The sequence below is a fragment of the Embleya sp. NPDC050154 genome, assembly GCF_044460165.1.
Classification (GTDB): Bacteria; Actinomycetota; Actinomycetes; order Streptomycetales; family Streptomycetaceae; genus Embleya.
In genome coordinates this window covers 133,515-187,625 of sequence record NZ_JBITJP010000019.1, presented here as the reverse complement: position 1 = coordinate 187,625, position 54,111 = coordinate 133,515, and the positions used below count along the sequence as shown (strand labels likewise).

58 protein-coding genes, 1 tRNA gene, 1 pseudogene and 1 riboswitch (1 of these 61 cut by a window edge) are annotated in these 54,111 nt (G+C 71.0%); of the genes and pseudogenes, 33 read left to right on the top strand and 27 right to left on the bottom strand.

The window, feature by feature from the left end; translation table 11 throughout:
• Both ACIBSV_RS33980 and ACIBSV_RS33975 read left to right on the top strand, forming a co-directional pair.
• On the top strand, positions 1-816 hold the 3' portion of the coding sequence (locus ACIBSV_RS33980; RefSeq protein ID WP_395869944.1) for a bifunctional methylenetetrahydrofolate dehydrogenase/methenyltetrahydrofolate cyclohydrolase. It extends 42 nt beyond the left edge of the window; the window shows 816 of its 858 coding nt (coding positions 43-858); its start codon lies beyond the left edge, outside the window; it ends in the stop codon at positions 814-816.
• 115 nt (positions 817-931) lie between these two features.
• Complete coding sequence (locus tag ACIBSV_RS33975) at positions 932-1,312, top strand: DUF3017 domain-containing protein (protein ID WP_395869943.1); 381 nt, start codon at positions 932-934, stop codon at positions 1,310-1,312.
• 129 nt (positions 1,313-1,441) lie between these two features.
• On the opposite strand, the gene ACIBSV_RS33970 is transcribed toward ACIBSV_RS33975, so the two are convergent.
• Positions 1,442-2,815 (bottom strand): glutamine synthetase, encoded by a 1,374-nt coding sequence (locus tag ACIBSV_RS33970; protein ID WP_395869941.1) that lies wholly within the window; start codon positions 2,813-2,815, stop codon positions 1,442-1,444.
• A 231-nt stretch (positions 2,816-3,046) separates the two neighbouring features.
• Between ACIBSV_RS33970 and ACIBSV_RS33965 the strand changes: the two genes are divergently transcribed.
• Positions 3,047-4,036 carry a malate dehydrogenase gene (locus ACIBSV_RS33965; RefSeq protein WP_395869939.1) on the top strand — a complete coding sequence of 330 codons (990 nt, stop codon included), beginning with the start codon at positions 3,047-3,049 and terminating at the stop codon, positions 4,034-4,036.
• On the opposite strand, the gene ACIBSV_RS33960 is transcribed toward ACIBSV_RS33965, so the two are convergent.
• From ACIBSV_RS33960 to ACIBSV_RS33950, 3 genes are read right to left on the bottom strand one after another with little or no spacing between them, the layout of a single operon-like run.
• A complete protein-coding gene (locus ACIBSV_RS33960) occupies positions 3,948-4,358 on the bottom strand; it encodes an Lrp/AsnC ligand binding domain-containing protein (protein WP_395869938.1) in 411 nt (136 codons plus the stop codon). The genes ACIBSV_RS33965 and ACIBSV_RS33960 overlap by 89 nt on opposite strands.
• Positions 4,286-4,561, bottom strand: a complete 276-nt coding sequence (locus tag ACIBSV_RS33955) for an Lrp/AsnC family transcriptional regulator (RefSeq protein WP_395869936.1) — start codon at positions 4,559-4,561, stop codon at positions 4,286-4,288. The genes ACIBSV_RS33960 and ACIBSV_RS33955 overlap by 73 nt, the downstream gene beginning before the upstream one ends.
• Positions 4,562-4,589: 28 nt before the next feature.
• A complete protein-coding gene (locus ACIBSV_RS33950; protein WP_395869934.1) occupies positions 4,590-5,633 on the bottom strand; it encodes an ADP-ribosylglycohydrolase family protein in 1,044 nt (347 codons plus the stop codon).
• A gap of 149 nt (positions 5,634-5,782) precedes the next feature.
• On the opposite strand from ACIBSV_RS33950, the gene ACIBSV_RS33945 reads away from it, so the two are divergent.
• Positions 5,783-6,277, top strand: a complete 495-nt coding sequence (locus ACIBSV_RS33945) for a MarR family winged helix-turn-helix transcriptional regulator (RefSeq protein ID WP_395869932.1) — start codon at positions 5,783-5,785, stop codon at positions 6,275-6,277.
• 731 nt (positions 6,278-7,008) lie between these two features.
• Here the strand turns inward: ACIBSV_RS33945 and ACIBSV_RS33940 are convergent.
• Both ACIBSV_RS33940 and ACIBSV_RS33935 read right to left on the bottom strand, forming a co-directional pair.
• Positions 7,009-8,268 (bottom strand): cytochrome P450, encoded by a 1,260-nt coding sequence (locus ACIBSV_RS33940; protein ID WP_395869930.1) that lies wholly within the window; start codon positions 8,266-8,268, stop codon positions 7,009-7,011.
• On the bottom strand, positions 8,265-8,498 hold the full coding sequence (locus ACIBSV_RS33935; protein WP_395869928.1) for an SCO4848 family membrane protein: 234 nt from the start codon (positions 8,496-8,498) through the stop codon (positions 8,265-8,267). Before ACIBSV_RS33935 ends, ACIBSV_RS33940 begins: the two co-directional genes overlap by 4 nt.
• A gap of 236 nt (positions 8,499-8,734) precedes the next feature.
• Here ACIBSV_RS33935 and ACIBSV_RS33930 point away from each other — a divergent pair, with 236 nt between their 5' ends.
• Entirely contained in the window at positions 8,735-9,817 is a 1,083-nt protein-coding gene (locus tag ACIBSV_RS33930; RefSeq protein ID WP_395869926.1) for a D-alanyl-D-alanine carboxypeptidase family protein, read from the top strand.
• Positions 9,818-9,915: 98 nt separating this feature from the next.
• Here ACIBSV_RS33930 and ACIBSV_RS33925 read toward each other — a convergent pair whose 3' ends face one another.
• The 3 genes from ACIBSV_RS33925 to trpS form a co-directional block, all read right to left on the bottom strand.
• Positions 9,916-10,923, bottom strand: coding sequence for a YihY/virulence factor BrkB family protein (locus tag ACIBSV_RS33925; RefSeq protein ID WP_395869925.1), 1,008 nt, complete (start codon positions 10,921-10,923; stop codon positions 9,916-9,918).
• Positions 10,924-10,998: 75 nt separating this feature from the next.
• On the bottom strand, positions 10,999-11,541 hold the full coding sequence (locus ACIBSV_RS33920; RefSeq protein ID WP_391585317.1) for a 2'-5' RNA ligase family protein: 543 nt from the start codon (positions 11,539-11,541) through the stop codon (positions 10,999-11,001).
• 10 nt (positions 11,542-11,551) lie between these two features.
• Positions 11,552-12,580 (bottom strand): tryptophan--tRNA ligase, encoded by a 1,029-nt coding sequence (gene trpS, locus ACIBSV_RS33915; protein ID WP_395869923.1) that lies wholly within the window; start codon positions 12,578-12,580, stop codon positions 11,552-11,554.
• 595 nt (positions 12,581-13,175) lie between these two features.
• Here trpS and ACIBSV_RS33910 point away from each other — a divergent pair.
• Both ACIBSV_RS33910 and rocD read left to right on the top strand, forming a co-directional pair.
• On the top strand, positions 13,176-13,421 hold the full coding sequence (locus ACIBSV_RS33910) for a hypothetical protein (RefSeq protein WP_395869921.1): 246 nt from the start codon (positions 13,176-13,178) through the stop codon (positions 13,419-13,421).
• A gap of 158 nt (positions 13,422-13,579) precedes the next feature.
• Complete coding sequence (rocD, locus tag ACIBSV_RS33905) at positions 13,580-14,848, top strand: ornithine--oxo-acid transaminase (protein WP_395869919.1); 1,269 nt, start codon at positions 13,580-13,582, stop codon at positions 14,846-14,848.
• Positions 14,849-14,997: 149 nt separating this feature from the next.
• Here the strand turns inward: rocD and ACIBSV_RS33900 are convergent, their stop codons facing one another.
• From ACIBSV_RS33900 to ACIBSV_RS33890, 3 genes are all read right to left on the bottom strand, one after another.
• Positions 14,998-16,419 (bottom strand): ATP-binding protein, encoded by a 1,422-nt coding sequence (locus ACIBSV_RS33900; RefSeq protein ID WP_395870013.1) that lies wholly within the window; start codon positions 16,417-16,419, stop codon positions 14,998-15,000.
• 252 nt (positions 16,420-16,671) lie between these two features.
• Positions 16,672-17,274, bottom strand: coding sequence for a TetR/AcrR family transcriptional regulator (locus ACIBSV_RS33895; RefSeq protein WP_020554598.1), 603 nt, complete (start codon positions 17,272-17,274; stop codon positions 16,672-16,674).
• A gap of 58 nt (positions 17,275-17,332) precedes the next feature.
• Complete coding sequence (locus tag ACIBSV_RS33890) at positions 17,333-18,301, bottom strand: acyl-CoA desaturase (protein ID WP_395869917.1); 969 nt, start codon at positions 18,299-18,301, stop codon at positions 17,333-17,335.
• Between the two features lie 344 nt (positions 18,302-18,645).
• Between ACIBSV_RS33890 and ACIBSV_RS33885 the strand changes: the two genes are divergently transcribed.
• From ACIBSV_RS33885 to pth, 5 genes are all read left to right on the top strand, one after another.
• Positions 18,646-18,718, top strand: a tRNA-Gln gene (locus ACIBSV_RS33885).
• Between the two features lie 172 nt (positions 18,719-18,890).
• Positions 18,891-20,429 (top strand): bifunctional UDP-N-acetylglucosamine diphosphorylase/glucosamine-1-phosphate N-acetyltransferase GlmU, encoded by a 1,539-nt coding sequence (glmU, locus tag ACIBSV_RS33880; RefSeq protein ID WP_395869915.1) that lies wholly within the window; start codon positions 18,891-18,893, stop codon positions 20,427-20,429.
• Positions 20,426-21,403, top strand: a complete 978-nt coding sequence (locus tag ACIBSV_RS33875) for a ribose-phosphate diphosphokinase (protein ID WP_395869913.1) — start codon at positions 20,426-20,428, stop codon at positions 21,401-21,403. The genes glmU and ACIBSV_RS33875 overlap by 4 nt, the downstream gene beginning before the upstream one ends.
• Before the next feature lie 411 nt (positions 21,404-21,814).
• The gene (locus ACIBSV_RS33870) at positions 21,815-22,396 is read left to right on the top strand and encodes a 50S ribosomal protein L25/general stress protein Ctc (RefSeq protein WP_395869911.1); all 582 of its coding nucleotides are present in this window, start codon (positions 21,815-21,817) and stop codon (positions 22,394-22,396) included.
• A 42-nt stretch (positions 22,397-22,438) separates the two neighbouring features.
• Positions 22,439-23,035, top strand: coding sequence for an aminoacyl-tRNA hydrolase (gene pth / locus ACIBSV_RS33865; protein ID WP_395869909.1), 597 nt, complete (start codon positions 22,439-22,441; stop codon positions 23,033-23,035).
• Positions 23,036-23,103: 68 nt separating this feature from the next.
• Here the strand turns inward: pth and ACIBSV_RS33860 are convergent, their stop codons facing one another.
• Entirely contained in the window at positions 23,104-23,586 is a 483-nt protein-coding gene (locus tag ACIBSV_RS33860; RefSeq protein ID WP_395869907.1) for an SUKH-3 domain-containing protein, read from the bottom strand.
• Position 23,587: 1 nt separating this feature from the next.
• Positions 23,588-24,103: a YwqJ-related putative deaminase gene (locus tag ACIBSV_RS33855; RefSeq protein WP_395869905.1), complete on the bottom strand. Its 516-nt coding sequence runs from the start codon at positions 24,101-24,103 to the stop codon at positions 23,588-23,590.
• A 288-nt stretch (positions 24,104-24,391) separates the two neighbouring features.
• On the opposite strand from ACIBSV_RS33855, the gene ACIBSV_RS33850 reads away from it, so the two are divergent.
• From ACIBSV_RS33850 to ACIBSV_RS33805, 10 genes are all read left to right on the top strand, one after another.
• On the top strand, positions 24,392-25,453 hold the full coding sequence (locus ACIBSV_RS33850) for a Gfo/Idh/MocA family protein (RefSeq protein ID WP_395869903.1): 1,062 nt from the start codon (positions 24,392-24,394) through the stop codon (positions 25,451-25,453).
• On the top strand, positions 25,450-26,415 hold the full coding sequence (locus ACIBSV_RS33845) for an NAD-dependent epimerase/dehydratase family protein (protein WP_395869901.1): 966 nt from the start codon (positions 25,450-25,452) through the stop codon (positions 26,413-26,415). Before ACIBSV_RS33850 ends, ACIBSV_RS33845 begins: the two co-directional genes overlap by 4 nt.
• 100 nt (positions 26,416-26,515) lie before the next feature.
• On the top strand, positions 26,516-27,679 hold the full coding sequence (locus ACIBSV_RS33840) for a DegT/DnrJ/EryC1/StrS family aminotransferase (protein ID WP_395869899.1): 1,164 nt from the start codon (positions 26,516-26,518) through the stop codon (positions 27,677-27,679).
• Positions 27,679-28,389 carry an acetyltransferase gene (locus tag ACIBSV_RS33835; protein ID WP_395869897.1) on the top strand — a complete coding sequence of 237 codons (711 nt, stop codon included), beginning with the start codon at positions 27,679-27,681 and terminating at the stop codon, positions 28,387-28,389. Before ACIBSV_RS33840 ends, ACIBSV_RS33835 begins: the two co-directional genes overlap by 1 nt.
• On the top strand, positions 28,379-29,515 hold the full coding sequence (locus ACIBSV_RS33830) for a DegT/DnrJ/EryC1/StrS family aminotransferase (RefSeq protein WP_395869895.1): 1,137 nt from the start codon (positions 28,379-28,381) through the stop codon (positions 29,513-29,515). Before ACIBSV_RS33835 ends, ACIBSV_RS33830 begins: the two co-directional genes overlap by 11 nt.
• Positions 29,512-31,035 carry a Rieske 2Fe-2S domain-containing protein gene (locus tag ACIBSV_RS33825; protein WP_395869893.1) on the top strand — a complete coding sequence of 508 codons (1,524 nt, stop codon included), beginning with the start codon at positions 29,512-29,514 and terminating at the stop codon, positions 31,033-31,035. The genes ACIBSV_RS33830 and ACIBSV_RS33825 overlap by 4 nt, the downstream gene beginning before the upstream one ends.
• Positions 31,036-31,407: 372 nt before the next feature.
• Positions 31,408-31,563 (top strand): hypothetical protein, encoded by a 156-nt coding sequence (locus ACIBSV_RS33820; protein ID WP_395869891.1) that lies wholly within the window; start codon positions 31,408-31,410, stop codon positions 31,561-31,563.
• A 155-nt stretch (positions 31,564-31,718) separates the two neighbouring features.
• Entirely contained in the window at positions 31,719-32,693 is a 975-nt protein-coding gene (locus ACIBSV_RS33815) for an ABC transporter permease (protein ID WP_395869889.1), read from the top strand.
• Positions 32,693-33,733, top strand: coding sequence for an ABC transporter ATP-binding protein (locus ACIBSV_RS33810; protein WP_395869887.1), 1,041 nt, complete (start codon positions 32,693-32,695; stop codon positions 33,731-33,733). Before ACIBSV_RS33815 ends, ACIBSV_RS33810 begins: the two co-directional genes overlap by 1 nt.
• Entirely contained in the window at positions 33,730-34,863 is a 1,134-nt protein-coding gene (locus ACIBSV_RS33805; RefSeq protein WP_395869885.1) for an ABC transporter ATP-binding protein, read from the top strand. The genes ACIBSV_RS33810 and ACIBSV_RS33805 overlap by 4 nt, the downstream gene beginning before the upstream one ends.
• Positions 34,864-35,000: 137 nt before the next feature.
• Here the strand turns inward: ACIBSV_RS33805 and ACIBSV_RS33800 are convergent, their stop codons facing one another.
• Positions 35,001-35,873: an SDR family NAD(P)-dependent oxidoreductase gene (locus ACIBSV_RS33800; protein ID WP_395869883.1), complete on the bottom strand. Its 873-nt coding sequence runs from the start codon at positions 35,871-35,873 to the stop codon at positions 35,001-35,003.
• Between the two features lie 344 nt (positions 35,874-36,217).
• Between ACIBSV_RS33800 and ACIBSV_RS33795 the strand changes: the two genes are divergently transcribed.
• Genes ACIBSV_RS33795 through ACIBSV_RS33785 form a run of 3 tightly spaced genes read left to right on the top strand, consistent with a single transcriptional unit; the run spans position 36,218 to position 39,274 of the window.
• Positions 36,218-36,586 carry an acyl carrier protein gene (locus tag ACIBSV_RS33795; RefSeq protein WP_395870011.1) on the top strand — a complete coding sequence of 123 codons (369 nt, stop codon included), beginning with the start codon at positions 36,218-36,220 and terminating at the stop codon, positions 36,584-36,586.
• Position 36,587: 1 nt separating this feature from the next.
• Positions 36,588-37,838 (top strand): beta-ketoacyl-[acyl-carrier-protein] synthase family protein, encoded by a 1,251-nt coding sequence (locus ACIBSV_RS33790; protein ID WP_395869880.1) that lies wholly within the window; start codon positions 36,588-36,590, stop codon positions 37,836-37,838.
• A complete protein-coding gene (locus ACIBSV_RS33785; protein WP_395869878.1) occupies positions 37,835-39,274 on the top strand; it encodes a hypothetical protein in 1,440 nt (479 codons plus the stop codon). The genes ACIBSV_RS33790 and ACIBSV_RS33785 overlap by 4 nt, the downstream gene beginning before the upstream one ends.
• Positions 39,275-39,686: 412 nt before the next feature.
• Here the strand turns inward: ACIBSV_RS33785 and ACIBSV_RS33780 are convergent, their stop codons facing one another.
• From ACIBSV_RS33780 to ACIBSV_RS33745, 8 genes are all read right to left on the bottom strand, one after another.
• Positions 39,687-40,307: a hypothetical protein gene (locus ACIBSV_RS33780; RefSeq protein ID WP_395869877.1), complete on the bottom strand. Its 621-nt coding sequence runs from the start codon at positions 40,305-40,307 to the stop codon at positions 39,687-39,689.
• Positions 40,304-40,873: a hypothetical protein gene (locus tag ACIBSV_RS33775; protein ID WP_395869875.1), complete on the bottom strand. Its 570-nt coding sequence runs from the start codon at positions 40,871-40,873 to the stop codon at positions 40,304-40,306. The genes ACIBSV_RS33780 and ACIBSV_RS33775 overlap by 4 nt, the downstream gene beginning before the upstream one ends.
• A gap of 806 nt (positions 40,874-41,679) precedes the next feature.
• Positions 41,680-42,456 carry an enoyl-CoA hydratase gene (locus tag ACIBSV_RS33770; RefSeq protein WP_395869874.1) on the bottom strand — a complete coding sequence of 259 codons (777 nt, stop codon included), beginning with the start codon at positions 42,454-42,456 and terminating at the stop codon, positions 41,680-41,682.
• On the bottom strand, positions 42,453-43,379 hold the full coding sequence (mmsB, locus tag ACIBSV_RS33765; RefSeq protein WP_395869871.1) for a 3-hydroxyisobutyrate dehydrogenase: 927 nt from the start codon (positions 43,377-43,379) through the stop codon (positions 42,453-42,455). Before mmsB ends, ACIBSV_RS33770 begins: the two co-directional genes overlap by 4 nt.
• Positions 43,376-44,455: an enoyl-CoA hydratase/isomerase family protein gene (locus tag ACIBSV_RS33760; RefSeq protein ID WP_395869870.1), complete on the bottom strand. Its 1,080-nt coding sequence runs from the start codon at positions 44,453-44,455 to the stop codon at positions 43,376-43,378. The genes mmsB and ACIBSV_RS33760 overlap by 4 nt, the downstream gene beginning before the upstream one ends.
• A complete protein-coding gene (locus ACIBSV_RS33755; RefSeq protein WP_395869869.1) occupies positions 44,452-45,594 on the bottom strand; it encodes an acyl-CoA dehydrogenase family protein in 1,143 nt (380 codons plus the stop codon). Before ACIBSV_RS33755 ends, ACIBSV_RS33760 begins: the two co-directional genes overlap by 4 nt.
• A 4-nt stretch (positions 45,595-45,598) precedes the next feature.
• Entirely contained in the window at positions 45,599-47,098 is a 1,500-nt protein-coding gene (locus ACIBSV_RS33750) for a CoA-acylating methylmalonate-semialdehyde dehydrogenase (RefSeq protein ID WP_395869867.1), read from the bottom strand.
• Positions 47,099-47,299: 201 nt separating this feature from the next.
• Positions 47,300-47,470, bottom strand: a riboswitch (cobalamin riboswitch).
• A gap of 200 nt (positions 47,471-47,670) precedes the next feature.
• On the bottom strand, positions 47,671-48,525 hold the full coding sequence (locus ACIBSV_RS33745) for a hypothetical protein (RefSeq protein ID WP_395869864.1): 855 nt from the start codon (positions 48,523-48,525) through the stop codon (positions 47,671-47,673).
• Positions 48,526-48,774: 249 nt separating this feature from the next.
• On the opposite strand from ACIBSV_RS33745, the gene ACIBSV_RS33740 reads away from it, so the two are divergent.
• Positions 48,775-49,152, top strand: a complete 378-nt coding sequence (locus tag ACIBSV_RS33740; RefSeq protein ID WP_395869862.1) for a nuclear transport factor 2 family protein — start codon at positions 48,775-48,777, stop codon at positions 49,150-49,152.
• Between the two features lie 193 nt (positions 49,153-49,345).
• Positions 49,346-49,693, top strand: a complete 348-nt coding sequence (locus ACIBSV_RS33735) for a DUF1330 domain-containing protein (RefSeq protein WP_395869860.1) — start codon at positions 49,346-49,348, stop codon at positions 49,691-49,693.
• A 20-nt stretch (positions 49,694-49,713) separates the two neighbouring features.
• On the opposite strand, the gene ACIBSV_RS33730 is transcribed toward ACIBSV_RS33735, so the two are convergent.
• Positions 49,714-50,058, bottom strand: coding sequence for a hypothetical protein (locus tag ACIBSV_RS33730; protein WP_395869858.1), 345 nt, complete (start codon positions 50,056-50,058; stop codon positions 49,714-49,716).
• 94 nt (positions 50,059-50,152) lie between these two features.
• On the opposite strand from ACIBSV_RS33730, the gene ACIBSV_RS33725 reads away from it, so the two are divergent.
• Together ACIBSV_RS33725 and ACIBSV_RS33720 are read left to right on the top strand one after the other, a co-directional pair.
• Positions 50,153-50,446, top strand: a complete 294-nt coding sequence (locus ACIBSV_RS33725) for an ArsR/SmtB family transcription factor (protein WP_395869857.1) — start codon at positions 50,153-50,155, stop codon at positions 50,444-50,446.
• Positions 50,443-50,829 (top strand): VOC family protein, encoded by a 387-nt coding sequence (locus ACIBSV_RS33720; RefSeq protein WP_395869855.1) that lies wholly within the window; start codon positions 50,443-50,445, stop codon positions 50,827-50,829. The genes ACIBSV_RS33725 and ACIBSV_RS33720 overlap by 4 nt, the downstream gene beginning before the upstream one ends.
• A 252-nt stretch (positions 50,830-51,081) precedes the next feature.
• On the opposite strand, the gene ACIBSV_RS33715 is transcribed toward ACIBSV_RS33720, so the two are convergent.
• Positions 51,082-51,300, bottom strand: a complete 219-nt coding sequence (locus ACIBSV_RS33715; RefSeq protein ID WP_395870009.1) for an SIP domain-containing protein — start codon at positions 51,298-51,300, stop codon at positions 51,082-51,084.
• Between the two features lie 31 nt (positions 51,301-51,331).
• Between ACIBSV_RS33715 and ACIBSV_RS33710 the strand changes: the two genes are divergently transcribed.
• The 3 genes and pseudogenes from ACIBSV_RS33710 to ACIBSV_RS33700 all read left to right on the top strand — a co-directional run bounded on the left by ACIBSV_RS33710 (position 51,332) and on the right by ACIBSV_RS33700 (position 52,301).
• The gene (locus ACIBSV_RS33710) at positions 51,332-51,565 is read left to right on the top strand and encodes a hypothetical protein (RefSeq protein ID WP_395869853.1); all 234 of its coding nucleotides are present in this window, start codon (positions 51,332-51,334) and stop codon (positions 51,563-51,565) included.
• Positions 51,566-51,596: 31 nt separating this feature from the next.
• Positions 51,597-51,680: pseudogene (locus ACIBSV_RS33705) on the top strand (DUF899 domain-containing protein); the annotation flags it as partial.
• Between the two features lie 168 nt (positions 51,681-51,848).
• Positions 51,849-52,301 carry an iron chaperone gene (locus ACIBSV_RS33700; RefSeq protein ID WP_395870007.1) on the top strand — a complete coding sequence of 151 codons (453 nt, stop codon included), beginning with the start codon at positions 51,849-51,851 and terminating at the stop codon, positions 52,299-52,301.
• 293 nt (positions 52,302-52,594) lie between these two features.
• On the opposite strand, the gene ACIBSV_RS33695 is transcribed toward ACIBSV_RS33700, so the two are convergent.
• Positions 52,595-52,912, bottom strand: a complete 318-nt coding sequence (locus ACIBSV_RS33695; protein WP_395869852.1) for a hypothetical protein — start codon at positions 52,910-52,912, stop codon at positions 52,595-52,597.
• Between the two features lie 125 nt (positions 52,913-53,037).
• The gene (locus ACIBSV_RS33690) at positions 53,038-53,502 is read right to left on the bottom strand and encodes a GNAT family N-acetyltransferase (RefSeq protein ID WP_395869850.1); all 465 of its coding nucleotides are present in this window, start codon (positions 53,500-53,502) and stop codon (positions 53,038-53,040) included.
• Positions 53,503-53,599: 97 nt separating this feature from the next.
• On the opposite strand from ACIBSV_RS33690, the gene ACIBSV_RS33685 reads away from it, so the two are divergent.
• Positions 53,600-53,827: a hypothetical protein gene (locus ACIBSV_RS33685; protein WP_395869848.1), complete on the top strand. Its 228-nt coding sequence runs from the start codon at positions 53,600-53,602 to the stop codon at positions 53,825-53,827.
• Positions 53,828-54,111 lie beyond the last annotated feature (284 nt).

Sequence of the window (54,111 nt, the reverse complement as noted above, 5' to 3'; positions counted from 1 at the left end):
ATCAAAGCCGAACTGGCCGTACGGGCCGAGGCCCTGAAGGCCCGAGGCATCACGCCGGGTCTGGGCACCGTGCTCGTGGGCGACGACCCCGGCAGCCACTCGTACGTGCGCGGCAAGCACCGCGACTGTGCCCAGGTGGGCATCGCGAGCATCCAGCGCAACCTGCCCGCGGACGCGACGCAGGAACAGGTCGAGGACGTGGTGCGCGAGCTCAACGCGGACCCGGCCTGTACCGGCTACATCGTCCAGCTCCCGCTGCCCAAGCACCTGGACGCCAACCGGGTCCTGGAGCTGATGGACCCGGACAAGGACGCCGACGGCCTGCACCCGATGAACCTGGGCCGGCTGGTGCTGGGTCAGGAGGCGCCGCTGCCGTGCACCCCGCGCGGCATCGTCGAACTGCTCCGCCGGCACGACATCCAGATCAACGGCGCCGAGGTGTGCGTGATCGGCCGAGGCGTCACCGTCGGCCGCCCGATCGGCCTGCTGCTCACCCGCCGCACCGAGAACGCCACGGTGACCCTGTGCCACACGGGCACCAAGGAACTGCCGTTCCACGTGCTCCAGGCGGACATCGTCATCGCCGCGGCCGGGGTGCCCGGACTGATCAGCGGCGACATGGTCAAGCCCGGCGCGGTGCTGCTCGACGTGGGCATCACCCGTACCGAGCAGGGCCTGGTCGGCGACGTGCACCCGGAGGCGTACGAGAAGGCCGCGTGGGTCGCCCCGATGCCCGGCGGGGTGGGTCCGATGACCCGCGCGATGTTGCTCACCAACGTCATCGAGGCCGCCGAGCGGCAGGTCACCAGCCTGTGATCGGACCGTGCCGGACCCGGGGCGGGGGCCGCGCGGGCACGGGCCCGCGGCGCGCGCCCGTCGCACCCGGGTCCGGCGCGGATCCGCTGCCGGCGAGATGAGAGAGGTGGGACCTGTGGCAACCGCTCGGGGGCGACGCAAGGACGGCAGGAGGAAGGAGCCGGGTACCTACCCGCCGGAGGGCGGTGCCTCGCCGGCCGGACCGGGGCCGTTGCGGGAGTGGCCCGCGATGGTGGTCTTCGGCTGCCTGCTCGCCGCGCTGCTGACCGCCGCGCTGAACGGCTTCCGGATCGCCGCGATCCTGATCGCCGGCACCTTCCTGATCGCGGCGATACTGCGGCTGTTCGTCTCCGACGTGGGCGTGCTGGCGGTCCGCAGCCGGTTCACGGACGTGGGCGTGCTGCTGTTCTTCGGCGTCGCGGTGCTGCTGCTCGGGCTGAGCATCCCCGATCCGCTCGTCGACCTGCCGTGGGTGCCCAAGCGCACCGGCTCCTAGGGGTGTCCTCGATGCCCTCGGCGTGCTCGGTCGCCCGACGGGGGATCGGGGACGCTTCCCGGGCACCGTCGGCGTCCGGCGGCGCGTCGAGGGGTCGGCTCCCGGATGTGCCGGTGGGCGGCGGGGCGGTCAGTACAGCAGGCGTGCGTCGGCCGCGATCTCGCTCGGGGTCATCCCGGCCGAGCGGGCGATCTCGGCGCGGCGGATCGCCGTGATCGCGTCGAACAGGGTCTCGCCGAGCGCCTCGCGCAGTACCGCGCTCGCCTCCAGCGCCGCCAGCGCGGCGGCCGGCGACTCCGGCAGACGGGGCACGCCGGCGACGGCCGACGGGTTGCCCGCCACCTCCACCGGCAGCCGCAGCTCGTCCTCGATGCCGGCCAGTCCGGCCGCGATCACCGTACCCACCACCAGGTAGGGATTGGCCGTCGCGTCGAAGCACTTGAGTTCGGCGTTCGCGGCGTGTTGCCGTTCGCCCGCCATCCCGGTGATCAGCCGCAGCGCCGCCTCCCGGTTCTCCAGGCCCCAGCAGCGGTACGCGCCAGCCCAGCGGTCCGGGACCAGACGAAGGTGGCCGGCCGCGCCCGGGGCGCCGATCGCCAGCAGCGCGGGCAACTCGCGCAGCACCCCGGCCAGGAACGCCTCGCCCTCGCGGGTCAGCCCCCGCGGTCCCTCGCCGCCGTGGCACAGGTTCACCCCGTCGCGCCACGGCGAGAAGTGCAGGTGCGCGCCGTTGCCGACCTCGCCGGGCAGCACGCACGGCGCGAAGGAGACCGCGTGTCCGTGCCGGGCGGCGACCGCGCGGATCGTCTCGCGCACCAGCACCGTGGTGTCCGCCGCGCCGACCGGGTCCTCCGGAGCGACGGAGACCTCCAACTGGCCCGCCGCGTACTCCGGATGCACCTGCAACACGCTCACGTCCTGGGCGGCGAGCGCGCGGATCAGCTCGCGCAGTTGATCGGATACCCGAACCATCCGGGTCATCCCGTACGCGGCCTTGTGGAACGCGGGGACGAAGGAGCCGTCCGGGGCCTCGGTGCCGGTGACCCACTCGACCTCGAAGCCCATCCGCAGCGACAACCCGCGCAGCCCGGCACGCGCGGTCATCCGCCGGGCGAAGGCACGTTGGCAGCCCGGGTAGGGCACGCCGTCCTGGGTGTACCGGTCACCCGGCGCCCAGGCCCAGCCCGGCTGCGCGGCCAGCGGGCGCAGCGCCGCCAGGTCGGGGATCAGCCGCAGATCGCCGGCCGGGCCGCCGACCAGCGAGCCGGCGGTGATCGAGTCGTCGGCGAGGAAGACGTCGAACACGGGGGAGAAGCCCACACCGTGCGTGGCGACCGCGTCCAGGCGCGAGTACGGGATCGCCTTGACCCGGGTGATGCCGGCGTTGTCGACCCAGCCGAGCACGACCGCGTCGATCGTCTCGAGCGCGGCCGGCCGCACCGGCGGCTCGAGTCGGCCGGGGGTGGGCACACAGGTCGTCTCGGGGAGGTCCGACAGGTGCATGTGGTCACCCTCCGGGTGTGGGCGGCTGCGTGGAGTCACGAACCTATCCGCCGGCTCCGCGGAAACGAAAACCGGGCGGTGCAATAGGCTTCGGGGCGAACCTCACACCCGGGGTTGGCCGAGCCGCCCCGGGGCGGGAGTAATGTGGCGGCGAAAAGTATCTCGATGCCGAGCTACCGGCGGACTGCCATCGGCGTCGGATCCCGCCGCAGCAGAGGAGACCCGCGCGCAATGTCCCGTACCCCCGTCAACGTCACCGTCACGGGCGCGGCCGGTCAGATCGGCTACGCGTTGCTGTTCCGCATCGCCTCCGGTCACCTGCTCGGTCCCGAAACCCCGGTGCGCCTGCGCCTTCTGGAGATTCCGCAGGCGGTCAAGGCCGCCGAGGGCACCGCGATGGAGCTCGACGACTGTGCGTTCCCGCTGCTTGCCGGGATCGACATCTTCGACAACCCGACCGACGGCTTCGCGGGTGCGAACGTGGCCCTGCTCGTCGGTGCCCGCCCGCGCACCGCGGGCATGGAGCGCGGCGACCTGCTGGCCGCCAACGGCGGCATCTTCAAGCCGCAGGGCGAGGCGATCAACGCCGGTGCCGCGTCCGACATCAAGGTGCTCGTGGTCGGCAACCCGGCCAACACCAACGCGCTGATCGCGCAGCAGCACGCGCCGGACGTACCGGCCGAGCGCTTCACCGCGATGACCCGCCTGGACCACAACCGCGCGCTGACCCAGCTCGCGAAGAAGACCGGCGTCGCGGTCACCGACATCGCGAAGCTGACCATCTGGGGCAACCACTCGGCCACCCAGTACCCGGACGTCTTCCACGCACAGATCGCGGGCAAGAACGCCGCCGAGGTGGTCGACGACCAGACCTGGCTCGCGGACACCTTCATCCCGACCGTCGCCAAGCGCGGCGCGGCGATCATCGAGGCGCGCGGCGCGTCCTCGGCGGCGTCCGCGGCGAACGCGGCGATCGACCACGTGCACACCTGGGTCAACGGCACCGCCGACGGCGACTGGACCTCGATGGGTGTCGTCTCGGACGGTTCCTACGACGTGCCCGAGGGCCTCATCTCGTCCTTCCCGGTGGTCTGCAAGGACGGCAAGTGGGAGATCGTCCAGGGCCTGGACATCAACGAGTTCTCCCGCGGCCGGATCGACGCCTCGGTGCGGGAGCTGGCCGAGGAGCGCGACGCGGTGCGCGAGCTGGGCCTGATCTGAACCCGAGCCGAATCCGGGTCGGGAGCCGTTCGCCGATTTCGGACGGGGCCTGGTCGGTGGTGACCAAGGGCGGGCCGAGCGGCCCGCCCTTGGTGTGTTCCGGGAGCCTGCCGAGCACGATCGTGCTGCGGGTGTCGAGCACCAGGGGTTCGTCCCGGAGCCGGTCCGACACCTCCTCCGGGTGCCGTACGTCGGTCGCGGTGGTCCGCGACACCGCGTCCATGTCGCCGGCCACGCTGTCCGCGCCGATCACCTCGGGATGCCGGCGCAGACAGGCGAGCAACTGCGCGGGAGAGGTGCGCGGCGCGCAGGAGATCCGCACGAGCGCCTCGGTGGTCCGGCCCAACGCGTGCGGATCCACCCGGCGTGGAAGCCGCGGATCACGCCGGCCTCGCGCAGTCGGTCCACCCGCCGCTCGACCGCGGGCGCCCAGAGGCCGACCTCGGCCCCGATCCCGGCGAAGCTCGCCCGGGCGTCGCGGACGTGGTGAGCCACGATCTGCTTGTCCAGGCCGTCCGGTCGCACGCCTCCATCGTGACCCCGAACGGCGAGGTTACGGGCGGGTTTGCTCGTGCCGCCCGATTCGACCGGGTTGCTGCCCGGCTCCGAACGGTTCGGCCGGCGCCGCGACCGGGAGCGGCCCGGGGCGGTAGCGGTTCCGTGGCAGTACGCCGCCGGTGTCGACCCAGGTCGGGAGCGGTTCGCGGGCGGCGAGCCAGCTGTCGGGGATGCCGCGCAGGCCCGTGCGCGACGCGACCACGCCGGCCGTGATCGCGCACGTGGTGTCCACGTCGCCCATGCCCCGTGCGGTGTCCCACAGGGCGTCCTCGAGCGCGTCGAGCCGGCGTGCCGCCGTCCACAGCGCGAACGGGACCGTGTCGGGCGCGCTCATCCGGGAGCCGTTGCCCAGCACGCTCACCGCGTGCGGGACCGAGGACGTGGCCGGCAATCGGGACGCGGTCCGAATCCCCGAGGCCACGTCGCCCTCCGGCGTGTGCCCGGCCACCTCGGTCAGGAACTCGACCGGATCCGGGGCCGGTTCGTCCCGCCCCCGGGTCGCCAGCGCCGCCGCGATCGCCACCGCGATCGCGCCCGCCGCCGCCTCCGGGTGGGCGTGCGTGGTCGCGGCCGAGCGCTCGGCCTCGGCCGCGACGTGGGCGAGTCCCGCGTCCGCGTGCCAGGCGCCCAACGGCGCGACCCGCATCGCGGTGCCGTTGCCCCACGAGCCCTGGCCCTCGAATTGACGGCGCGTCACCTCGCGCCACGGTTCACCCTCGCGGATCGCGCGCAGCACGCCGTGCATCGAGGCGCCGTAGCCGCGATGCGGGTCGGCCTCGTACGACGCGGCGAAGTGCGCGGCCAGCGCGTCCTGATCCACGTCGTCGCACAGGTGCAGGATGCGCAGCACGGACAGCGCCATCGCGGTGTCGTCCGTCCACTGCCAGAACGCGGCATCCGGCGCGATCCGGCGTGCCTGACGTTCGGTCGGGTCGGGGTGCCTGCGCCTGAGGACGAACCACTGTTCGCCGAAGGCGTCGCCCAGAGCCAGGCCATGCAGTGCACGTGCCGCGTCGGCGACGCGTCGGGTACGGTCCATACGCTCAGCCTGTCAGCCGGTCCCGAGCCGGACCAGGCATTTCCGGCGCGCCCGAAGCCGCTCGCTTCCGGGAGAAAGGTGTCGGATATTGCTCAGTCTTATCTCGATATCAAGAGGCTTGGCGTCGAACGACTCGCTAGAATGAGTTCATGAAAGACGAGGTCGATCGGCTTGTCGCGGCGTGGAAGCGGGAGCGCCCGGACCTCGACGTCGAACCCCTCGAAGTACTGAGCCGGGTCACCCGACTGGCGCGCCACCTGGACCGCGCCCGGCGTACCGCGTTCTCCGCGCGCGACCTCGAACCGTGGGAGTTCGACGTGCTCTCCGCGCTGCGTCGCGACGGTGCGCCGTATCAGCTTTCGCCCGGCCAATTGCTCACCCAGACCCTGGTGACCTCCGGGACGATGACCAATCGCATCGACCGCCTCGCCGCCAAGGGGCTGGTGTTGCGGCTGCCCGATCCCGACGATCGGCGCGGCGTGCTGGTCCGGCTGACCGACGACGGCCGCGATCGCGTCGACGCGGCGATGGCCGAGCTGCTCGACCAGGAGCGGGCCATCCTGGCCGGCCTGACGATCGAGCAACAGGCGGTCCTGGCCGGGCTTTTGCGTTCCCTTGTCGCGCCGTTCGACAACCACGCCTGAAACAAACCTCTTTGACCATTTCGTAGCCTTGATTCACTCTTAGTGATCAAATGTGTCAAGGACCCGTTGTGTGTCGGGAACGGCTCCCTGTAGACAAGTCCCTGTTGGGAAGCGGACCGCAAGGGTCCGCCTCGGGGAACAGGAGCAGGGCATGACGTCCATCATTCGCCCGGTCGGCGGAACGCGTCGCGAGCGGCGTTCGGCGTACGACCGGACCGACCGACCCACTCCCGCCGAACTCGCCGCACTGACCGGGCACGACTAGCCCCGGTCGACCGGGGCTCGGGCCGGGGGGGGTCGGCTCGGGGATCGGACTCGGGGTTCGGGCCGGGGGGTTCGGGCTCGGGGGTCGGAGGAGCCGGGAGGGGTTTCGTCAGGGGGAGCGACTCCGCACCCGATCCGTGAAGGCGTCTTGGGGAAGTAACGCCGGAGTGGGTCGGAACGCGGTTGTCGAGGAGTGACACGCCGGGGGGCGTGGGGGGTGCAGGGCACAGCGCGAACGCGGGGGACACAGGGGAAATGGGGCGGGGAACCGGGGCGGGGACGACCGGGGCGGAAAAGTGGGAGGGAAACCGGGCGGGGAAGCGCACGCAGGGGGCGATTCGGGGAGAAAGGCAGCCGGGATCACGCACGACGGCGGGCCGGTGGATGACGATCCACCGGCCCGCCGTCGACGTCGTCCATACCCGCGGCGGAGGCCATGGCGACTACGTCTTCGCATGCCTGTCCGACTACGCCTCCGGCGTGAACGTCACCGGCAGCCGTTGCAGCCCGCGCATGATCAGCCCACCCCGCCACCGCAGTTCGTCCTTCGGCAGCGCGAGTCGCACGTCCGGCAGCCGATCCAGCAACGTGCCGATCGCGATCCGGCCTTCGAGCCGGGCCAGCGGCGCGCCGATGCAGTAGTGGATGCCGTGCCCGAACGCGAGGTGCTGGTTGTCCGCGCGTGCCGGATCGAGCAGATCGGGCTCGGCGAACCGGCGCGGGTCCCGGTCGGCCGCCGCGAGTACGACGAGCACCGGTTCGCCCGCCGGGATCAGCGTCCCGCCGATCTCCACCTCGGTGGTGCTGAAGCGCCACGTGGCCACCTCGACCGGCCCGTCGTAGCGCAGCAGTTCCTCGACGGTGGGCGCGAGCAGCGTGGGGTCGGCCCGTACCGCGAGTCGCTCGGCGTCATGCGTGAGCAGCGTCAGCAGGCCGTTGCCGATCAGGTTGACCGTGGTCTCGAAGCCGGCGAAGAGCAGGATGAAGGCCATCGCGGCGGCCTCGTCCTCGGTCAGGTGTTCGCCGTGGTCGCTCGCCCGGATCAACCCCGAGATCAGGTCGTCGTCCGCGTCGGTGAGCGTCGCGCGCTTGCGATGGATCAACTCGGCGAGGTAGGTACGCATGTGCCGTACCGCCCGGGCCACCCCGCCGCGCGGCCCGGAGCCGTGCCGGATCATCATCGCGGCCCAGGTCCGGAAGTCCGCTTGATCCTCCTCGGGCACTCCGAGCAGGTCGCAGATCGCGTAGATCGGCAGCGGGAACGCGAAGTCGTGGATCAGGTCCGCCTCGCCGGTCCGGGCGAAGTCGTCGAGCAGTCGGTCCGTCAGGGCCTGGATCCGAGGCCGGAAATCCTCGGCCCGACGCGGCGTGAACGCCTTGGACACCAGTCGGCGCAGCCGGGTGTGGTCCGGCGGGTCGAGGTTGAGCAGGTGCGCGCCGACGCCCGAGCGCTGTTCGCCGGGCACCCCGACCTTGCCCTGCTTCCAGGCCGCCTCCGAGCGTCGGGGGTCCTTGCTCAGGCGCTGGTCGGCGAGGGCCTGCTTGGCGTCCGCGTACCGGGTGACCAACCAGGCCTCGACCCCGCTGGGCAGCGTGGTGCGATGCACGGGCGCGTACTCGCGCAGGTGCGCGTACGCCGGGTACGGGTCGGCGATGAACTCCCGGGAGAACAACTCGGGTCCGGCCGGCACCGCGTGCGCCGGGCAGCCCGTGGGGTCGTCGGTCACGGCTGCGGGCTCCGCGCCGCGCGCAGGCCCTTGATACCGAGCCAGCCGATCGCGTTGCCCGCCACGAACGAGACGATCGTCAGGGCCAGGTGGATCAGGAAGAACGCGGTCGCGCCGTCGTTCCAGGACCGGTCGTCCGCCCAGATGTTCTTGAGGAAGTTCGGCCACAGGATCCAACTCCAGATCCCGAACAACACCAGACAGGTGGAAACACCTCGGCCGATCCTCAACGTGAAGCACCCGTTCCTCGGTCAAAACCTCAGCAAATTTGTCCCGGTTCAGTATGCGGCGGCGCGGTCGACGGACCGCAGCCGGGGGCCGCCAGTACGCTCATCACATGTCTGATTGGTTCCGGGCTTCTCGGAAGCCGGCCGTGTTCTGCGCTGCCGCGCTCGTTTTCACGTTGGGTCTTGTCCCGGTCGCTCGGGCCGCCGGGCCCACCCCGGAACCACAACCGCCGTCACCGATGTCCGATCTCGGCGGCCCGAGGCTGGCCCAGCCGGGCGTACAGAGCGACCTGCCGCCGGGCGCACCCCCGTTGCCCGCCGTCGAGGGCTGGGCGTGGGTGGTCGCGGACGCGGACAGCGGCAAGATCCTGGCGGCGAAGAACCCGCACTGGAAACTGCCGCCGGCCAGCACGCTCAAGATGTTGTTCGCCGACACCGTGTTGCCCAAGATCGACCGCAACACCACCTACCAGGTGACGCCCGCCGACCTGCGCAACCTCGGCGAGGGCAGCAGCCTGGTCGGGATAAAGGAGAACGAGACCTACAAGGTCGAGGACCTGTGGCGCGGCGTGTTCCTGCGTTCGGGCAACGACGCGGTGCGCGTGTTGTGCGCGATGAACGGCGGCGTGCCCGCGACGGTGCAGCAGATGAACGAGCGGGCCAAGCAACTCCAGGCGGGCGACACCAATGTGGTCTCGCCGGACGGCTACGACGCACCCGGGCAGGTCTCCAGCGCGTACGACCTCGCGCTGTTCGCCCGCGAGGGGCTCAAGAACAACGACTTCCGCTCCTACGCGAGCACCAGGGTCGCCGACTTCCCGGGCGTGGCGGGGGCCAAGTTCCAGATCCAGAACACCAATACGATGCTCGGCCAGTATCCCGGCATGATCGGCGTCAAGAACGGCTACACCACCAACGCCGGCAACACGTTCGTCGGCGGTGCGCAGCGCGGTGGGAAAACCCTGCTGGTGAGCCTCATGCACGTCGAGGGCAAGGGCAAGACCTACGAGGACACCGGCAAGTTGCTCGACTGGGGCTTCGCCGCGCTGGCCCAGGCGAAGCCGATCGGCGCGCTGGTCGACCCGTTGTCGAGTCCGGGCGACAAGGGTGACAAGAAGGACAAGGGCTCGAAGCCGACCGATGCCAAGGCGGGCGATGCCAAGACCACGCAGGCGGCGTCCTCGTCGGACGACGGCGGATTCGCCTGGGGGCTGTGGGCGGGCATAGGGGTGCCGGCGGCCCTCGTGCTGGGCGGCGGCGTGTTGTTCGCCCTTCGGCGGCGCGAGGGGGATTCGGGCGTTCGGTTCGAGAATTTGCCGTAGGTGTCGGTGGGCTCGGATCGGCCTCGAACGCCGGCCCGGCTGATGGTGCTCGGCCCGGGACGGGTGGCCCCGAGCGTCGGCCGGGCCGGGCGGTGGGTTCAGGGGCGCTTTCGGGTGAAGCGCTCCAGCAGGATGCCGAGTGCGGCGGTGCCGGCGATCGCGAGGCCGTAGGTGCGGGCCGGGTGCGCCTGCTTCCCGCCGTAGCGGGTCAGTTCCAACGGCGGTTCGGCCGCGGCCTTCTCGGCGGCGGCCTCGGCGTTCTCCTCGACCTCCGCGGCCTCTTGCGCGTTGGCCGTCCACGCCGCGCAGAACAGCAGCAGCCGGGTCACGAAGTAGATCCACAGGAGCAGCGCGACCGGCACCCCGAACGCTCCGTACGCGCTCTTGCCCGCGACGCCCGCGATGTACGAGGACACCAGCAGCTTCAACAGTTCGAAGCCGATCGCGCCGATCAGCGCGCCCTTGAGCGCGACCGACCGGCCCATGGTCAGCCGGGGCATGCCGACCAGCAGGTACACGAACAGCACCACACTCGCGCCGACCGCGACCGCGAACGCGGCGATCTGGAGCAGGATCCGGCCGACCGGCTGGTGTTCGAGCCCGATCGAGTCGGAGACCTCCCGGATCACGATGGTCGCGAACGTGGACGCGCCCACCGACAGCGCGAGTGCCAGCCCCAAACCGATCAGGACACCCACGTCGGCGATCTTGCGCACGACCGCGTTGCCGGGTTCCTCGTCCATGTCCCAGAGCGCCCGGATGGACGAGCGGGTCGCGTCCACCCACCCGGTCCCCGACACGAGCAGCACCGCGCCGCCGATCGCCCCGACCGCGCCGGCGTTGCGCACCAGCGCGTCCAGGTCGAGCTTGTCCGCGATGCCGGGGATCTGCTCGGAGATCTTGTTCTGCATGCGCTGGACCTGGGACGGGTCGAGCGCGGCGGCCACCACCGCCGCCGCCAGCGTGATCAGCGGGAACAGCGACAGGAACCCGTAGTAGGTCACCGCCGCGGCCAGCCGATTGCCCTGCCGATCGCCATAACGCGAATACGCCCGCCAGGTGGGGCCGATGACCGGGATCCGGCCGAGTCGTTCCTTGATCGCCACGGCTGACTGCTGCCCAACCGACGCCCGGCCCACACGCGACTCCACTCTGTGACGTCCCGCGTGGCCGAGACGGCGTCACACGGGCAGGGGTCCTGGCAACGATTGGCCGAACGCGAAGTCACGTTGCGGGCGCCACACCCCGTCGGCGCCGTGCTCGTACAGGCTGAAGCCCCAGATCGGGAAGACCGCGTCGTAGTCGACGAGTTCCGCGAAGGCCAGGTCGAGCATATGGTCCGGCAGGTGGTGCGCGACGGTCACGTGCGGGTGGTACGGGAAGTGCAACTCGCGTTCCAACGGCCCGGACCGCACCGCGGCCTCGATCCGCTCGCACTCCGGGATGCCGCGCGCGACCTGGACGAACACCACCGGCGAGGTGGGTCGGAACGTACCGGTGCTGCGCAGGTGTATGTCGAACGGGGCCTCGCCGGCGGCGACCGCGCGTAGATGTTCCTCGACCTCGGCCATCGCCTCGTCGGCCACCTCGGTGGGCGGCAGGAGGGTCACGTGGGTCGGGATGGCGTTCGCCAGCGGATCTCCGAACCCGGCGCGGCGAGCCTGGAGCTCACTGCCGTAGGGCTCGGGGATCGCGATCGATACCCCGATGGTGCGCTTCGCCATGTGTTGCGCCTCAGACTCCCATCCGGCCGGTCACCGGAGGCAGGAAGCCGACACGGTCGTAGGTTTTGGCCAGCGTCTCGGACGCCACCGCGCGGGCCTTCTCCGCACCTCGCGCGAGCAGCACGTCCAACTCGCCCGGGTCGTCCAGGTACGTGCGCACACGCTCCTGGAAGGGCGTCACGAACTCGACGAGCACCTCGGCCACCTCCTTCTTCAGGTCGCCGTAGCCCCTGCCCGCGAATCGCTCCTCCAACGCGGCGATCGAGGTGCCGGACAGCGCCGAGTGGATGGTGAGCAGGTTGGACACGCCCGGCTTGTCGGTCTCGTCGAAGCGCACCTCGGTGCCGGTGTCGGTGACCGCGCTGCGGATCTTCTTGGCGCTGACCTTGGGGTCGTCGAGCAGATTGACGATGCCCTTGGGCGCCGAGGCCGACTTGCTCATCTTGATCGTCGGGTCCTGGAGGTCGACGATCTTGGCCGTTTCCTTGACGATGAACGGCTTGGGGATGACATACGTCTCCCCGAAGGTCGTGTTGAAGCGCTGCGCGACGTCGCGGGTCAGCTCCAGGTGCTGGCGCTGGTCCTCGCCGACCGGGACCGCGTCCGCCTGGTAGAGCAGGATGTCCGCGACCTGGAGCACCGGGTAGGTGAACAGGCCGACCGTGGTGCGGTCGTTGCCCTGCTTCGCGGACTTGTCCTTGAACTGGGTCATCCGCGCGGCCTCGCCGAAGCCGGTCACGCAGTTCATGATCCAGGCGAGCTGCGCGTGCTCGGGCACGTGGCTCTGCACGAACAGCGTGCAGCGCTCGGCGTCGAGGCCGGCCGCGAGCAGTTGTGCGGCCGAGACCCGGGTGCGCTCGCGCAACTCCTTCGGGTCCTGCGGAACCGTGATCGCGTGCAGGTCGACCACGCAGTAGAAGGCATCGTGGCTGTCCTGGAGCGGCACCCACTGGCGGATCGCACCCAGGTAGTTGCCCAGGTGGAACGAATCCGCGGTGGGCTGGATTCCGGACAGAACACGGGGACGCGTCGATGCCATGACGTCATTCTCTCAGGCGCGTGAGGCGGATCCGGTCAGGGGAGCCACGCGACCCCCGCGCCGGGCGCACAACAAAGCGCACGGGCGCCCCGGGAAACACGCAACGATCGTGCGGGGGTGGACAACACAGGCGCCTTTACTCGCCCTTCGGGCGCGACCTAGGCTGTGCAGGGCCGATACAGAGGGTCGTCGACCGCACATCCACGGTGACGATCGGTGCGGCTCTCGGCCTGCCGCCAAGCACCGGCCTGCCGTCCTGCACGGCTACACCAACGGCACGGCACATCGACGTGGGTCGCGGAGATCCCGCGCCCACGTGTGCCGCCGCCGTCCGCGAGAAGGGGATATCGCGTGCGCCTCACCTCGTGCTGCGGTCGATCGGACCGTTCCGTCCTGCGGTCCGAGCGCATCCGGAGTCGAGCGGAGCCGACTGCCCCGGCAGCGCCGCCGAGGGTTCGTCGCGCCGCGCGCCGCGGAGCTGCGGCACTGCGTGATGTGCCCGCCGGTGTTCTTGGACGCACGCACGGGCGCGGGGGCGGTTCGGGGCTCGGAGGCGCCCTCGGGCACCGAGGCGCTTCGGGGGTCGCGGGAGCTCGTGGGCGCGTCGGAGGTGATCGCGTCGGACGCACGGGTGCCCGCGGGTGAGACCGGGTTCGCGGCGCGGACCACGACCGCGATGGGTCGGTGGGAGCGGTTGCGCGGGACGCTGATCGCGCTGGGGCATCGGGTCAGCCTGGTCGCGGGTCGGGGATTCCGTACGGTCGAACTGGACATGTCGGCATTCGCGGCCCATGGGGCGAGCGTGCGCAGTTGCGTGCCGGAGTTGCGCGCCGGCCGTTGATCACCCGTGCTCGCGGGGTATTCCGTATGTACCTGCCCGGGCATGTTTTCCACATCTTGCGGTCGTTGCGTGATTTCTTCGTCTTCGTACCGTTCTTCGTCGTCGTATCGAGCCCCCACCGTTTCGCGTACCGATCTCCACCGTTGCGAAAGGACGTCATGAGCACGCAGCACTCGCCCGTCCCCACCTCCGAGAACAAGGCCGGTGTCGGCCGCCCGGTCGGCCCCGGGGCCGAGAGCACTCGACTGATCGAGCTGGCCGCGGACTTCAGCGCGCACAACTACCACCCGTTGCCGATCGTGATCGCCGAGGCGCACGGTGCGTGGATGACCGATGTCGAGGGGCGGCGCTACCTGGACATGCTGGCCGGGTATTCCGCGCTCAACTTCGGACACGGCAACGCGCGGCTGATCGACGCGGCCAAGCGGCAGTTGGATCGGGTCACGCTCACCAGCCGGGCGTTTCACAACGACCGGTTCGCCCCGTTCTGCGAGCAGCTCGCGCAGCTTGCCGGCATGGAGATGGTGCTGGTGATGAACACCGGCGCGGAGGCGGTCGAGACCGCGGTCAAGACCGCGCGCAAGTGGGGTTACGAGGTCAAGGGCGTACCGGACGGGCAGGCCAGGATCGTCGTCGCGGCCGGCAACTTCCACGGCCGCACCACCACGATCGTGAGCTTCTCCACGGACGAGGAGGCACGCCGGCACTTCGGCCCGTACACCCCGGGCTTCGACGTGGTGCCCTACGGCGACGCGCAGGCGCTGCGCGCGGCGATCACCGAGGACACGGTGGCGGTGCTGATCGAGCCGATCCAGGGCGAGGCGGGCGTGCTGGTCCCGCCGCCCGGCTACCTGGCCGAGGTGCGGCGGGTCACCCGGGAGCGCGACGTGCTGTTCATCGCGGACGAGATCCAGTCCGGCCTCGGGCGCACCGGCCGCACCTTCGCGTGCGAGCACGAGGGTGTGGTGCCGGACATGTACGTCCTGGGCAAGGCGCTCGGCGGCGGCATCGTGCCGATCTCGGCCGTGGTGTCCTCGCGCGCGGTGCTCGGGGTCTTCGCGCCGGGCGAGCACGGGTCGACCTTCGGCGGGAATCCGCTGGCCTGCGCGGTGGGCCTGGAGGTGCTGGAGATCCTGCGCTCGGGCGAGTTCCAGCAGCGCTCCGCCGACCTCGGCGACCATCTGCACCGCGAACTCGGCGCGTTGCTCGGCCACTCGGTGGTCGCCGTGCGCGGTCGCGGCCTGTGGGCGGGCGTCGACATCGACCCGGCCTTCGGCACCGCGCACGAGGTCTCCGAGGCCCTGATGGCCCGGGGGGTGCTGGTCAAGGACACCCACGGCCAGACGATCCGCGTCGCCCCGCCCCTGGTCATCTCCAAGGACGACCTGGAGTGGTCCCTGGACCAACTGAGGGCGGTGCTGGGCTAGCCCGGGGCTCGGGTGGGGACGGTCGCGCAGTCGAGGCATTCGCGGCCGTCCGTCCCACGAACGCGGTCGTCTCGGGACGGCAGGGCGTGGGCGCCTACGGGGCCGCCGTTCAAAAGCACCGCCACGCGGAGACCGAACGGTTCCGCGATTCACTCGGCCCGCCAAGCCCCCAGTAGTTCGGCGGGCCCGAACGTCGCCTGGAGCCCGGAGCAATCGACACCGCTTCGGGAGACGCCGACCAAGGGGATCGACTCGTCGGTGAGCGCCGCTCGGTGTTTGTGCAGCGAGGCCAGGTCGTGGGCGTCGAAGGGGGACGATTCAAGCCACTTGATCGACCCCAGGAACAGCAACCGCTTGGCCACAGGCTGCCGGTCGGCTCCCACCAGGTCGATCTCGACGTCGTTGCTTCGGGTCCAATAACCGCCGATGGCGGGCGCGGCGGGCAGGTCGCCGGCGGGCAGGATCCGGGCCAAGGCCCCTCGGATCAATGGCTCGACGGCGCGTCCTCGCCAACTGGTCCACCCGCCCCTGATCCGAGCCAGCGTGAGATCGCCGCGCATCCGCTCGATCTCCGGCATGTGCGGGTCGAGGAAGGCCAGCCAGAAACGCAGGTATGGATCCGCCACGCGATAGCGGCGCTCCTTCGAGGGACGCAACGAGAGGGGCAGTTCGGTTGCCACGACCCGCTTGTCGACCAGCAGATCCGCCGCCCTGCTCAGGGTGCTGTGCGCGAGCCCGCCGGCGGCGCGCGCGATGTTGGTGAAGGTGCGCTCGCCTGCGCCGATCGCGCGCAGCACCTCCCGGCCCATTGCCTGCGGTGGGAACTCCGCGGCGAGTGAGCGCTCGGCCGAGACCAGGAGAGCGGAGATCGGATTCTCCAACGCCGCCCCCAGGAACTCCCACATCGAAGCCCCCGGCCGCCACTCACGACAGATCAACGGCAGCCCGCCGGTGATCAGTGCGGCGTCGAACGCGTCGGCGGGTGCCAGGTCCAGCATCTCGCCGAGGTCGGCAGGGTTCAGCGGGCCGACGACCATCTCGCGTCCCCGCTGGTGGAACGGGCGCTCGTAGCTGTTGAGCGCCTGCATCATCGACAGATCGGACCCCACCAAGAGCAACAGGACCGGCTTGCGGCAGAGCAAGCGGTCCCAGGCGCGCTGGAGCATGCCCTCGAAGGCCTCGATCCGTTCCATCAGGTATGGCACCTCGTCGATCACCACGACACTCGGCGCGTCATCGGGCAGGATCTCCGCCAGGAGGCGGAAGGCCGCGTTCCACTGGCTCGGAGCCTCCTCCGCGAAGAGTGAGTGATCCGGCAGGGTGGATTGGTTCATCGCGTCGAGGAGCTCCGCCAGCTCGTCCTCGGCCGAGCCGCCACCCGCGGTGAAGAACAGATGGGGGACCGCCGCCTGCCGGAGGAACTCCTCGACCAGGGTGGACTTGCCCACCCGGCGCCTGCCACGCATGAGCACGCATTGGCCGGGCCGTGCCGAGCCGACGGCCTCGTGGACTTCCCGGAGCGTGGTGCGAAGCGTGCGCAGTTCGCGTTTCCTGCCGATGAAGCGATGCACGAGGAGTCCCATCGGGCCGGGCGGTGATGTCGATCCGCCTAATAGTAGCGCAGCAGATACTATCGACAGCGATACTATCTGGATTGGAACCATGGTCCGAATCCGGTCGACCGGGGTAGGCCGGCGACCGTGATCCCGGCCGCCGGCCATGCGTGATTCGCGTCGACATGCGGTCCGGAGCGGACCGGCTGATGACGGCCGTGAGGGGCCGGCCCATCGGGCCGGCCCCTCACGGGTTCGTCGAGATCGTCCTCACGAGCTGCGGCGGCCGACCAGTCTCGGCTTCGGTTCGATGCCGGAGAGGCCGTTCCAGGCCAGGTTGACCAGGTGCGCGGCCACGTCGGCCTTCTTCGGCCGGCGGACGTCGAGCCACCACTGGCCGGTCAGGGCGACCATGCCGACCAGCATCTGGGCGTACATCGGCGCGAGCTTCGGGTCGTAGCCGCGCGACTTGAACTCCAGGCCGAGTACGTCCTCGACCTGCGAGGCGATGTCGCTGATCAGCGACGCGAAAGTGCCGGTGGACTGGGCCACCGGCGAGTCCCGGACCAGGATCCGGAAGCCGTCCGTGTTCTGGTCGATGTAGTCGAGGAGCGCGAAGGCGGCCTGTTCCAGCAGTTCCCTGGGGTGCCCGCCGGTCAGCGCGCTCGTCACCATGTCCAACAATGCGCTGGTCTCGCGGTCCACGACGACCGCGTACAGGCCTTCCTTGCCCCCGAAGTGTTCGTAGACCACCGGCTTCGAGACGCCCGCCTTGTGGGCGATCTCCTCGACACTCGTCGCGTCGTAGCCACGCTCCGCGAACAGTGTTCGACCGATGTCGATCAACTGCTCCCGACGCTCTTTCCCGGTCATGCGCACACGACCGCCGCCGCGCGGTGCACTCCGCCTGCTGCTCTCGGTCACTGCCCCATCATGCCGCGCGGCGTGCCGCGACCCGTTCCCGGTCCGGCCAACGCACGTCCCAGACCCAGCCGAGCTTCTCCATCCAGCGGATCGCCCGGGCGCTGCTGTCGAGCTGGCCACGCAGTACGCCGTGCCGTGCGCTGGTCTGATCCGCGTGGTGCAGGTTGTGCCAGGACTCGCCCATCGAGGGGATCGCCAGCCACCACACGTTGCCCGAGCGGTCGCGCGATTTGAACGGGTGGTCGCCGACCGCGTGGCAGATCGAGTTGATCGACCAGGTCACGTGGTGCAGCAGCCCGACCCGGACCAGCCCGGCCCAGAAGAACGCGGTCACCGCGCCCTGCCACGACCACGCCCACAGGCCGCCGACCAGCGCCGGAGCCGCCAGGGACACGGCGACCCAGAGCGGGAACTGGCGGGAGACGCGAATCATGTCGCGGTCCTTGAGCAGGTCGGGCGCGTACTTCTCCTGCGAGGTCTGCTCGACGTCGAACAGCCACCCCATGTGCGCCCACCACAGGCCCTTGGCCAGCGCGCCGACGCTGGTGCCGTAGCGCCACGGCGAGTGCGGGTCGCCCTCCTTGTCGGAGAACTTGTGGTGCTTGCGGTGGTCGGCGACCCACCGCACCAACGGACCCTGCACGGCCATGTTGCCCGCGATCGCGAGCGCGATCCGGACCGGGCGCTTGGCCTTGAACGACCCGTGGGTGAAGTAGCGGTGGAACCCGATGGTGATCCCGTGGCCGGTGATGGCGTACATCACCACGCCGATCACCACGTCGTGCCAGGACAGCCCCCAACCCCATGCCGCCGGCACCGCTGCCACCAACGCGAGGAACGGGATGCCGATGAAGAGCGCCAGTGCGATCTGTTCGGCGACGTGCTTGCGCTCACCGCCGAGCGTGCCGCGCGGGGCCGCGTCGTCGGCGGGCTTCCGTTCGGCTTCGAGCACGCTGGTGCCGGGGGAAGGGGTCATAGGGATTCCCTCAGGTCGGGGACAGGCGATGCTACGGCGACGTAACCTACGGAGCCGTAAGTTCCGCCAGTATGGCAGGTCATGAGCGGAAAGTGAGGTGTCCGCACAGCCTCCGATTTTTCCGGGCACCTTGGTCAAAACCCTTGTGTCGGACGGCTTCCCGGCCCGGTCGGGAGCATGCGCGATGCGTCCGGCGGGCTTTTCGGGACCGCCCCGCGGCCGGCTTCCGCGAGGTTCGATGGGGTCGGCGGGGGGTTATTCGCGCACGAAGCGTCGAGGGGCCGGCATAGTAGGTGCCGTGAAAACGGGATGAGCCCGCCTGCCAAGCGGAATGCCCGATTCATTCCGCTATGGTGTAACTCGGCAGCACACGGGGTTTTGGTCCCCATGGTCCAGGTTCAAATCCTGGTAGCGGAGCCTTTCGGCAGTGCCGACCGCAGCGGCGCGTGGAGCCTTCTCCCGACGGCGCTATCCTCGTAGGGCCCGGTTTGTTCGGCTCGGCTTCGTCGTGCCGTCATTTCGTTTCTCCGGAGTCGGCCTCCGGAGTCGTCGGGCATCCCCCGCCAGCGATGCCGAGGAGCCTTGCTCTGTGAGCCCCATCCGCCCGGCTGCCGTCGTCGTACTTGCTGCGGGTGAGGGCACCCGCATGCGCTCCAAGACCACCCCGAAGGTGTTGCACGCCCTGGCCGGTAGGGCCATGGTCGGGCACGTCGTCGAGGCCGCGCGACGGCTGGATCCCGAAGACCTGATCGTCGTCGTCGGCCACGGTCGCGACCAGGTCGCGAGCTATCTGTCCGAGCTGGACCCGGCCGCCCGGGTGGTCGTCCAGGAACAGCAGAACGGCACCGGCCACGCCGTCCGCGTCGCCTTGGACGGGCTCGCCGAGTCCGGCCGGGAGCCGGACGGAGTGGTCCTGGTCACGTGCGGGGACACCCCGCTGCTCACCTCGGACAGCCTGGCCGCGATGGTCCACACGCACGAGAGCGAGGGCAACGCGGTCACCGTGCTCTCCGCCGTCGTGCCGGATCCGGCGGGCTACGGCCGGATCGTCCGGGAGAACACGCCCGACGGGCGCGGCGCCGTCACCGCGATCGTCGAGCACAAGGACGCCTCCGCCGCCCAGCGCGCGATCGCCGAGATCAACTCCGGCGTGTACGCGTTCGACGGCAAGCTGCTGCGCGAGGCGCTCGGCCGGATCACCCCGCACAACAGCCAGGGCGAGGAGTACCTCACCGACACCCTGCACGTGCTGCGCGAGGCCGGACACCGGGTGGGCGCCGCGGCCGCGGTGGACCACCGGGAGATCCTGGGCGTCAACGACCGGGTGCAGCTCGCCGAGGCACGGCGGGTGTTCAACGACCGCCTGCTCGAGGCCGCGATGCGCTCCGGCGTGACCGTGATCGACCCCGCGACCACCTGGGTCGACGTGGACGTCACCTTCGAGCCGGACGCCGTGATCCACCCCAACACCCAGCTGCACGGCGCCACCAGCGTCGCCGCCGAGGCCGTGGTGGGCCCCAACTGCACGCTGCGCGACACCGTCGTCGGCGAGCGGGCCCACGTGTACAACGCCACCACCGAGGGCGCCGAGATCGGCCCCGAGGCGACCGTGGGTCCGTACACCTACCTGCGACCGGGCACCCGGCTCGCGGGCAAGGCCAAGGCCGGCGGTTTCGTGGAGATGAAGAACGCCGTGCTGGGCGAGGGATCCAAGGTGCCGCATCTGACCTACGTCGGGGATGCGACCATCGGAGTGGGTGCCAACATCGGTGCGGCCACGATCTTCGTGAACTACGACGGAGTGAACAAACACCACACGGTGGTCGGGGACCACGTGCGAGTGGGCAGCGACACCATGCTGGTCGCCCCGATCGAGATCGGCGACGGTGCCTACACGGCCGCCGGATCGGTGATCACAGAAGATGTCCCGCCCGGTGTGATGGCGGTGGCGCGGGGGCGCCAGCGCAACATCGACGGGTGGGTCGCACGCAAACGCGCGGGTACGGCCTCGGCGCAGGCCGCCGAACGCGCGCTCGCGTCGAGCCAGGGCGACGCGGGTGACGTGCACACAACGGCCGGGCCGAACGACGGTTCTGCCGAGGCGAATGGCAAGGAGACGGTGCTGTGAGCGGGATCAAGGTGACGCCTGAGCGCAAGCTCATGCTCTTCACGGGCAGGGCCCACCCCGAACTTGCGAAGGAGGTGGCCTCGGAGCTCGGTGCGGATCTCGTTCCCACCAAGGCCTTCGAGTTCGCCAACGGGGAGATCTACGTACGTTTCGAGGATTCCGTACGAGGTGCCGACGCGTTCGTGATCCAGAGCCACACGGCTCCGATCAACACGTGGATCATGGAACAGCTCATCATGATCGACGCGCTCAAGCGGGCCTCCGCCAAGCGCATCACGGTCATCGTGCCGTTCTACGGCTACGCCCGACAGGACAAGAAGCACCGCGGTCGCGAGCCGATCTCGGCCCGACTGATGGCGGACCTGTTCAAGACCGCCGGCGCCGACCGGCTGATGGCCGTGGACCTGCACACCTCGCAGATCCAGGGCTTCTTCGACGGTCCGGTGGACCACCTGTTCGCGCTGCCGCTGCTGGCCGACCACGTCGGCAAGCGGGTGGACCGCGAGCGGCTCACCGTGGTCTCCCCGGACGCCGGCCGCGTGCGGGTGGCCGACCAGTGGACGGACCGCCTCGGCGCGCCGCTGGCGATCATCCACAAGCGTCGCGACCCCAACATCGCCAACGAGGTCACCGTGCACGAGGTGGTCGGTGACGTCGCCGGCCGTACGTGTGTGCTGGTCGACGACATGATCGACACCGGTGGCACGATCTGCGCCGCCGCCGAGGCGCTGTACGAGAACGGCGCCGCCGACGTGATCGTGGCCGCCACCCACGCGGTGCTCTCCGGCCCCGCCGTGGACCGGCTGAAGAACTCGCGGATCAGCGAGGTCATCGTGACCAACTCGCTGCCGATCGAGGAGGAGCGTCAGTTCGACAAGCTGACCGTCCTGTCGATCGCGCCGATGGTCGGCCGGGCGATCCGCGAGGTCTTCGAGGACGGTTCGGTCACCAGCCTCTTCGAGGGCCACGGCTGACCCAGCACGCCGTCGACGGCCGCCCCCGAACGGGTCGTCGAGCCTTGACTCACGTACGCCGCCCGGTCGTTCGGCCGGGCGGCGTACGTGTGCCCACCTGCTTTTCGAGGTATCTTGCGTCGAATGGGGCGCGCGCCATCACTCGTTCGAGTGGCGCTCCCCGCGACCCGATTTCGGGGTGACCGAGAAGAGCGGGTAGGCTAACGGGGTTGCCCGGCGAGGGATGCGCGCTACTTGCTCCGTGATCGACGCGGTAGTTGTGTGTCGTGTACTCCTCCAAGGCTTTTGCAGGGGACCCGGTGCCACTCGGGCACCTACGAACCGACTCCGGCCATCACCGTCCGCAGTCGATCCGCACCATGGGGACCCCGCCCCGCCATCCGCCACCGCGTCGTTCGAGGAGTACCCGTCGTGTCCGAGGTCCGTATCGTCGCCGAGCCGCGTTCCGAGTTCGGCAAGGGTGCCGCCCGTCGCGCCCGTCGCGCGGGTAAGGTGCCGGCCGTCCTCTACGGTCACGGCTCCGCTCCGCTCCACCTTGCGCTTCCGGGCCACGAGCTCATGCTCGCGCTCAAGACCCCCAACGTCCTGTTCTCGCTGGACATCGACGGCAAGGCGCAGCTCGCCCTGCCCAAGGACGTCCAGCGCCACCCGATCAAGCGGCACCTCGAGCACGTCGACCTGCTGATCGTCCAAAAGGGCGAGACGGTCACCGTCGAGGTTCCGGTCAGCACCGTCGGCGAGATCGCCCCGGGCGGCCTGCTGGAGACCGTCGTCCCGGCGCTCCCGGTCGAGGCCGACGCCACCGCCCTCCCCGGCACCATCGAGATCGACGTGACCGGCCTTCAGCCGGGCGCCTCGGTGCACGCCAAGGACATCAAGCTGCCCAAGGGCACCGCGCTCGCGGGCGACCCCGAGGCCGTCATCCTGCACATCCTCACCCCGTCGGCGCCTGAGCCGACCGCCGAGGAGACCGCGGCGGCCGACGAGGCCTGATCCGGTCCGTTGTCGTAGGACGAACGCGGGGACAACAACATCATGAGTGAGTCGCAGGCCCACGCCGGCACGGAGAACAGTCCGTGGTTGGTCGTGGGCCTCGGCAATCCCGGGCCCGAGTACACCGGGAATCGCCACAACGTCGGGTTCATGGTCGTCGATCTGCTCGCCGAGCGGGATCGATCGAAGTTCAAGGCGCACAAGTCGCGCGCGCAGGTGGTGGAGACCAGGATCGGTCCGCACCGGGTGGTGCTGGCCAAGCCGATGTCGTTCATGAACCTGTCCGGCGGTCCGGTGACCGCGCTGCGCGACTTCTACAAGATCCCGGTCGCGAACATCATCGCGGTCCACGACGAGTTGGACGTCGACTTCGGCGTGCTGCGGCTCAAGCGCGGTGGCGGCGACAACGGGCACAACGGTCTGAAGTCGATCACCAAGTCGCTCGGACCCGACTACCTGCGGGTGCGGTTCGGCATCGGTCGTCCGCCCGGGCGGATGGACGTGGCCGCGTTCGTGCTCAAGGACTTCTCCGCGACCGAGCGCAAGGAACTCGCGTTCGAGGTGGATCGGGCGGCCGACGCGTGCGAGGCACTGGTGCGCGAGGGCCTGGAGCGCGCGCAGAATCGGTTCAATACCTGACCCGACGGGTCGCGACGTGCACGAGGGCGGGTCTCCCACGGGGACCCGCCCTCGTGCGTCCGGGCCGGCTACCAGCGGCCGTCGTCGCGGATGCGCACCGGGGCGTGGCCCAGCACCAGTGCGCTGATCGCGCTGTCCATCGACGAGCCGATGAACCACTCGCCGGTGTGGTCCAGGCCGAACACCCGACCGCTCGGGTCGATCGCCAGATAGCCGCTGCCGCCGTCCTCGTCGCCGAGGGGGGCCAACGGGGTGCCCAGCGCGCGGCCCACGTCGGTGAGCGTGCGCGGCAGGTGCAGGCCCCGGGTGGGGTCGATGGTGAACGGCCGGCGCAGCACGTCCTTGCCCGCGCCGCCGATGGCGAAGTGCAGCGTGCCGAACTCGGCCCAGGCCACCAGCGCCGCCGGGAACACGCTGTGCCGGTGCCCGTCGGGTGACTCGTGGTCGCTGATCTGCCGGGCCCACGCCTCGGCCTGGGCCAGCCGGCGCCGGCCCACGGTCCAGCCGGCCCGTTTGAGTTCGTGCACCACGTCGGAGGAGAACCGCGACACGTCAGCCGCTTTCCGTCGAGGCGACGCCGAAGTGCTCGAGCATCGCCGCGCACGACCGACACGGCGGTTGATACGTGTCGTGCTGCGGGTCGCCGTCCTCGCGGATCCGCCGCAGGGTCAACTTGGCCCCCTTGAGCGAGCGCCGCGCCTCCTGCACGGTGAACGGCCGCCGGGCCGCCCGCTTGGTACGCGCCGCCTCGGCCTCGAAGAGGTGCTCGGAGACCAGCTCGACCTCGGGGCAGCGGCCCCGCCAGCGCTCGCGCGACTCGACCGGGAGCGCCGCCAGGAAGTCCCGGACCAGCGGATGCGCCGTCGGCACGGTGTCACCCTTGGCGCCGGCCCGGGTGCGGATGCGCTTGCCGACGAACAGCGCGGCCGCCACGGCCGGGAGGATGCTCTCGCGGGTCCCTCGCGGGCCGCCGCTCTCGCGCGGCTCGAAATCCGCCGGCTCCAGGTCCGGATCCACTTCCGCCGTACGTTCCTTCGCCAGGGTCGTCGTCGGAGTACCCGCGGCCACGTGGCGTTCCCTTCTCGTTCATGTGCTGCTTCGGTCGGCGCTGCCTGTGTCGAGATCTCGATCATGCCGGCGCCGCAATCGGTGACTGTGCGTGTAACAGCGTGCCAAACGTCTCGGTGACCCGTGCAACCGGGACTCCCGCAAGGATCTTCGCAGTTCGGTCCGACCCGCGGATTTCCCGGTTGACCCCCGGCGGAGCGAATCGGGCGCTAGCTTCGTTCGAGTGGGGGTGCCGTGCGGCGGCTGGGCCCGTGCGGCCGGGGGGAGCAGGGGAGTTGACGTTCCGTCATGTCGAATTCCGGGTCTGGGCGGGCCATCGGGCTCGCCGTCATAGGGGCCGGCTATTGGGGGCCCAATCTGGTGCGCAACGCGCAGGCCACACCGGCCCTGCGGGTGGAGTGGTTGTGCGACCTCGACGAGGTCCGGGCCCGTGCGGTCCTGGGTGAGTACAGCACGGTCCGGGTGAGCACGTCGTACCAGGACGTCCTGGCCGACCCGCGTGTGCAGGCCGTCGCGATCGCGACGCCCGCCGGAACCCACTTCGACCTGGTCGCGGCGGCTCTGGAGGCGGGCAAGCACGTCCTGGTCGAGAAGCCGATCACATCCGATCACGCGGACGCGGTCAAGCTGGTCGAACTGGCCGAGCGCAACGGTCTGACGCTGATGTGCGACCACACGTTCTGTTACATGCCGGTGGTTCGGCACATCCGCGACTTGATCCACGGCGGCGAACTGGGCGACATCCGCTTCATCGACTCGGTGCGGATCAACCTGGGTCTGGTCCAGCCGGATGTGGACGTGCTGTGGGATCTGGCGCCGCACGACCTGTCGATCCTGGACTTCATCCTGCCGCTCGGGGTGCGACCGGTGTCGGTGTCCGCGCACGGCGCGGACCCGCTGGGCACCGGCCGGGCCTGTCTGGCCTACCTGGTGGTGCGGCTGAACACCGGCGCCATCGCGCACATCCATGTGAACTGGCTCTCGCCGACCAAGGTGCGCACCACCATCATCGGCGGTTCGCGGCGCACCCTGGTGTGGGACGACACCAATCCCACCGCCCGCCTCCAGGTGCACGACAAGGGCATCGATCTCGCCGAGGACGCCGCGCTCAGCCCGGAGGCCCGGCGGGAGAAGCAGATCTCCTACCGGGTGGGCGACGTCGTCTCGCCCGCGCTGCCCGAGCGGGAGGCGCTGCGCGCGGTGATGGCCGAGTTCGCCGAGGCGATCGGTACGTCCCGGCCCGCGCTCACCGACGGCCGCGCGGGTCTGCGCGTCCTGGAACTGCTGGAGGCCGCCACGCGCAGCCTGGAACTGGGCGGCGTCACCGTCGCGCTGGGAGAACTCCGATGAGTGTCGAGATGGCCGGTTCGCGCTGTGTGGTCACCGGGGGGGCCGGGACCATCGGATCCACCATCGTGGACCACCTGTTGGCCGCCGGCGCGGCGAAGGTGGTCGTGCTGGACAACCTGACCCGGGGGCACCGGGGCAACCTGGCCCGGGCGCTCGCCGACGAGCGGGTCGACCTGGTCGAGGGCGACATCCGCGATCGCCCGCTGCTCGCCCGCCTGATGCCGGGCACCGACGTGGTGTTCCACCTCGCCGCGATCCGGATCACCCAGTGCGTGGAGGAACCCCGGCTCGCGCTGGAGGTGTTGGTGGACGGCACCTACGACGTCATGGAGGCGGCGGTCGCCGCCGACGTGCGCAAGGTGGTCACCTCCTCCTCCGCGTCGGTCTACGGCCTCGCCGAGGAGTTCCCGACCACCGAGCGGCACCACCCGTACGACAACGACACGCTCTACGGCGCGGCCAAGCTGTTCAACGAGGGCCTGCTGCGCAGCTTCCGGGCGATGTACGGCCTGGACTACGTCGCGCTGCGCTACTTCAACGTCTACGGTCCGCGGATGGACGTGCACGGTCTGTACACCGAGGTGTTGATCCGCTGGATGGAGCGGATCGGCAAGGGGGAACCCCCGTTGATCTTCGGCGACGGCTTGCAGACCATGGACTTCGTGTACACCGAGGACATCGCGCGCGCCAACCTCCTTGCCGCGCGCGCCGATGCGAGCGGCGAGGTGTTCAACATCGCGTCCGGGAGCGAGACTTCGCTGCGCGGGTTGGCCGAGCGGCTGCTGGTGGTGATGGGCGCGGACGGGCTGGGGATCGAGTACGGCCCGGCCCGGGCGAGCGGCGGGGTGACCCGACGGCTGGCCGATACGACCAAGGCGGCAAGGGAGTTGGGCTTCACCGCCGAGGTGGACATCGACGAGGGGCTGCGTCGACTGGTGGCGTGGTGGCGGGACGCGGCCTGATCCGACCGGGGCACCGAGGGGGTTCGGTGCGTACCGGGTGCGGGCGGGCGCGGCGGGGACATGGGTTGGCAGGGCGGACCGGGCTGGGGGAACAGGCACGATGAGCATGGAACGAATTCCGGTGATGCGCCCCTGGATGGGCGAGGAGGAGGCCGCCGCGGCGGCCGACGCGGTGCGCTCGGGGTGGGTGGCCCAGGGGCCCCGGGTGGTCGCCTTCGAGCAGGCCTTCGCGGACCATGTCGAGGTGCCCGCGGCGATCGCGGTCTCCTCGTGCACCACCGCGCTGCACCTGGCGTTGATCAACGCCGGGGTGGGGCCGGGCGACGAGGTCGTGGTGCCCTCGTTGTCGTTCGTGGCGACCGCGAACGCGGTGCGCTACGTCGGCGCGCGACCGGTGTTCGCCGATGTCGATCTCGGCACCGGGAACCTGACCCCGGAGACGATCGAGACGGTACTCACCGCCGCGACGCGCGCGGTGATCCTGGTCGACCAGGGCGGCATCCCCGCCGATCTGGACGGCGTGCGGGCACTGGTGGACGGCCGGGGCATCGTGGTGGTGGAGGACGCGGCGTGCGCGGCGGGCTCGACCTACAAGGGCCGCCCGGTGGGCGCGGGCGCGATGTCCGCGACCTTCTCGTTCCACCCGCGCAAGCTGCTGACCACCGGCGAGGGCGGCATGCTCACCCTCGCGCGCGAGGGCGCGGCGCCTCGGCTGCGCCGGTTGCGCGAGCACGGGATGAGTGTGAGCGCGGCCGACCGGGACGCGGCGGACCGCGCGGGCGGGGCGCCCGTGGTGGAGAGCTACGACGAACTGGGCTTCAACTACCGGATGACCGACATCCAGGCGGCGGTCGGCCTGGTGCAGCTCGGCCGGTTGCCGGCCATGGTCGCCCGTCGGCGCGAACTCGCGGCTCGTTACCACGAGTTGCTCGCCGACGTGGCGGGCCTGGAGACGGCTGCGGACCCGGCGTACGGACTGACCAATTATCAGGCGTTCTGGGTGCTGCTGCCCGAGGACTTCCCCGTGTCGCGCGACGACCTGCTCGGCGAGCTCGCCCGGGCCGGGATCTCGGCGCGTCGGGGGATCATGGCGGCGCACCTGGAGCCGGCGTACGCGGACGTCGAGCACGTGCCGCTGCCCGCGACCGAGCGGCTGACCCGGGACTCGCTGATCCTGCCGCTGTTCCACGAGTTGACCGAGGCGCAGCAGGACCGGGTGGTCGCCGCGGTGCGGGCGGCGGCCGGCGTCCGGGCGGCGGTCTAGTGTCCTTTCGCGACCTGCTCCTGGTCGGAGCCGGGGGATTCGCCCGCGAGGTCGCCGCGGCGATCCCGGAGTTCCGTGCGCCGCGCGGTAGTTCCGGATGGCGGTTGCTCGGTTTCCTGGACGATGATCCGGCCCGGTGGGACACCGAGGTGGACGGCTTCGCGGTGCTCGGCGGGGCCGACGCGGCGCACAAGTGGCCGGACGCCCTGGTGGTGGTGTGTGTGGGGAGTCCGACGAACTGGTGGAGCCGCTCCCGGGTGGTGGCCCGGCTGGGCCTGCCGGACAGCCGCTGGGCCACGCTCGTGCACGTGAGCGCGGTGGTCCCGCGCACGTGCGAGGTGGGGCCGGGCGCGGTGTTGATGGCGCAGACGGTGTTGACCACCTCGGTCCGGGTGGGCGCGCACGCGCACGCCATGCCGCAGGTGGTGCTGACCCACGACGACGACGTGCGCGAGTTCGCCACGCTGGCCTCGGGGGTTCGGCTCGCGGGTGGGGTGACGGTGGGCCGGGAGGCGTACCTGGGGGCCGGTGCGCTGGTGCGCGAGCAACGCGTGATCGGCGCCCGGTCGCTGGTGGGGATGGGCTCGGTCGTGACGCGGGACGTGCCGCCGGCCGAGGTGTGGGCGGGGGTGCCGGCCCGCCGACTGCGGTCGGCGCCGATTCCCGCCGCCGAGCCGCAACGACGAGGGGGAGATGCGGATGAGTGCTGACCTGGACCGGATTCCGTTGGTGGACCTGGCCGCGGCGCACGCCGAGGTGGCGGCCGAGGTCGAGGCCGGCATCGCCCGGGTGCTGGCCACGTGCGCGTTCGTGGGCGGTCCCGACGTCGCGGGCTTCGAGGCCGAGTACGCCGAGTTCTCCGGCGTCGCGCACTGCGTGGGGGTGGCCAACGGCACCGACGCGGTGGAGTTGGCGCTGCGGGTGCTGGGCGTCGGCGCGGACGCGGGAGTGGTGATACCGGCGAACACGTTCGTGGCGACCGCCGAGGCGGCCGTTCGCGCGGGCGCGCGGCCGGTGTTCGCCGATGTGGACGACGAGTACCTGTTGCTGGACCCGCAGCGGGCCGCCGAGGCGCTGGGCGGCCCGGTCGAGGTCCGTGCGCTGCTGCCGGTGCACCTGAACGGGCAACTGGCCCCGATGGGCGCGCTGCGGGCGCTGGCGGACGCACGCGGGCAGGCCCTGGTGGAGGACGCCGCGCAGTGCCAGGGTGCGACCCAGGACGGCCGCGGGCCCGGCGCGTGGGGGCCCGACGCGATCGCGGCGACCAGCTTCTACCCGGGGAAGAATCTGGGCGCGTACGGCGATGGCGGCGCGGTGGTGACGAACAGCGAGGCGTACGCGCTCGCGCTGCGCGAGATGCGCGACCACGGCTCGTCGCGCAAGTACGTGCACACACGCCTTGGCTTCAACTCGCGCCTGGACACCATCCAGGCCGCGGTGTTGCGGGCCAAGCTGGGCCGGCTGGCGCAGTGGAACACGCGGCGGCGAGCGGTCGCGGCCCGCTACGACGCGCTGCTGGCCGGGGTCGAGGGGGTGCGGGTGCCGCGGACCGCGCCGGGCAACGAGCACGTGTGGCACCTGTACGCGGTCCGGGTGCCCGAGCGGGACAAGGTGCTCGCGCTGCTGAACGAGGCGGGGGTCGGCGCCGGCGTGCACTACCCGGTGCCGGTGCACCTACAGCCCGCGTTCGCCGAACTGGGCTACGCGCGCGGCGACTTCCCGGTCGCCGAGCGGGCCGCCGAGCAGATCCTGACGTTGCCGCTGTATCCGCAGCTCACCGTCGCACAGCAGGAGCGCGTCGTGGAGGTGCTCGCGGGAGCGCTGAGCCGGCTGTGAGGCCCGGGTCCGACGAACGGCCGGCGGGTGCGCCCGCGCCCGGCGCGATCCGCTATCTCGGCCACGCGGGCTTCACGGTCGCGCACGCGGGCGTCTCGCTGCTGATCGACCCGTGGTTCCATCCGGCCTTCCTCGGCGCGTGGTTCCCGTTCCCGGACAACCGCGAACTGCTGCCCGGGGTGCTCGCCGGCGGGCACGACCTGCTCTACCTCTCGCACCTGCACGAGGACCACTTCGACGAGCGGGTGCTGGACCGGCTCGACCGCGGCATCACCGTGGTGCTGCCCAGGTACCGGTCCAAGTCGATGGTCAAGCGGATGAGCGCGCTGGGCTTTCGCGAACAGGTGGTGCTGGGTCACCGGGAGTCGTTCACGCCCGCGCCCGGGCTGACCCTGACCATGTTGCTGGACACCAGCCACAAGGAGGACAGCGGCCTGCTCGTGGATCTGGCCGGCTTCCGCTTCCTGGACCTCAACGACTGCAACACCCCGCTGGGCGAACTACCGGGCGACATCGACCTGTTGTCCGCGCAGTACTCCGGTGCGATGTGGTACCCGAACGCGTACGCGTATCCGGAGGAGACCCAGCGCAAGAAGACCGCCGAGGTGCGCTCGGACCTGTTCGACACACTGGTGCGCAAGGTTCGGCTGACCGGGGCGCGCGCGTATCTGCCCTCGGCCGGTCCGCCGGTGTTCCTGGATCCCGAACTGGCCCGGTACAACGACCGGGAGGAGACGATCTTCCCGCTGTGGGACGCGTTCGCCGACGACTTCGCGGCGGCCTGTCCCGGCGTGCGGGTGATCGAGGCCGCGCCGGGCGACGACCTGAGCGCGCCGACCGGACCGGTGGCCCACTGGCGCACCGACGCGTACCTGAGCGCGTACCGGGACCGCCGCGAGGCCGAGTGGCGGGCGTACGGGGACCGCGCCTTCGAGCCGGTCACGGCGACCGAACTGGACGCCTATCTGGCCCGGTTGCAGAGCTGGAACAAGCGCTTCCTGGGCGACTGGCGCAAGGACGTGCGGCTGACCTCGGACGGCGGTTCGTGGTCGGTGCGGCTGGGTCGGATCGCGGGCGACATCGTGTTCGAGGAGGAACCGGTGGATCCCGCCTACACGATCGAGGTTCCGCAGCGGGCGCTGCGCGCGATCGTGGACGGCGCGGTCGGGTGGGAGGAGGCGCTGCTGTCGATGCGCCTGGGTCTGGCCCGCGACCCGGACGTGTTCGACCTGACCCTGATGAGCCTGCTGCGCTACGGCGAGCACCCGGCGCAGACCATGCAGATGGTCCGTGAGCGCGAATCGGCCGCGCACGGCGAGTCGATCGAGCGGTGCGGGGTGCGGATGCAGCGCTTCTGCCCGCACGCCGGCGAGGACCTGTCGCACGCGGACATCGAGGCCGGCGTGCTGGAGTGCCCGCGGCACCACTGGAAGTGGCGCCTGGACACGGGGGAGTGCGTGTCGGGCGGCACGGTGCCGCTGCGGGTCGAGCCGACCGGTCCGGATGCCCCGAGTCGGTGAGGGTCGCCGCCGCTCGCTCGAGACACACATTCGGGCCGCATGGGTTGACATAACGTCTCGCGCCTATCGGCAGTCGACCGGCTCGTCTTGTGTGCCGTCACCCTTGCGAGCGAACCCGCGCAACCCGTTCGGCCTATTTGTAATAGAAGATCATTGATCGCGGTATTGCATCCTTTGTATGTCGATAACGACGCGTTAGGCATTCGAAAGGAGAACGTTCTTCTCCGGAACGTCCTGGTTTCGTCACGAGCGTGTCATGGCGTGTCGAGTGTCGGTCGCGCGGCGGTCACAAGTGCTGCGGTGTGGCCGTCCGAGTCATTCGCGTCCCTCGGTCGGGACGGGGTGGCGCCCGTGATGTCTGGGAGGTTGTCCATGAGCACCTGGGGATGGGTCTGCCAGGAGAACGGTTGTTCGTCGAAGTCCGACGGCGCCCGTCAGCGATACCGGTCGAAGGACGCGGCACAGGTGGCGGCCAAGGCGCACACCAAGGCCACCGGGCACAAGACGAAGATCGTCGAGTACAGGTAGTCGGCGGGCGTCACCCGCCGGACGCGGATGACGGCACGAGCGGGAACAGGCCGGGCCGGGGGGGGGGGGGGGGGGGGGCGCCCCCCCCCCCCCCCCCCCCCCCCCGCCGCCGGGCCGCCCGGCCGCTCCCCGGTCCGACCTCCAGTGAGGGCCCCATGTTCCGATTCCTGGTGCAGCGACTGCTCGGCGCGGCGCTGATCCTCTTCGTCGTCTTCACCGTCACCTTCTTCCTGTTCTTCGCGATGCCGGACGACCCGGCCCGGCTGTCCTGCGGCAAGACCTGCACGCCCGAGACGCTCGCCCTGATCCGACGCGACCTGGGCCTGGACGAGTCGGTACCGATGCAGTACTGGCACTACATCGTCGGTGTCTTCGCCGGCCGCGACTTCGGCTCCTCGCACTGCTCCGCACCGTGCCTGGGCTACTCGTTCGTCAACCACGAGCCCGTGCTCGACACCCTGCTCGACCGCTTCCCCGCCACCCTGTCGCTGGCCCTGGGCGCCTCGGTGATCTTCCTCGGCGTCGGCATCATGATCGGCATGCTCGCGGCGCTGCGCCGCGGTACCTGGCTGGACAAGGCCACGATGGCGTTCTCGCTGATCGGCGCCTCGGTGACCATCCAGTTCCTCGGGGTGATCGCCCGCTACGTCCTGGTCGACCAACTGCGCTGGCTGCCCAAACCCGAGTACATCCCGCTCCTCGACGACCCCGGCGGATGGACGGGCGGGCTGCTGTTGCCCTGGCTGACGCTGGCCTGCGTACAGGCCGCGGTGTACGCACGACTGACCCGGGCGTCGATGATCGACGCACTCGGCGAGGACCACGTACGCACCGTGCGGGCGAAGGGATTGACCTCCCGTCAGGTCTACGCCAAACACGCGTGGCGGGGCGCGATCACCCCGGTGGTGACCGTCTACGGCATCGAACTCGGCATCCTGCTCGGCGGCGCGGTGGTCACCGAGACCACCTTCAACATCCCCGGCATCGGCAAACTCGCGGTGAACGCGGTCGCCAACTCCGATCTGCCGATGATCACCGGCGTGGTGCTGATCGCCGCCACCGCGATGGTGCTCGCCAATGTCGCGGTGGACGCCGTGTACGCCGTCATCGACCCCCGGGTGCGTGTGTGATGACCCCTCCCCTCCTCGCGGTCCGTGATCTGCGGGTGCGCTTCGCCACCGAGGGCGGCGTGGTCAAGGCCGTCGACGGCGTCTCCTTCGACGTCGAACGCGGCCGCACACTCGGCATCGTCGGCGAGTCCGGTTCCGGCAAGAGCGTCACCAACCTCACCCTGCTCGGTCTGCACAACCCCGCGCGCACCACCATCGAGGGCAGCGCGATCCTGGACGGGACGGAGCTGGTCGGCGCCCCCGAACGCGTCCTGCGGGACCTGCGCGGGCAACGCGTGTCGATGGTGTTCCAGGACCCGCTCACCGCCCTGTCGCCGTACTTCACGGTCGGCGCGCAGATCGTCGAGACCTACCGCCGGCACACCGGCGCCGGCCGACGCGAGGCCACGGCCCGCGCCGTCGACATGCTCGACCGGGTCGGCATTCCGCAACCCGCCCGCCGGGCCCGGGAGTTCCCGCACCAGTTCTCCGGCGGCATGCGCCAACGCGCGATGATCGCGATGGCGCTGGTGTGCGAACCCGACCTGCTGATCGCCGACGAACCCACCACCGCGCTCGACGTCACCGTGCAGGCCCAGATCCTGGACCTGCTCGCGGAGTTGCAGGAGCAGTTGGGCACCGCGATCATCCTGGTCACCCACGACCTCGGGGTGATCGCCGACGTCGCCGACGACGTGCTGGTGATGTACGCGGGCCGCGCGGTCGAGTTCGGCGCGGTCGGCGAGGTCCTGGACACGCCCCGGCATCCGTATACCCGAGGTCTGCTCGCCTCGGTCCCGCGTTTGTCCGACGCCCTGGACCGGCCGCTGCGACCGGTGCCGGGCTCGCCGCCCAGCCTGCTCGCGCCGCCGCCCGGCTGCGCCTTCCATCCGCGCTGCGCGCAGGTGATCGACAGCCCCGAGACACCGTGCCGCACGGTGCTCCCCCTGTTGGAGCGCGTGCACGCGGGACCCGGCGGCAGCGAGCACGCCGCCGCCTGCCATCTGGACGGGGCGCCGGGCACCGCCGCGCCGACGGACCTGCGAGGAGCCACCCCATGAAGACCGAGTCACTCGACGCGCCCGAGGCGCCGCTGCTCCGGGTGAGCGGACTGACCAAGCACTTCCCCACGGGCCGAAGCCTGCTGCGCCGTCGCACCGGGGCCGTGCGCGCTGTCGACGGCGTCGACCTGACCGTCGGCGCCGGGCAGAGCATCGGCCTGGTCGGCGAGTCCGGGTGCGGCAAGTCCACGACCGGGCGCCTGATCACCCGACTGCTGGAGCCGAGCGCGGGCACCATCGCCTACCGGGGCCGCGACATCACACACGCCTCGCGCCGCGAACTGGCGCCCATCCGCGCGCAGATCCAGATGATCTTCCAGGATCCGTACTCGTCCCTGAACCCGCGCCACACCATCGGCACCATCCTGCGCGCCCCGCTGGACGTCAACGACATCGATCCACCCGGCGGACGCGAGCGCCGGATCGGGGAACTCCTGGAGACGGTCGGCCTCAACCCCGAACACCGCAACCGTTTCCCGCACGAGTTCTCCGGCGGGCAGCGGCAACGCATCGGCATCGCCCGGGCGCTCGCCGCCGGGCCCAGCCTGATCGTGGCCGACGAACCGGTGTCCGCGCTGGACGTGTCCATCCAGGCACAGGTGATCAACCTGCTCGGGGATCTGCGGCGCGATCTGGGCATCGCGTTCGTGTTCATCGCGCACGACCTGGCCGTGGTCCGGCACTTCTGCGATCGGGTGATGGTGATGTACCTCGGGCGCGTCGTGGAGAGCGCCGACCGCGACTCGCTGTACGAACGGGCCCACCACCCGTACACCCACGCGCTGTTGTCCGCCGTGCCCGGCGCGACCGGCCCGGACGGCACCCGGCTCGAGCGCATCCGGCTGAGCGGGGACGTACCCAGCCCGATCGACCCGCCCTCGGGTTGCCGGTTCCGCACCCGCTGCCACAAGGCGCAGGACGTGTGCGCGACGACCGAACCGCCGCTGATCACGCTGGAGGGTCGACCCGGACACGAGGTGGCCTGCCACTTCCCGGAGCCGGTCAAGACGCAGCCCGTGCGGACGACCGGGCCCGTGCGGCGCCGGTCCGTGGATCGTGGGACCGTCGAAACCCTGGCGCCGGCGACAGCCGGGCAGTCGCCACCCACCGGAAAGGCCGCGCACCCGTGACCCGAAGAGCCCCCGCCGACTTACCCCGCACCCTGCCGCTCCCGCGCCGATAACGACTCGGAGCAACACCGGGTCCATCCAAGCCTGCCGCCGCGGAGGGAGGCCGCGCCGCGTGACCGGAAGGCTCGGCCGGGGGCCTACGGCCGTGGCTCCATGGGGCCGGGGACGCGGGCCTCCACCGAGACGTCGGGCACGTTCCGCGCTTCGCGCACGGTGGCGGTGGAGCCGTGGACGGCACCCGTGAGGGTGGTGAAGTCCTTGGCCAGACCGGGCAGGGTCAGGAGCCGGCGGGGGGTGTGCCGCAACAGGCCCGCCAGCACCTTGTAGCGCAGGCTCGGCACGCAGACGACCGGCGGGCGGCGTCGGTGAATGGCCCGCACCGCCCGCTCCGCGACGTACGGCGACGCGAGCGTGAGCGAAGAAGGCGGCGCGGCGATGCCGGCACCGAGGTGGAACCGGGAGGCGGTGTAGCCGAGTACGAGCGCGGTCAACGCCACCGGTGACGTGCGCACGCGCCGGGAGTAGGCGAACGACTCGGTCATCACCAGTTCGTACGCCTTCGTCGCGCCGTACGCCGTGCCCTGCCAGACCGGGGCGAGAGCGGACACCGAGGACACCGTCAGGATGCGGCCGTTGCCCCGCCGGAGCATCTCCGGCAGCGCGGCGTGGACGAGCCGCGACGGGGCGACCACGTTGAGGTCGAGCAGGCGCCGCTCGTCCGCCCAGGCCGTACGTTCGAACGAAGTGCCCAGACTCGCACCGGCGTTGTTGACCAGGATGTCGACGTCACGCGCCGCGGCGGCCACCCGTTCGAGGTCGTCCTCGACGGTCAGGTCGGCGGGCAGCGCGCGCACCGACACGTCGTGCTCCTTCTCCAACTCGACCGCGAGAGCGTCCAGCGATTCGGCGCCGCGGGCGACCAGCACCAGATCGTGGCCGCGGGCGGCGAGAGCGCGCGCGAGGTCGGCACCGATGCCGTGACTGGCGCCGGTGACCAGGGCCGTGGACATCGCTGCCCTACTTTCTCTCCGAGGGTTTTCGTTCCGAGGTGTCCGGGATCGTTAACCGAACGGGCCCCGGAAAGGTCACGCGCCGCCGCCGCGGCCCCGGTCCGGGCACGTGCGGCTGCGTACTTGCGGGTGAACATCAACGCGTCGTCCGGCCCTGTTCCCAGTGCATCACCCCAGGTGGAGGGCGGTTCCGGGGCCATGGGAGACGCGTGGCGGGAATTTTGCCCGAGCCTTCGCCACCGATACACAAGGTGCTCGATCGCATACCCGATCGGTGCCGTACGAGCACGCGCCGCCGGGTGTGCGCGGTCCCACCGAGCAGGAAGGCATTCCCCGTGTACGCGATGCTGTGTGAGTTGCTGGTCGAGGAGTTCGGCATCGACGCCGGGGATGTCGTTCCGGAAGCGACCTTCAGCGCGCTGGAGTTGGACTCGTTGTCGATGGCGGAGCTGGCCGTCATCATCGCGGACCAGACGGGCAAGGACTTCAGCAGGCTCGGCGAATTGGGCAAGGACACCACGCTGGCCCAGGCCGTCGCCGCGTTCGAGGCCGCCCCACAGGCCGAACCGTTCGTCCGGACCGCCCCGCCCTCCGCCACCGCACCCGCCGCCACCGAACCCACCTCCGAGGCGCCCGCCGCCGCCGAGTCGGCCTCGCCCCCCGTCCCGGCCCCGGCACAGCCTCCGGCCCCTGTCGCGTCCCCGGCGAGCTGAGATGACCTCCTCCGAGGTTGCGGTCACCGGCCTGGGCCTGGTGACCGCCGGCGGGATCGGAGTCGAAGCCACCTGGCGGACCCTGTGCGCGGGGCTGTCCACCGCTCGCCGCGACCCGGGGCTGGCCGGTCTGCCCGTGGACATCTCCTGCAGGGTGCCCGGCTTCGCCCCGGACGCCATCCTCGGCCGGAGACTGGCCCGGCGGATGGACCGCAGCGCGCAGATGACCGTCGTCGCCGCCCGGGAGGCCCTGGCCGACGCCGCGCTGGATCCCGGGACCTGGGACCCCACCCGCGTCGGCGTCGTCATCGGCGCGGGCGGACCGTCCATGGAATCCCTGCTGACCTGCATGGAGAGGCTGCTCACGGACCGGGTCACCGCCATCTCCCCGGCCGGTCTGCCCCGCTCGCTGCCCAACACCGCGGCCACCGAGGTCGGCCTCGACCTCGGCGCCCAGGGCACCAACTTCGCGCCCGCCGCCGGCTGCGCCTCCGGCGCGACGGCACTGGGCGTCGCCCGCGACCTGCTACGCGCGGGCACCCTGGACATCGTCTTCGCCGGCGGTGTCGACATCATGTGCAACCCACTCACCGCGGCCGGCTTCGCCCAGTTGGGCGCCCTGTCCACGCACCCCGGCGACCCGGCGCACGCCTGCCGGCCGTTCGACGCCGAACGGGACGGATTCGTCCTGGGCGAGGGCGTGGGCGTCGTGGTGCTGGAGCGCCCGGAGCACGCACGCGCCCGCCGCGCCCGGGTGCGATCCCTGCTGTCCGGCTACGGCGCCGCGAACGACGCCCACCACCTCACCGCGCCGCACCCCGACGGCCGCGGCGCGCGACTGGCCACCCTCGCGGCCCTGGCCGACGCCGGTTGGAATCCGGCCGACGTCGACCACGTCAACACGCACGGCACCGGCACACGGCTCAACGACGCCGCCGAGGCGCGTTTCCTTGCGGCCACCTTCGACCGCTGCCCACCGATCACCGCCGTCAAGAGCGTGCTGGGCCACACCGGCGGCGCGGGTGGCGCAATCGAGGCGATCGTGACCGTCCTGACCCTCGAACACGGGAGCATTCCACCCACCGCCAACCACCACCGCACCGATCCGGACCTGGATCCGGACCTGGACGTGGTCGCCAAGACCCCGCGCCGCCCCGCCCGCTTGAACACCGCGATCTCCACGTCGGTCGCGTTCGGCGGGCAGAACGCCGTCCTCGCCTTCCGCACAGCAACGTCAGGAGCTCCTTCATGACCACCGTAACCCGGGCGGAATCGACATCGGCGCCATCCGCCGCCCCGGCCCCGGGTCGACGGCTCGACGAGTTGGACTGGTGGCGTTCGTGCACGGTCCGGGTCATCGACCCGGCTCCCGAACTGTCCGACGTGACACGCTCGTTCCTGCACGACCTGGCGGCGGCGTTCGATCGCGGCGGGCACCGGGTGATCCCGCCGGGCGAGAACGAGACCAGGTTCGACGTGGTCCTGGTGGGCGTGTCCGTACCCGACGGCCCCGAGCCGCTGGCCGACCGGATCGTGGAGGAACAGACCCCGCTGATGCTCAAGCTCCGCAAGGAGCAGGGCCGGCAGGGCACGGTCGGGCGGCTGGTGGCGGTGGCGGAAGTGCCCGAGCGGCTGAGCGAGATGTCGCACCCCGAGGTGGTGCGCGCCGCGCGGATCCTGATGGCCAGGGTGGGTGTGTTCACCGTCGTGTTCATCACGCCCGGCACGGTGCCCGGTGAGGTCGCCGAGGCGACGCTGTGCACGATGGAGGGCGGACACCCCACCGAGACCGAGAAGGTCGCCCAGGGCATCTGCGACCGGCTGGTCTCCGCGGCCTGCGCGCACGAGGTGGCCGGCCGGCACGACGTGGTGCCCGACGCCATCACCGCCGACGCGTGGGCCGCGGCCCACGCGCCGCGGAGCCTGGCCGTGGCCGGGACGCGGATGGGGGACCTCGGGCTGTTGCCGGCCCCACACGCGATGCGCGACTTCGTGTCGCCCCGGTTGAGCCGCACCTACGCGATGTACCTCAATCTGCAGGGATTCAGCGAGGGCATGCTCTTCGCGTTCGATCCCGACCTGAACGCGCTCGTGGTCACCGCGTCCGGACGCTGGGGTGTGGACAAGCGGGACCTCTCCGACACCGACCTCGTGGCCGTCGACTACCGGCTGAACCGGGGCCGGTTGCGGGTTCTGGCCCCCGAGGGTGCGCGGCCGATGGCGCCGTCGGTGGAGGCGTGGGAGGTGTGCGCGCTGTTCGAGGCGGCGCCCACCGTACGGGTCGGCAGGAACGCGGCGGGGCATTGGCAGTGGGACCCCGACGGTACCCACGAGGTACCGGCCATCCGGGCGGGCCTGCACGCGCACGTCGGTGTCTCGTACGCCGACCCGGCCCTGATCGAGACCATCCCGCCGGACCGGGAGCACTATCCGTACGGCTTCGGCTGCGGGACGGACCTGATGATCGACGTCGCCCGCTCCACGCTGGCCGCCTCGCGGGCCCTGCACGACCCCGCGGACACCCGCCACTACGTGCGCTGGCCGATGCTCTACCACGGCGAGATGGCCCTGGAACTGTGGGGACCCGAGCAGCCCGACGAGCCGCTGCGCGGCCTCTTGGACCTCTTCGACCCGAACGGCCTGGGGGCTGTGCGCTTCCACCCGGACCACATCGACCAGCCCTGCTGACCATCCGGCGGCGGTGACGCGGACGGTGTGGTGACTGCCGCCCACGGAACCCCGGCGAACGGGGCGGGTGTTCCGCCGGCGGGCAGGACGGGCGCGATTGCCGTCCTGCCCGCGGCGTGCCGACTCCCGGAATCGGCCGCGACGGTCGCTCGGGCGACCGGCGCGTTGGTGCGACGCTTGCGCGCGAACAGCGGCGATAAACGGAAGTGCCCGCGGGTGTCGGCCCGCGGGCACATCGAGGCGGCGAATCCCCCGGGCGTTTCGGGGCGGGGTCGATTCCGACCTCGGCCGGGGGTGTCGCCGTAGGACCGCAGGAGTGTGGTCAGGGTCGCGGTGAACCGTTCGAGGTCGTCGGAACCGAGCGCTTCGAGCTGCCGTGCCTACCTCGGCGCGCGTCGCAGGCGCGTCGGGGCTATGTCGGGTCGCCGTGCGGCGCCTGATCCCGCGCCGGGAGCAGGGCGATACCCGACCTGAAGCGCATGGCGCCCGGTAGGTCCAGATTGCAGTGGCGACTGGCGACGACTCTTTCCTGCATCGCCAACGTGCCGGTGGTCGTGCAGGTGCCACAGCGCAGCGACGTCAGGTGGGCTTGGCGGACGACCGCCAGCATCCCCTCGACGTCGAAGGCGACAGTGAGGCCGATCTCCAGGGTGCCGACCCGGACACCGTCGACCCTCAGGTCGACGCAGGGGCGATGGGTGGACGTGACCTGATGGGTTGCCAGAGCGACGACCTCCTCGGTGTCCGGGGCGGCACGGGTGCGTCGCGCGGCCTCGACCATCGCGCCGTGCTTGGCCCATCCGGCGGCCACGAGGTCGAGGAGATCCAGGCTCAGGAAGCCGTTGACCACCGAGGCGACCTCACGCTCGACGGTCCGGCTCGCGTTGTCCGTGAGACCTTGGGCTCCGCGCTCGAGGATCGTGGCGACCTCGTGTTCGCGAGCCGCGTCGACGAGCGTTTCCGTGGCGGCTTCGACGTCGTCGCCGAACAACAGTTCGCGCACGGACGTGGGATGCGGCACGGCGTCGGTCATGGGTCCACCTCCTTGATGGTCTGTTCACCGGGGTCCGAACGAGGTTCGAGCCGTACCGTCCGGCTCGCTCCGCGCGTGTCCCTGACGTCCTGCACCCCATCCGACGCGAAACCCGGTCGCAGCACCGCACGGACGTGTCGACGGGTCCATCGCGGTCCCCGCCGTTGGTGGGAGAAGCCCAAGTAGCCCGCGAGCGCGGCCACCAGGAGACCGCCAATCACCACCGCCCCGATCACCCAGCCCGAGCCCGAGCTCGAGCCGGCTCCGGTGCCGGGCACCGCAGACGACGACGGAGAGCGGGTTGCGGTCGGCTGCCGAGAAGAACCCGGTCCGGTGCCCGTGGTGACTTCGAAGGAGGCGGAGGCGTCCGCTTCCGCACATCGCGCCGAAACCTGGTGGCTCCCCTTCGACGCGCCCTTGGGGACCACGAACCGGACGCTGAAACTGCCCCCGTTCGGGGTAACCGGCGCATCGAGGGAGGCGACGCCGGCACCGTCCCAACGAATGTCGATCCGGGATCCGGGACGGCACGCGGAGAAGGCCGAACCGGAGATCGCCACCGTCATGCCGGCACTGCCCCTCACGGGGGCCAGGACCAGAGCGGGGCGGGATCGAGGATCAGGCGCAGGCGTCGTCCCCGGGGAGGGAGGCCGCTTGCTCTGGGAGGGTGGTGGAGCCGTCGTTCCCCGAGGGCGAGGGGGCGGGGTCGGAACCACGGGGGAGGGACCGTCCGGTGGATAGGTGACCGGTGGCGGTTTCGGTGGTGGGGGAGGCTCCGGTGCCAGAGGTGGCGGCGGTGGCGGAGGCGGAGGCGGAGGCGGCGGAGGCGGAGGCGGCGGAGGCGGAGGCGGCGGGGGTGGCGGTGCAACCTGGGTGTGCGCGATGCCCATCGGCGCCATGACGCCGGCTCCGACGCAGAGCAGCGCACCCAGCAACCCCGAGACCGCGATCAGTCGCCGGCTCCGCCCGGGCGCCGGGCGCCGGGTGGGACCCTCGGACTCTTCCACCGCTGATCCTTCCGCGTATCCCCGACCGGAGAGCAGGCTCGCGACTCGATCGGAGCCGTGGCGAAGCGCGTTCCGGCGCGCACGACGCACCGGAATGACTCCCGTTCAGGCAAACATGGGACCGCGGGCATCGCATCCGGATGGGCCGGCGACACACCGGACGTGGACCGCGCAAAAGAGTGGACCATCGGTCATGCCGCTTGGCGGCACCCGACAGGTTCGGCCGGATCGCGGTGGCGCGAGAACCGCTCCTGGGCTGTCCGTCGTGACCGGGTACGGCCGCGGGGTGATGTCCGGGGCGTCCTCGACGGCCGCCCGGCCGCTCGGCCCCTGATCCGGGGCCGAGCGCGCTCCACCTCCTTGGATCAGCGGTGGATGAACGAAGGCGGGCGCTTTTCGGTGAAGGCCGCCATGCCCTCCTTCTGGTCGGCGGTGGCGAACGTGGCGTGGAAGAGGCGGCGTTCGAAGCGCACACCCTCGGCCAGAGTGGTCTCGAAGGCGCGGTTGACGCTCTCCTTGGCCATCATCGCGATCGGCGCGGACATGCCCGCGATGATCTCGGCGGTGGCCAGGGCCTCGGTGAGCAGGTCGGCGGCTGGCACGACCCGCGAGACCAGGCCGGCGCGTTCGGCCTCCTCGGCGTTCATGGTGCGGCCCGTCAGACACAGGTCCATGGCCTTGGCCTTGCCGACCGCCCGGGTCAGGCGTTGCGAGCCGCCGATGCCGGGGATGACACCGAGCTTGATCTCCGGCTGGCCGAACACGGCGGTGTCGGCGGCGAGGAGGATGTCGCACAGCATGGCGAGTTCGCATCCGCCGCCGAGCGCGTAGCCGGAAACCGCGGCGATGGTGGGCTTGCGGACCTCGCCGAGTCGGTCCCACGCGGAGAACCAGTCGGCGAGATAGACGTCCATGTAGTCGTTGGGCTGCATCTCCTTGATGTCGGCGCCGGCGGCGAACGCCTTGGCGGACCCGGTGATCACCAGACAGCCGATGTCGGAATCGCGGTCGAGCGTGGTCGCGGCGTCGACGACCTCGGCCATCACCTGGAGGTTCAGGGCGTTCAGGGCCTTCGGGCGGTTGAGGGTGATCACCGCGGTGCGGTCGTGCCGCTCCAGCAGGATGGTCTCGTAGTCGCTCATGTGGTGCGGTTTCCTTCGTTCGCGCCGGTGTCGGCGTGGTCTCTGATGGAGTGGATGACGGCGGAGAAGTCGCGCTCGGCGCCGCCGTTCTCGGCGAACGCCGTGTACACCTCGGCCGCGTGCAGCCCGAGCTCGGCGGACACCCCGCCGGCCCGGATCGCGTTCGCCGCCAGCCGCAGATCCTTGGCCATCAGGGCCGCGGCGAACCCGGGCCGGTAATCGTGGTCGGCCGGGCTGCCCGGAACCGGCCCGGGCACCGGGCAGTTCGTGGTCAGCGCCCAGCACTGACCGGACGCCGCGGAGGCCACGTCGAACAACGCCTGGTGGGAGAGCCCGAGTTGCTCGCCCAGCACGAACGCCTCGCTGACCGCGATCATCGTGACGCCCAGGATCAGGTTGTTGCAGATCTTCGCCGCCTGCCCGGCGCCGGGAGGGCCGCAGTGCACGACGCGGCGGCCCATCGCGGTCAACACCGGCTCGACCGCGGCGAAGTCCTCGTCGGCGGCGCCGACCATGAAGGTGAGCGTTCCGGCGACCGCGCCGACCACCCCACCGGACACCGGCGCGTCCAGCGACCGGCGTCCGGAGGCGCCCACCGCCTCGTGCGCGGCGTGTGCGTCCGCGACGTCGATGGTGGAGCAGTCGACGAACACCGCACCGGCGGGCGCCGCCGCCAACAAGCCGGCGGAACCCCGGTAGCAGGCCAACACGTGCGGCCCGCTCGGCAACATCGTGATCACCACATCCGCGTCCGCGACGGCCTCGGCGGGGGAGGCCGCGATGCGCACACCGCTCTCCCGCGCGCGCTCCAGCGCCTCCGGGACCAGGTCGTACCCGGTGACCCGGTGTCCGGCGGCGACCAGGTTGGCGGCCATGGGGCCGCCCATGTTGCCCAATCCCACGAATGCGATCGCGGTGCTCATCGGCAGGCCTCCTCGGTCGAGGGCGAGATCGCCAGGCCCAACTCGCGTGCGCCCAGCGGTTCGAAGAATGCGGCGACCTGCTCGGGCCGTACGGCTTCGAGCGTGTCGGGGGACCAGCGCGGCGCGCGATCCTTGTCGATCACCTGGGCACGGATGCCCTCGGCCAGGTCGGGCGTGCCCAGCGCCACCGTCGAGACCCGGTACTCCTGATCCAACACGGCCTCCAGGGAAGCGAGTTCGCGAGCCCGCCGGAGGCTCGCCAGGGTGACCTTGAGCGCGGTGGGCGACTTGGCCCGGATGTGCTCGGCGGCCTGCTTCGCAGCCTGCTCCCCATCGGCCTCGAGGCGTTCGAGGATCTCCTCGACGCTGTCGCTCGCATAGCACGCGTCGATCCACCCACGCCGCTCGACGAGTTCACCGCCCGGCGCCGGCTCGGCGAACCGCGCCACGACCTCGCCGCTGTCGCGGCCGGCCAGCGCCTCCAGGGCCGCGTCGAGCCGGTGCGAGGGGATGAAGTGGTCGGCGAGCCCGCAGGCGATCGCGTCGCCGGGGCCGATCGCCGAACCGGTGAGCGCCAGATGGGTGCCGCACTCGCCCGGCGCGCGGGCGAGCAGGTGGGTGCCGCCGACGTCGGGGACGAACCCGATGCCGGTCTCGGGCATGGCGATCGTCGAGCGTTCGGTGACGATCCGCAGGCCGCCGTGCGCGGACACACCGACACCGCCACCCATCACGATGCCGTCCATGACCGCGACATAGGTCTTGGGATAGCGGGCGATGTGGGCGTTGAGCCGGTACTCGTCGCGCCAGAAGTCCAGACTGCCGGTGCCGCCGCCGACGGCGTCGGCGTGGATGGCCCGGATGTCGCCACCCGCGCACAGCCCACGCTCGCCCGCGCCGGTGATCACCACCAGTCGCACGTCCTCGTCGTGCTCCCACGCGGTGAGCGCGGCGTCGATCCCGCGAACCATGGCGTGGGTGAGGGCGTTGAGCGCCCGGGGCCGGTTGAGCACGATCCGGCCGAGGCCCGCCTGACGGCGGGTCAGTACCGTCTCCTGCTCCGTCGTGGAGGTCATCGGGTCGCTCCGATCAGTCCGCGCGCGACGATCACGCGCATGATCTCGTTGGTTCCTTCGAGGATGCGGTGCACCCGCAGGTCGCGGACGATCTTCTCGATGCCGTAGTCCGCGAGGTAGCCGTAGCCGCCGTGCAGTTGCAGCGCGCGGTCGGCCACCGAGAAGGCGGTGTCGGTGGCGAACCGCTTGGCCATCGCGCACAGTTGCGGCGCGGCAGGATCGCCCTGGTCCAGGCAGGACGCCGCGTGCCGGACCAGCGTGCGCGCGGCCTCCAACTCAGTTGCCATGTCAGCGAGTTCGAAACGCAACGCCTGGGCGTCGATCAGCTTGGCGCCGAATGCCTCCCGATCGGTGAGGTGAGCCACGGCGGCGTCGAGGGCCGCCCCCGCGCCGCCCAGCGAGCAGGCGGCGATACCGATCCGGCCGCCGTTGAGGCCGCCCATCGCCATCCGGAAGCCGTCGCCCTCGGCGCCCAGCCGGTGGGAGACCGGCACACGCACGCCGTCCAGGACCACCTGGCGGGTGGGCTGGGCGTTCCAGCCCATCTTCAGCTCGTTCGCGCCGAAGGACAGCCCGGGTGAGTCGGCTTCCACGACGAACGCGGAGATCCCGTCGGCGCCGTCCCCGCCGGTCCGCGCCATCACCGCGTACACCGCCGAGGACCCGGCGCCGGAGATGAACTGTTTCACCCCGTGCAGGACATAGTGGTCCCCGTCGCGCACCGCGCGCGTGCGCAGTGCGGCGGCGTCGGACCCCGCGCCCGGTTCGGTCAGGCAGTAGCTGGCCAGACCGCGCATCGCGCACAGGTCCGGGAGCCACCTGTGGCGCTGCTCGGGGTTGCCGTGGCGGTCGATCATCCAGGCGACCATGTTGTGGATGGAGTAGTAGGCGGCGATGCTCGGGCAACCGCCGGCCAACGCCTCGTAGATCAGTGCGGCGTCCAGTCGGCTCAGACCCGAACCGCCCACGTCCTCACGGACGTTGATGCCGCCGAGACCGAGGTCGGCGCCCTTGCGCAGGACATCGACGGGGAAGTGCTTGGTGCGGTCCCACTCGATCGCGTGCGGGGCAAGGTGCTCGCGGGCGAAGTCCCGCGTCGTCTCGACGATCGCGAGCTGATCCTCGGTGAGGGTGCTCATCGGGTCAGCCCATCGTGGGGATGGTGAAACTCGCGGCCTCGCGTGCACCGGAGAACCAACGCGAGGTGATCGTCTTGGTCCGGGTGTAGAAGCGGATCGAGTCGGGTCCGTGCTGGTTGAGGTCGCCGAATCCGGACCGCTTCCACCCGCCGAACGTGTGGTAGGCCACCGGTACCGGGATCGGCACATTGACGCCGACCATGCCGGTGTTCACCCGGCGACCGAAGTCGCGGGCGGTGTCGCCGTCGCGGGTGAAGATCGCCACGCCGTTGCCGTACTCGTGCTCGCTCGCCAGTCGCAGCGCGTCCTCGTAGTCGGCCGCGCGCAGCACCGACAGGACCGGACCGAAGATCTCCTCGCGGTACACCCGCATCGAGGGCGTGACGTGATCGAACAGCGACGCGCCGACGAAGTAGCCGTCCTCGTGGCCGGGGACGCGCACGTCACGGCCGTCGACGAGCAGCTTCGCGCCCTCGCGCACGCCGATGTCCAGGTAGTCGTGCACCCGAGCGAGCGCGTCCCGACCCACCAACGGGCCGAAGTCGGCGTCGCGATCGTGGGAGGGGCCCACCCGCAGCGTGGCGATGCGCTCGACGAGCTTGGCCACCAGCGCGTCCGCGGTCTCCGCGCCGACCGGAACCGCGACGGAGATCGCCATGCAGCGCTCGCCCGCGGAGCCGTATCCGGCGCCGATCAGGGCCTCGACGACCTGGTCGAGGTCCGCGTCCGGCATCACGATCAGATGATTCTTGGCGCCGCCGAAGCACTGGGCGCGCTTGCCGCGCGCGGTGGCCGAGGTGTACACGTACTCGGCGATCGCGGTCGAGCCGACAAAGCCCAGCGCCTGGACGCGCGGGTCCTCCAGCAGTGTGTCGACGGACTCCTTGCCGCCGTTGACCACGTTCAGCACACCCGGCGGCAGTCCCGCCTCGAGGAAGAGCTCGGCCAGGCGCAGCGGTACCGAGGGGTCGCGTTCGGACGGCTTGAGGACGAACGCGTTGCCGCACGCGATGGCCGGGGCGATCTTCCACAGCGGGATCATCGCCGGGAAGTTGAACGGGGTGATGCCGGCGACCACACCGAGCGGCTGGCGCAGCGAGTGCACGTCGATGCCGGTACCCGCGTTGTCGGTGAACTCGCCCTTGAGCAGGTGCGGGATGCCGACGGCGAACTCCACAACCTCCAGGCCGCGTTGCAGGTCACCGTGGGCGTCGGCGATAGTCTTGCCGTGCTCGGCCGACAACAGCTCGGCGAGCGAATCGCGTTCGGGCTCGACCAGTTGCAGGAATCGGGAGAGCACCCGGGCGCGCTTTTGCGGGTTCCAGGCGGCCCACGCCGGTTGTGCCTGCTCGGCGTCGGCGATCGCCGCCAGCGTGTCGGCGCGGTCGGCCAGCGGGACGCGCGCCTGCACGCGTCCGGTGTTGGGGTCGTACACGTCGCCGAACGCGCCGGACGCGCCTTGGACGTGCTTGCCGCCGATGAAGTGGGAAAGCTCGCGGACCATGAACGACCTGTCTCTCGTCAGGTGCGATCCGGAGGCGGGGCAATGACCCGACCACGGCAACCGCCGCTTCGGGGAGCGGGGTTGCCGAGGTCGGGTGGCACGTGAGGGTGGTCAGGCGAGCCCGACGACCTCGACGTTCGCAAGATCGTCCGGGGCGAGTGCGCAGACCGGCGTCATGCGTGTTTGCTCCATCCTCGTGGACAACACGGATATACCCGCGGCCGGTATCCTGACTTCCGGATCGACACACGCCGCCCGCCTTCCCGGCTTTCGCCAGTGGCGTGGTGCCTCGGCAGCGCACTCCCCGGTCACAGTGGCGGGACCGTGCCGGATTCACACCGACTTCCCTGCACCGCGGACCTTGTAGTTCAAGACGATATAGTCGGACGTCCTAGTAAGTCCAGCGCCGATCGAGCTTGATCGCGTGCGGGAGCGACGTGACGAGGTGGCGGTCCGGGCATCGCGAGGACGTCACCGCCGGAACGGGGGCGGCGGGTGCACGCGTGCGCACGTTCGACGTGTGGTGCCGGTGCCTTGCCGTGCCGGAGGGGGATCTGCGCCCGCCTGCGCGGCTATCGGATGTGCTTCGGCTCCGTGACGGCCGTGGTGGGTTCGAGCCGCACCGCCGCGGCGGCGCACGCCTCGACTCGGGCGCGGGCAAGTCCGATGGCCGGGTGGGCGTACGCCAGACGCTCCGCGTTCGCCAGTGCGGCGCGGGCGGCGTCCGGGTCGCCCGCGGCGGCCGAACAGATCGCAAGCAGACATTCGCACTCGGCGCCCATCCAGCGACTCCGTTGCCGTGCGGCGCGCCGACGCCATCGGCGAGCCCGCGCCGCCGCCCGCTCCACGCGCCCCTCGTACAGGTCCAAGGCGAACTCGGCCACGCAGCCCTTGCGGCGATGGGCCCGCCCGGAACCCGCCACGGCGGGGCGCAGTGTGGGCAACATCGCGGCCGCGTCCGCCGAACCCTGGACCAGCAGCATCGCGGAGAAGTCGGTGTGCGCGTGCGACATCATGCGGCCGAGCGCGTCGTCGCGAGGATGCGCCGCCGACCACCGGCGCACGACCTCCGCCCCCGCCGGGCCGTGTCCTCGCGCGAAGAGCACCATGCACTGGGACACGGCCCCGAGCGCCTGACCCACAGGCGTGTCGGGAAAGCCCTTGCTGTGCTCGTGCGCCCCCTCGACGTCACCACGACGCAGCGCGCGGATCACCTGCGCGTTCCGCTTCAGCGCGACCCGGTCCGCCTTGGAAGGCAACAGCGGCAACCCCACACCGGCTCGTTGGTGCATTCCCAGCCCCAGGAAGGCCAGGTAGCCCAAGAGCAGCCCCGCGACGATCCCCGAGGGACCTCGGACCAGCAGAAACGGGACCGCGAAGGAGGCCGCGAGGGATAGCGGCAAAATCACCCGAACAAGTATGCGCACGACGAGAGTATGGGGGTCACCGGGCGCGGACGACATGCGGTGCCGATGGTTTCCGGCAGACCTGTCCGCACGGACCGCCGCCCCATGGGGTGTCGCATACCGATGCAAGTACTGATGCGTGACTGATTCCGAGGCGCTCGATCGTCCGTAACGTCTTGACCTGCGGAAAGCAGGACTGGAACCGCGCAGGACAGAGCACTGGAACCCGTCGGGCACGCCCGGCGGAGCGACCCGGAAAGGACGGACGCCATGAGCGCCGCCATCGACTACACCGCCACCGTCGAGAACTACCTGGCCGGCTGGAACGAGCCGGACGCGGACAAGCGCCGCGCGCTGGTGGCGTCCGCGTTCACCGAGGACGCCACGTATACCGACCCGCTGGGTGCCGTGGTCGGGCATGACGGGATCACCGGCCTCATCGGCGTGGTCCAGGGCCAATTCGCCGGGCTGGTGTTCACCCTCGGCGGCCCGGTGGACGGGCACCACGACGTCGTCCGGTTCCAGTGGCACCTCGGCCCCGAGGGCGCAGAGGCGCCGGTCGTCGGGTTCGACATCGCGGTCCTGGATGCGACGGGCCGGATCAAGGCCGTACACGGCTTTCTCGACAAGGTCCCCGCCGGTCTGTGACGCACGGGCCGCCGCGGCCCGGACCGATCGACGCGCGCCCGCATACCGCGGTCCGGGCGGCGCCCTTCCCTTCCCGGATCCGCGTCCCCCGAGGAACCCGAACGCACCTGTCGGACCGGCTGCCCGTCGCCCGGCAGCGACCCCGACGCAATGCCCCCACCGCTCGTGGAATCGACCCCCCGAAGGAGTAGCCATGCCCGCCTACATCATCGCCAACCTGCAGGACGCCGCCCCGCACCCCGAGATCGCCGACTACATCGAACAACTCCCCGGCACCTTCCGGCCCTACGGCGGCCGTTACCTCGTGCACGTCACGTCCCACGAGGTACTGGAGGGCAGTTGGGCCGGGAGCGTCGTGATGATCGGCTTCCCCGGGGTCGCCGAGGCGCGGGCCTGGTGGGACTCGCCCGCGTACCGCGGGATCGCGCCACTGCGCTCGCGGCACATCAAGGGCGACATCATCCTGATCGAGGGCGTGCCGGAGGGGTACGACCCGAGCGGCGCCGTGCAGGCCCTGCGCGAGGCCCTGCGCGCCGAGTAGCGCTCGGGTTCGGCTGGTGGTCAGCCCGTGCCCAGAGCGTCCGCCGCCCTGGTCAGGTCCGCGGCGATGTGGTCCCAGTCGGGTCCGTGCAGCCACAGGTTCTCGGCGGCCTCGCGCATCAGCGCCGGCTCGTCCGGGCGTTGCAGGAGCACGAGCCGGTAGGACAGGTTGCGGATCCAGACCGGCAGGCGGCCGTCGACCAGGTGCGGGGACAACTCGCGCAGCATGGCGAGGATCGAATCCGCGTCGGCGAAGGTCAACTCCTCGACGAAGTAGGACTCGCGGTGTTCGAGGTCGCACGGCGGCGTGGGTCGGTACTCGTCGCCGTAGAGGCAGCGTGCGTGCTCCGTCAGGCTGCTGTGCATGTCCCGGAGCCTACGACACCACGACAACCCTCGTGGTCCGATCGCGCCCCTCTCGATTTGATAGGCAAGTGGATACTTGCCTATGGTGGTGGGCATGACGGAGGACGTCTTCAAGGCCCTGGCCGACCCCACCCGTCGGCGCATCCTCGACGAGCTGGTGGAACGGGACGGCCAGACCCTGTTCGAGATCTGCAGCCGGTTGGTGACCAAGCACGGTCTCGCCTTGTCCCGCCAGGCGGTCAGCCAGCACCTGGCCGTCCTCGAATCCGCGGGTCTTGTGCTTTCGCGGCGTCAGGGCCGCTACAAGTTCCACGAGCTGACCACCGAGCCCCTTGAGCGCATCGTGACCCGTTGGCTCAAGCCCGACGCATCCGGGAGCACGCCATGAGGATTCACCTTTCCAGCGTCTTCGTCGACGATCAGGAGAAGGCCCTGCGCTTCTATACGGACGTGCTGGGCTTCGTGAAGAAGGCCGAGGTCCCCCTCGGCGAGGTCCGGTGGTTGACCGTGGTCTCGCCGGAGGATCCCGACGGGACCGAACTGCTGCTGGAGCCGGACGGCCATCCCGCGGTCAAGCCGTACAAGTCGGCGCTGGTCGAGGACGGCATCCCGGCCGCGTCCTTCGCCGTGGCGGACGTGGACGCGGAGTTCCACCGGCTGAACGAACTCGGCGTGCGGTTCACCCAGAACCCGCTGAAGATGGGCCCGGTCACCACCGCGGTCTTCGACGACACCTGCGGCAACCTGATCCAGATCGTGCACAGCGCGTAGGAACCCCACGCAGGCACGGCCCCACCCACGCGCCCGCGCCGACCCGCCCGAACCACGCCGCTCGCGGCGTCGAGCGGCGAGGGCGCGATGAATCGGTGGAAGTACGAGTCGATCCGGTCCGGCTTCTCGGCTTTCGCCATCGGATTTGGGGCTACCGATCAACGCGCGCACGTTTTCGGGCGTCAGGCGCCGGTAGCGGTACTCGGTCGTGTCCGTGACCATCCTTCTCTTCTTGGGGAGGCTCGGTGGTTCTCAACTCGCCGCCGCGCGTCCTTCCTTCCGGTAGTCGGTGCAGGTGATGGCCGTCCGGGGAACACCGTGCTCCCGGACGAGCAGTCGCCGCGCCCCTTTGACCAGCCCGCTTTCGCCTGCGATCCAGGCGTACGGGGCGGCGGCGGGATGTCGGTGTCCGCCAGGGCCCGCAGAGCCCGTCGTCCCGGCGTCTCGTGCGCCGCCCGACCGTGGATCCAGCGCATATCCGGCCCTCAGCCTCGGCCACTACGTGCTGGGCCACACCATCGAGGAACAGGCCCAGGCTCAGTTGTCCGCGGACGGGATCTGGAAGGACCGGAAGGATGCCTTGGTGGTGGGGCGGCCGGACTCCGAGTACGCGCGCACTGCGCTGACGTCGGCGTTCGATGCGGACCCGGCCGAACGCTTCGCCTACGGCGTGCGGCTGATTCTCGACGGCGTCCGCCGCGAACTCCCCGACGCACCGCCTCGGCCGGTCGGCTGACGCGGCGTTGATGAGCCCGGCCGGCGGCCGGGGTCCGACCAGCCGCCGACCACCGCCATGGAGCCGCCCGGGCGCGACCCCCGTGCAGACCCTCGGCCGGCGCGGCCCACACCACCGACGGGGCTTCGGCCGGTGCCGATGCCCGGTCGACGTTCCGCGGAAACGGGAGAGTCGGCGACGCCCGATCCGCCCGCGCGTCAGGTACTGGTCGCTGCCTCGGCGCCGGGATAAGGTCCCATTTCAAGATCATTCACAGCATGATCATCGACGGGGGAGGTCTGTCATGGGCAACGACGACAGCGGCACGTACGAGGGCTTCACGGCCGAGGAGCGGGCCGCGATGAAGGAGCACGCCAAGGAGGGGAAGGCCGCCGCGCGCCGCAGCTCGCGCGCGGACAAGGCGGCGGAGGCGGAGCGGGACGTACTCGCGAAGATCGCCGAGATGCAGGACTCGGACCGGGTCATGGCCGAGCGCGTGCACGCCGTCATCACAGCCAACGCCCCGGTGCTCGCGCCGAAGCTCTGGTATGGCATGCCCTCCTACGCGCTGGACGGCAAGGTCGTCTGTTTCTTCCAGAGCGCGGAGAAGTTCAAGGCGCGCTACGCGACGCTCGGGTTCAGCGACCTGGCGAAGCTGGACGAAGGCCCCATGTGGGCGTCCGGGTTCGCGCTGGTCGAGGTGACGGCCGAGGTGGAGACGCGGATCGCCGCACTCGTGAAGCGGGCGGTCGGCTGAGGCCCGTCCGGCGAACGGACACCGGCGACTTCCTCCGTACGCGCGGCGCTCGGCGGCCTTGAGGGGGTCCGGGCCGTAGACGTCGTGGTCCATGGCGCGGGCGATCGCCGCGTACAGGGGCCGAGGTCGTCGACCTGCGGGTCGTCGGGCACGCGGCGTCGACGGCCCCACTTCCGCGGTCCGGGCCGACGCGCGCCGCCGACGCGCCGCCGAGACGGTAGGGCCGGCGGCGTCCGGAGCGGGACGGACCGGCAGGGGTCGGAACGCGGGAATCGTGAGGCTCCTCGGCGGCGTCACTCGCTCGGAGGCGCGCCCGTGCCCTGGATGTCGACCCGATCCCCCTGGCCGGCCCCGATGCGAATGCCGACCACCAGGAAGTTCTCGCGCGTGCCACAGGGCAGGCACAACCTTCCGTGGCCGGCCCGATAGATCTCGTGCAGGTCTGTGCGGGACGCCGGGCTTCTGGGACTCAGTGTCGCGCTCCAGCCGATCGGTGTCGCCTCCGGCCCGGGGTCGTACAGGCGCTCTTCGTCGGCGTCCACGATCGCGTGGACGCCGATTCGCCGTCCGCTCGGCAGGACCACGACTGCCGAGCCCTCGTGATCCTTCATGGGTGCCAGTGTGGTCCGTCGCACGCCGTTCGGCACACGCAAACACGCGTGTCGCGATACGAGTTCGATCGAGCACACTATGTGTCCATCGGATGAACTCACGCGATGCGCCCGGAAGTAGCGGGTCAGGAGTGCGTTTGCTGGGCCTGCGGTCGGTGGAGGTAGAACAATTCGGGGTCACCCTCGTCGAGGCCGTGGACCAGACCGACCGGACTCCAGCCGGCCCGTTGGAGCAGTCGCTGCATCGGCTGGTTCGAGACGTTGGTCGAGGTGAACAGCTTCGGTGTCGCGCACGAGGCCGCCACGGTGTCCAACAACCGATGCCCGACGCCTTGTGCGCGCGCCGACGAGGCGACCATCAGCATGGTGACGAAGCCCTGTTCGAAGAACGTGTACTCGACGACGCAGTAGCCGAGCACGCCGGACGCGTCCTCCGCCACGACCGCCAGGCCCTCCCGGCACCACCGTCGGATGCTCGCCCGACGCGCGACGTCGCCTTCGATCGCCACCGCGTCGATTCCGACCAGTGCGTCGGAGTCCGACTCCCGCGCGCGGCGTACGACGAACTCGCCGACGTTCCCTGTGTTCACGAGCCCATATTGCCGGCGCGTACCGGAGGCGCACCGCACCGCACCTCAACGCACCGGAAGCGAACCGCAGGTCCGTGTCTGCCCTCGTCACGACGACGTGACCTGGGCGCCCTACCTGACCGCGCTGATGTCCACCGCCCCCGGCGCGGTGGTTGCGATGGGCGACCCGGCCGAGGAGTCGCCGGTACCGCTGCTGCGCGACCGGCCGCTGGTCGGCGGCCTGCCGGCGGCGTACGTGTGTCGGTACTTCACCTGCGACGCCCCGGTGACCGACCCGGAGCAACTGGCCGAACAGGTGCCGGCCAAGGCGGTGGCCCGAGCCTGAGCCTGACGCACGCGGGGTGGCTCGGCCCCTACGGGGCCGGTTGCGCGTCCGCTGCGCGGCCGGGGTCCGGCCGGTCGCTCCGCGCTGGGTTGCTCGGTTCCTGCGGGGCCGGTTGCGCGTCCCCTACGGGTTCGGGTCGGGCCGGTCTCTCCGAGCCGGGTTGCTCGGCCCCTACGGGGCGGGTCGCGCGTCCGCTGCGCGGCCGGAGTCGGGTCGGGCGTTGCGAAGCGGGTTGGTGGTGTGGTGTGGGGTGGCGGGCGCGTAGCGAACGTGCATCCCGGGCG

What these genes read in the sequence shown, in the direction of transcription:
- mmsB (WP_395869871.1), bottom strand. Translation starts at nt 43,379, where the DNA reads ATGAGCACCGCGATCGCATTCGTGGGATTGGGCAACATGGGCGGCCCC.
- pth (WP_395869909.1), top strand. Translation starts at nt 22,439, where the DNA reads ATGAGTGAGTCGCAGGCCCACGCCGGCACGGAGAACAGTCCGTGGTTG.
- ACIBSV_RS33695 (WP_395869852.1), bottom strand. Translation starts at nt 52,912, where the DNA reads ATGAAGGATCACGAGGGCTCGGCAGTCGTGGTCCTGCCGAGCGGACGG.
- ACIBSV_RS33895 (WP_020554598.1), bottom strand. Translation starts at nt 17,274, where the DNA reads ATGACCGGGAAAGAGCGTCGGGAGCAGTTGATCGACATCGGTCGAACA.
- rocD (WP_395869919.1), top strand. Translation starts at nt 13,580, where the DNA reads ATGAGCACGCAGCACTCGCCCGTCCCCACCTCCGAGAACAAGGCCGGT.
- ACIBSV_RS33945 (WP_395869932.1), top strand. Translation starts at nt 5,783, where the DNA reads ATGAAAGACGAGGTCGATCGGCTTGTCGCGGCGTGGAAGCGGGAGCGC.
- ACIBSV_RS33820 (WP_395869891.1), top strand. Translation starts at nt 31,408, where the DNA reads ATGAGCACCTGGGGATGGGTCTGCCAGGAGAACGGTTGTTCGTCGAAG.
- ACIBSV_RS33740 (WP_395869862.1), top strand. Translation starts at nt 48,775, where the DNA reads ATGAGCGCCGCCATCGACTACACCGCCACCGTCGAGAACTACCTGGCC.
- ACIBSV_RS33795 (WP_395870011.1), top strand. Translation starts at nt 36,218, where the DNA reads ATGCTGTGTGAGTTGCTGGTCGAGGAGTTCGGCATCGACGCCGGGGAT.
- ACIBSV_RS33760 (WP_395869870.1), bottom strand. Translation starts at nt 44,455, where the DNA reads ATGACCTCCACGACGGAGCAGGAGACGGTACTGACCCGCCGTCAGGCG.
- ACIBSV_RS33800 (WP_395869883.1), bottom strand. Translation starts at nt 35,873, where the DNA reads ATGTCCACGGCCCTGGTCACCGGCGCCAGTCACGGCATCGGTGCCGAC.
- ACIBSV_RS33840 (WP_395869899.1), top strand. Translation starts at nt 26,516, where the DNA reads ATGAGCATGGAACGAATTCCGGTGATGCGCCCCTGGATGGGCGAGGAG.
- trpS (WP_395869923.1), bottom strand. Translation starts at nt 12,580, where the DNA reads ATGGCATCGACGCGTCCCCGTGTTCTGTCCGGAATCCAGCCCACCGCG.
- ACIBSV_RS33890 (WP_395869917.1), bottom strand. Translation starts at nt 18,301, where the DNA reads ATGACCCCTTCCCCCGGCACCAGCGTGCTCGAAGCCGAACGGAAGCCC.
- ACIBSV_RS33965 (WP_395869939.1), top strand. Translation starts at nt 3,047, where the DNA reads ATGTCCCGTACCCCCGTCAACGTCACCGTCACGGGCGCGGCCGGTCAG.
- ACIBSV_RS33850 (WP_395869903.1), top strand. Translation starts at nt 24,392, where the DNA reads ATGTCGAATTCCGGGTCTGGGCGGGCCATCGGGCTCGCCGTCATAGGG.
- ACIBSV_RS33930 (WP_395869926.1), top strand. Translation starts at nt 8,735, where the DNA reads ATGTCCGATCTCGGCGGCCCGAGGCTGGCCCAGCCGGGCGTACAGAGC.
- ACIBSV_RS33750 (WP_395869867.1), bottom strand. Translation starts at nt 47,098, where the DNA reads ATGGTCCGCGAGCTTTCCCACTTCATCGGCGGCAAGCACGTCCAAGGC.
- ACIBSV_RS33735 (WP_395869860.1), top strand. Translation starts at nt 49,346, where the DNA reads ATGCCCGCCTACATCATCGCCAACCTGCAGGACGCCGCCCCGCACCCC.
- ACIBSV_RS33805 (WP_395869885.1), top strand. Translation starts at nt 33,730, where the DNA reads ATGAAGACCGAGTCACTCGACGCGCCCGAGGCGCCGCTGCTCCGGGTG.
- ACIBSV_RS33950 (WP_395869934.1), bottom strand. Translation starts at nt 5,633, where the DNA reads ATGGACCGTACCCGACGCGTCGCCGACGCGGCACGTGCACTGCATGGC.
- ACIBSV_RS33780 (WP_395869877.1), bottom strand. Translation starts at nt 40,307, where the DNA reads ATGACCGACGCCGTGCCGCATCCCACGTCCGTGCGCGAACTGTTGTTC.
- ACIBSV_RS33785 (WP_395869878.1), top strand. Translation starts at nt 37,835, where the DNA reads ATGACCACCGTAACCCGGGCGGAATCGACATCGGCGCCATCCGCCGCC.
- ACIBSV_RS33720 (WP_395869855.1), top strand. Translation starts at nt 50,443, where the DNA reads ATGAGGATTCACCTTTCCAGCGTCTTCGTCGACGATCAGGAGAAGGCC.
- ACIBSV_RS33815 (WP_395869889.1), top strand. Translation starts at nt 31,719, where the DNA reads ATGTTCCGATTCCTGGTGCAGCGACTGCTCGGCGCGGCGCTGATCCTC.
- ACIBSV_RS33790 (WP_395869880.1), top strand. Translation starts at nt 36,588, where the DNA reads ATGACCTCCTCCGAGGTTGCGGTCACCGGCCTGGGCCTGGTGACCGCC.
- ACIBSV_RS33920 (WP_391585317.1), bottom strand. Translation starts at nt 11,541, where the DNA reads ATGGCGAAGCGCACCATCGGGGTATCGATCGCGATCCCCGAGCCCTAC.
- ACIBSV_RS33755 (WP_395869869.1), bottom strand. Translation starts at nt 45,594, where the DNA reads ATGAGCACCCTCACCGAGGATCAGCTCGCGATCGTCGAGACGACGCGG.
- ACIBSV_RS33970 (WP_395869941.1), bottom strand. Translation starts at nt 2,815, where the DNA reads ATGCACCTGTCGGACCTCCCCGAGACGACCTGTGTGCCCACCCCCGGC.
- ACIBSV_RS33700 (WP_395870007.1), top strand. Translation starts at nt 51,849, where the DNA reads ATGGGCAACGACGACAGCGGCACGTACGAGGGCTTCACGGCCGAGGAG.
- ACIBSV_RS33730 (WP_395869858.1), bottom strand. Translation starts at nt 50,058, where the DNA reads ATGCACAGCAGCCTGACGGAGCACGCACGCTGCCTCTACGGCGACGAG.
- ACIBSV_RS33810 (WP_395869887.1), top strand. Translation starts at nt 32,693, where the DNA reads ATGACCCCTCCCCTCCTCGCGGTCCGTGATCTGCGGGTGCGCTTCGCC.
- ACIBSV_RS33845 (WP_395869901.1), top strand. Translation starts at nt 25,450, where the DNA reads ATGAGTGTCGAGATGGCCGGTTCGCGCTGTGTGGTCACCGGGGGGGCC.
- ACIBSV_RS33830 (WP_395869895.1), top strand. Translation starts at nt 28,379, where the DNA reads ATGAGTGCTGACCTGGACCGGATTCCGTTGGTGGACCTGGCCGCGGCG.
- ACIBSV_RS33770 (WP_395869874.1), bottom strand. Translation starts at nt 42,456, where the DNA reads ATGAGCGACTACGAGACCATCCTGCTGGAGCGGCACGACCGCACCGCG.
- ACIBSV_RS33725 (WP_395869857.1), top strand. Translation starts at nt 50,153, where the DNA reads ATGACGGAGGACGTCTTCAAGGCCCTGGCCGACCCCACCCGTCGGCGC.
- ACIBSV_RS33775 (WP_395869875.1), bottom strand. Translation starts at nt 40,873, where the DNA reads ATGACGGTGGCGATCTCCGGTTCGGCCTTCTCCGCGTGCCGTCCCGGA.